The sequence below is a fragment of the Candidatus Defluviilinea gracilis genome, assembly GCA_016716235.1.
GTDB lineage: Bacteria > Chloroflexota > Anaerolineae > Anaerolineales > Villigracilaceae > Defluviilinea > Defluviilinea gracilis.
The window spans coordinates 114,965-171,213 of sequence record JADJWS010000003.1 but is presented as its reverse complement, the minus strand read 5'-3'; the positions used below and the strand labels follow the sequence as shown (position 1 = coordinate 171,213).

The following is a 56,249-nucleotide window of genomic DNA, read 5'->3' as shown; positions in this document are numbered from 1 at the left end:
GAAATCTTCGATGTTGAAGATCCACGGGTAGAGATAGCCGTCCCAGCCGACAACGTCGAAGGGGTGATAATCCAAAATGTGTTTCGATAGGCGATCGCGCACTTTCACGCGCACTTCAAAGTCGCCGCGTTCGGTGTGCGTTTCAAGTTCTTCGGGCGTGCGGATGTCGCGTTCACAGTACGGCGCGTGTTCGAGCATTTGACCGAAATTGTTTCGGTAGCGTTTCGGCGGCTCGATCTGCGATGGGTTCTCGATGGTGAAGAAACGCGCCTCGCTTCCGTCAATGTGCATTTGCCACGTCGTGCCGAACGGGATCACGATGTAATCGCCTTTGCGGAATTTGAGATTCCCAAACTGCGATTTCAACACGCCGCTTCCTTCATGCACCCACCACGTTTCGTATGCCTGCGCGTTGCGATAGAAATAATCCATGCTCTTCGACGCGCGCGCCACGCCGAGGATCACATCCTTGTTGGCGAGAAGCGGAATCCGCGCGGAGACCGCGTCGCCGCCAAGAGGCGCATCGGCAGTCTTGAACGCGCGATGACGGATGGGACCAAACTCCACGGTTTCAGGCAGACGCGAGCCGAGGTCTTCGGTGTGTTTGACGCGCGCCGGGATGAAGTTGTGATAGAGGATGGATTGCAGGGATGAGAATCCCTCCAGTCCCATCAGTTCTTCGCGGTACAGTTCGCCGTTCGGTTTTCTGAATTGCACGTGCCGCTTGTGTGGGATTTGTCCGAGTTTTTGATAGAAGGGCATTTTGGACTCCGTATTTCGTGTGTTCTCCCGCCGTTCAACTGCGGGAGAAACGGATTGTAGTATTTCGTATTGCGTAAATTCTCCCGCGTTCCTTCGGCAGTTCAACTGCCGAAGGAACGGCGGTAAGCAACTCTCCTAAGGCGAAATCGTTATAGATTGGATCAAGGCGTCTAAGGAAGCAAGAACCGGCGTAAATGAGGAGGGATCCGCCGCGGTGAGTTTATCCGCGACCGCCAGATAGTACGCGTCCATTTCGCCCGGGGCGGCGGAAGCGTAATCGGGGAAGTTGATTCCGTCCGCCGATGGGTTCTCCGCTGTGGATTGAAGCGGCGACACGACCGGCAAGATCGCGATCACATAATATTTTCCGTCGCTGGTGAGACCTTGATAGTGATAGATCTGTCCGGTGCGGATGATCGGACCGGGAAATTGCGAAAAGTGCGAGATCATGCGAATGCCTGAGCCGTTTTGAAAATTTAGCCTCTCACCTTTTGCAACCAGGTCTTGACCCGCGTTATAGAACGGAATACCCGGAGCCGAATCGAGATCGACCGGCGCGGACGGGCTGGCGAGCAACGCCTGCAACTCCGGGATGCTCAGGCTCGCGCCCGGACTGACCTCTGCAAATGCTTGCGTTGGGTATACGTAAATGGTCGGCTGGATGGGATGGTTTGGGTCTGTTCCGGTATACCCGGTCAGCGTAAACACAATATGTTCGGGAGCCATTTCCCATGGGGCGGTGTCGCCACCGACGGCCGGCTCAAGGATTGGCGTCGCGCCGCTAGCGAGTCCGTTGGGGATGACGAACGAAACATGATTGAAAGAGACTTCAATACCAGCGGGAAGCGGCGTTGCCGCCGTAACTGTTTCGGCGGGCGTCTCGGCAGTGTAAGCTTGCAATGTTGACGCCACAACAGTTTCGAGTTGTCCCGGGTTTTCAGCGGCTGGAGTTGCATTGCCGCACGCCGTTAACCCAATTGCCAACATCATTGACGCGCATGTAAATTGTTTGAGCGAGTTCAATGGATTATCCTTTCGCGCCGACCGTGTTTCGTAACAAACCAATGCGCTCAACTTCTAATTCGACCACATCGCCCTCGTTCAGCCACGGACCTTGGTTCTTGGTCAACTCATACAAACACCCTGTACCCACAGTGCCGGAGCCGATCACATCGCCTGGTTGGAGCATAACCGATTCGGACGCGCGGGCGATGATATCTCCGAATGACCAGTAAATATCGTTGAAGTTGCCGCGTGAGACTTCTGTGCCGTTGATCTTGGCGGTCATCAATAGGTCGTACACGCCCGGTCGTGTTGTTGCTTTATCGGCAAGCGATTCGTGAGTGACGATGACCGGTCCGTAGGAGGAGGCGAAATCTTTCGATTTGACCGGACCGAAGTTGACCCTCATCTCTTGCACTTGCAGGTCGCGCGCCGACCAGTCGTTGAAAATGGTATAGCCGAAGATATGCTTTGGGGCATCCTCTGCTTTGATGTTCATGCCCGCCTTGCCGATGATCACCGCGATCTCCAATTCAAAGTCAATGGCGTTGGTGTAGGCTGGATGGGGAATCACGTCATCATGCCCGAAATCGTTGGTGGGGTTCGAGAAATAAAAGACCGGGAACTTATACCAATTCTCTGGCACATCTTGTCCGCGATTACGGTTCGCGGTTTTGACGTGGGTTTCAAAGGCATACGCATCGCGCAAGGTTTTGGGATGGATCGGCGAGAGGAATTTCACCTCATCCAGCGCGAGTGATTCCTTTGCGGCTTTCTGCGATGCGGCTCCCGCGCCCGCGGCGATCACCGCGAGCATGTCGGGGTAGGGCAGGGTGTGGACGCGGTCGTCCACGACGATGGCAGGCTGGGTCGTGGCGCGAAGCGTGCTGACGGTGGCAAATTTCATAGTGTGAGTCCTATGTCAAAGGTCGCAAGTCGCAGGTCGTTGACTTTCGACCTTTGACCTTCAACTTTCAACTATAGATTGCCTCGTCGTTCCTGTTCCACTTCAATCGACTCGAACAGCGCTTTGAAGTTACCCTTGCCGAATCCTTTCGCGCCGTGACGTTGGATCACTTCGATGAACATCGTCGGGCGGTCTTGGATGGGCTTGGTGAAGATCTGCAAGAGGTAGCCTTCGTCGTCGCGGTCAACGAGGATGCCAAGATCGTGGATGGCTTTCATGTCCTCTTTGATCGAGCCGACGCGGTCGGGCAACGCCTCGTAATAGGTGTCTGGCACGCGCAAAAATTCCACGCCGCGACTGCGGAGGGCGTCAACGGTCTTGAGGATATCGCCCGTGATGATGGCGACGTGTTGCACGCCGGGCGTCAAATAATAATCGAGATATTCTTCGATCTGGCTTTTGCGTTTGCCCTCGGCGGGTTCGTTGATCGGGAACTTGACGCGCCCGTTTCCGTTTTGCATTACCTTCGACATGAGCGCGGAATATTCGGTGGAAATATCTTTGTCGTCGAAATGAAGCAATTGGCGGAAGCCCATCACCTGATGATAAAAATTCACCCATTGATTCATCTTGCCGAGTTGCACATTGCCGACCATGTGATCGATTGCGGCGAGTCCCGTTGACTCGGCTTCGTATTTGATCGGCTTATACGTCGGCGCGAACACGCCTTTGTAATCGCCGCGATCAACGAACACATGCAGAGTTTCGCCGTAGGTGTAGATCGCGGAGGTGCGATAGATGCCGTGATCGTCTTTCTCTTCGCGCGGAGTCCATCCCGATTTTCCGCCGCGCGCGGTGGTTTCCTTCCATGCTTTTTCCACATCGTCCACTTCGAGCGCGATCATCTTCACGCCGTCGCCATGCAGCATGTGATGCGATGCAAGCGGGCTGGACGGCGAATAGGGCGCGGAAACAACAAACCGCGCCTGCCCCGATTCCAACACATACGAAGCAAAGTCGCGGTTGCCTGTTTCAAGTCCCGAATACGCAATGGGCTTGAAGCCGAATGCCTTCCACCAATAATACATGGCGTGCTTGGCGTTACCCACATAAAAATGAACATGGTCAACGGATTTGATCTGAAGAAAGTCCGCCTCTTCTGTCATGGGGCGTGCCGCTTGCGCGGGTTGTACAGTTGTAGCCATCGAGCCTCCTTGGGTTAGATCATCGGATTGTACGCCAAAGGATGTTTCAATGCAAACAAAAAATGTTGCGGATGAAACCCCGCTTCACCCCACGGGACGGCTGTTTCTCAGTAGGAAGTTTTTTTCTACGCTGATGTTTTCCCTCGTTGATTTACGCTGATCCAAAGAAAGAAAATCTGCGGTTTCTGCGCGGTCAGCGGCCAAATGGTTCTGTATGGTTTGTCACGGCTTGACGCGGCTGACTTTTCCATCCGTCATCTTTTGCAGGTCGTCCGTTCTCAATTCAAAGATCGCGTTGGGAGTCCCCGCCGCCGCCCAAACTTTTTCGTATTGCAGGAAATCTTCATCGAGGTACGTTTCAATTTGTTGAGTATGACCGATGGGAGGCACGCCGCCGATGGCAAAGCCAGTGACGGTTCGCGCGAAATCAGCGTCCGCTTTGCCGATGGTCTCGCCCGCGTACTCGCTGATGCGTTTTTCGTCCACGCGGTTCGCGCCGCTGGTGAGGACGAGGATCGGCTTGTGCGACTCTTTGCCCTTGAAGATCAGCGACTTCACGATCTGACCGAGTTCGCATCCCGCGCGGTCTGCGGCTTCTTGCGCCGTGCGCGTGGACTCGGCGTGTTCGATCACGGTGTAGTTGTAGCCAAGCGAGTTGAGCAGGTCTTGAATTTTTTGAGCGGAGGGGGAGAGAGTTGACATGTCCCCGATTATAATTTGGAAATCATGCCCATTATAAAAGTCGCTCTCGCGTTCCTGATCAGTCTCATGCCGTTGAACGTCTTGCGCGTTCTCGGCTATCGTTTGCTGTTCGGCTACCGAATTGACAAGTCCCGGAATCGGATTTGGCGCGATCATTGCCGTTGACGAATTTGCCATTTCGAAATCCAAGATAGGATTCTTCAATCAATTCATCGGCCCCATGAAAATCAAGATTGCGGAAGGCGCGTCCATCGGAAACCGAAACACTTTTTCATGCGGATACTGGGTACTGCGAGAGGAAAATCAAGCGATGAATTACGCGCGGACGCTGGAAATCGGCGCAGATGCGTTGATCACGTCGGGTCATCACTTCGATGTGGCTGGCAGATTCAAACTCGGCGACCGTTCGTGGGTGGCGGGCATCGGCTCGCAGTTCTGGACGCACGGAGTCGGCGCGCGAGATCGGGATATTGAAATTGGAAGTGATTGTTATCTCGGAAGCGCTGTCCGCTTTGCGCCAGGTTCATCCATTGGAAACAATGTGCTTGTCGCGATGGGAAGCGTGGTCAGCGGGAAAATAGATGTGAGCAACGCGCTGGTGGGTGGAGTCCCTGCGAAAGTGTTGAAAGAAAATTACGATTGGAAAACTCAGCGAGAGTGATTTCGATGTTCGTGACGCAGTTGCACTGCGTCACGCCTGTCGGCAGTTCAACTGCCGACAGATCAAATGTCAAGAAAATGTGACACGATTGGAAAACTCAGAATGAGTGACGAACAACAAAGAAAAATCTACCAAACAGATGGGGATCGTTACGAAGCCTTAATTGCGCGGGAGGATTATCAAAGCAATATCTTGAAAGCAATCGAAGAAATTATCAGCCCCGACGGCTTGGACATCCTCGATCTCGGCGCGGGGACGGGACGGTTGACGCTCCTGCTTGCGCCTCGCGCAAGATCGATCCGCGCGTTCGATATTTCAAGCGAAATGTTGCGTGTCTGCCGCCAGCGACTCGCAGCAAGCGAATTGTCCAACTGGCAGGTAGATATCGCCGACCACAGAAAATTGCCAATTACTAATCACTCTGCTGATCTCGCCGTCTCTGGCTGGAGCGTGAGTTATCTTGCGGTGTGGAATCAGGAATCAGGCGCTAGAGAATTGGAGAATTGGTTGGAGGAGATGAGGCGCGTATTGCGCAAAGATGGGACGATCATCCTGTTCGAGTCGCTTGGCACAGGCAACGAGAGTCCGATTCGGCTGGAGCATGTCGAGTCTACCTATCAATGGCTGGATGCGAATGGATTCCAAAGCAAATGGATTCGCACCGATTACAAATTTGAATCGCTGGAGGAAGCCGAAGAGTTGTCGCGCTTCTTCTTCGGCGATGAGTTGGGAGAAAAAGTCAGCCAGAACGAATGGATCGTCCTGCCTGAGTGTACCGGGGTGTGGTGGTTGTAAGACCGACTTAAGTCGGTCTCGTTGATTATTTGACGAACGCCTCAGCCCGGTTCATCAACGCGTCTTCCACGCGCAACTTGTGATTTCCAAGCATCGTCAGTGCGTCCATCTCAGTTACCGAGAAAAACCCCGCGTCGGTTGTCTCGTTGCTCAAGCCCAATTCGCCGCCGACGATCGCCACTTCGAACGATAACGCGACGACGAAAACTTTATTCGCATCGGGATAGATGACGAGTTGATTCGGATCGCTGTACACGCCGACCAAACGCTTCACGCGGACGTGGAGGCTTGTCTCCTCCCACACCTCGCGGATACAAGCCTCAGCCGCGCTCTCGCCTGAATCCATTGCGCCGCCGGGCAGGCACCACTGACCATTGTCCGTGCGGCACGTGAGCAGGACGCGCTGGTTTTCATCGAAGAGGATGGCTGAAGTGCCGAGTCGGAGTTGCCCCTGTTTGCCGAGGCGGTCGCCGTAGAGGACTTGAGTCATATTAAATTATAAGACCTCACAGGTCTCTGAGACCTGTGAGGTCTATCTCCTTTTATTTTATGAAGGTCCCGTTGCGCAGTTCTTTCAACGTTTCTTGAATCTCTTCCAATGTATTCATCACGAACGGACCGTATGGCACGATGGGTTCTTTGAACGGCGCGCCCGCGATGAGCATGAAGCGGACGGAGTCGTTTTCTGTTTTGACCGTGATGTGATCGCCCTCGTCTGAAAACTTGAGCATGTGAGTGGCGTTAACTGTGTCTTCGCCGAACACGCCTTCGCCGTGGAAAACGTACGCCACTGCGGTGTGTCCGCTGGGGATGGGGAAATGCCAGACGGAGGCGGGAGCCAGCTCCACGTCGAGATAAAGAGGCGAGGCGGAGATGTCTTCGACGGGTCCGTTGACTCCGTCCACCGTCCCAGCGACGACGCGGATTCTGACTCCATCCTTTTCAAATGTTGGAATCGTTGACGCGTTCACTTCCTGATAGCGCGGCTCAGACATTTTGAGATGCGAGGGGAGGTTGACCCAGAGTTGGAAGCCGTAGATATTGCCGCTTTCGCCGCGACGGGGCATTTCTTCGTGGAGGATGCCGCGACCGGAACTCATCCATTGCACGTCGCCGGGACCGATGGTGCCTTCGTTGCCGAGGCTGTCGCGGTGCGCGGTGGAGCCTTCGAGCATGTAGGTGACGGTTTCGATGCCGCGATGCGGATGATATGGGAAGCCGCGCAGGGGTCCTTCGAGCGGATCGTTGAAGGCGAAGTGATCGAAGAGCAGGAATGGGTCGAACAGGTTGCTGACCTTCGGACCGAACGAGCGAAGTAAGCGCACGCCCGCGCCTTCGATGGTGACCTGCGGTTCGATAATCCGTGAGATTTTTCGTGGGTTGTTCATGTCGTGTAGATGAGGTGAGGAGGGGAGGTATTACGTTTACCTGTGAGACACTGGATGAGTTGTCAATGCTATAATTGCTCGCAGTGACTAGAATCTATCTCGATAACTGTGTGCTTAATCGTCCATTTGACGATCAAAGTCAGGAGCGGATTCGGCTTGAGACCGAGGCGATTGTACTCCTTCTTTCACGTGTGGAACGAAAAGAATGGACATGGCTCGGCAGTGAAGCATTGGGGATCGAGATTGATCGCACGCCCGACGTTGACCAACAATCACGATTGAAACGTGTTGTTAAATTCGTCAATTCTGTTATCGAGATCAGTGACACAGTTCTGGCGCGCGCTCGTGAATTGCAGACGGTAGGTTTTGTGGGCTTTGATGCAGTTCATCTGGCTTGTGCGGAAAAGGGTAAAGCGGATATTTTTCTTACCACAGATGACCGCTTGCTCAAGACGGCAAAACGCTTGTCGAAGAAATTACTTGTAGAAGTTAAAAACCCTTTGGATTGGATGAAGGAGAAAATCGAATGAACATACGATTGATGACCCCTCAGCAAATTCGCGTCGCTGGGCTAGCCGCGCTTTCTCGCGAGCTTGGTCTGGTTGGGATGATTCGTTTTATGCAACAGTTCGAAATGGGGAAGGGCGACTATTCCAAAGACCGCCATGAGTGGCTGGACCAATATTCTGTGGACGATATTGCTAGGATGGTTCGCGAAAGAAAACCGACTTATAAGACCAGCAGAAAGAAGAAATAAGAAGCGGCGCACAATTGAGTGCGCCGCTTGGTCTTTAACCTCACCCGCCAGTCCCCAATTCAAGAAACTTGACCTCATGCGTGAGCTGGTAATTGACCAGCCTCGGCAGGAGCGCTTCGTTCAATCGGTTTTCGATCCGTTTTTCGGCGTCATCGAGCATTTCCAGTTTGGAGGCTTTATCCAACGCCAGAGCATTGAGTTCTTTTGTGGCGTTCTCAATATCCTTGCTCAAAACCCAGTTGATCAGACCTGAGGAAGATGTCTTTTGTATGTCCAGCGGTTCGACGGAGAGAATCTCGGCGCGCGGAAGTTGCAAGATGACTTGACCCGGCTTGAGAAATCCTCCGCGATGGACTTCGATGTTGAATCCCTTTTGCAGATCGAATCCGATCTTTGCCCGGTACATGCCGCGCAGGTGAATCCGTTTTTCGCTTCCTAGCAGTTTGTCGCTGGTCTCATATTCGACATCGTAATCCTGCTCGATCATCGCCAACTGTAGGATTTCATTCGTCCGTTTGTAGATGATCTTCTGGTTGATGGTCACCTGCGGCGTCAGCCCCAACGTGTTCTTTACAGTCTCAGCCAGTTCGTTGGCAACCGATAAAGTCTTTTTGGGGAAATAGACGAACACCAGCCATGCCGTCCCTGCGAATAGGATGAGCAGGAAGACGAGGATACTGATGACGATGATGGTTGTGTCGCTCATGGTGTTGTTGGTTCAAGGATACAGGAAAACATCACTGCCTGCAAGCCCATGAAAGTTGACAATGCCTGGCTTTCTCAACGCCCTAGTTTTCTGAGGTCCAATCGCGCTTAAGTACCACTTGAAAATAATCGAGCCTAAAACACTCTCGCCACTTTACAGTACCAACGGATGAAATTTCAGAACTGTAATTGAATTTTCTCCATCAGACATTTGTAGATCGCGGTAAGCCTCCTACAATTTCAGGCATGACCCGACCACGCGCCAATTTGCGCAGTCTGCTTTTAATATTTGCTATGGCGTTCCTTATCCTTCCGTCGCCTGCGCGGGCGTGGGAGGGGAGCGAAATCCCGCCGCTGGATGAATTTATCGCGCATGTGGCAAACGGCCAAGCGGACGAACTGCGCGGCATCTACGTCCCAGATCTATTTGCTTACCCTGTCGTTCCTCAGCCTGAGGATAGCCCTGCTTTCGTTTCCACTCAACCCGAAACTCTCACGCAATTTAACGCGGCGGCGCGATACGGCACGACCGGTCTGCTGGCGCATAATTATCTCGCGGGTGAAAGTTTTTCATTGTTGGAAGAGGGACAATTGATCTATCTGATTTACGGCGATGGCAAAACCGAAACATTCATCGTCCGTGAATTCATGCGTGTTCAGGCATTGAGTCCGAACAGCGTCACCAGCGAATTTGTAGACCTCGACACGGGCGAACGGCTATCGTCAACCCGTCTCTTTTTCAAAGTGTTCAATCGCCCAGGCAATTTAACACTGCAAACCTGCATCAACGCCGAGGGAAATCTATCGTGGGGCAGGGTGTTCATCCTTGCCGAGCCTATCGTCAATAAATTCATTTCCATGCCGCATCGGTTGAAGTTTTACTAAACGGTAGTAACGACTTCAGTCGTTTCTGTTGCCGCTACGACGCTAAGAAATTCGCTCGAGCAACTGTCTCGCCGCGCCGTAGTAGTTTTCATCTTCATTGGATGCGTCAATGCGCAGGATTTTTTCCGGGGAAATTGACTCCAGCCATTCGCGGATGAATCCCTCCATCGATTCCGCATCTTGCGCCGACGCGATGTTGATGCGCCTGCGGGAGGCGAGTCGCCCCTCGATTATTTTTTGCGGCGCGCTCAGCACGACGATGAGATCGGGCGGTGGAAGGAACTCGCGGCAGAGCGAATAAAGCCGAAGGCACAGATCAAATTCAGGGTTAGCGAGCAAGCCGCGGCGGTGAAAGAGGCGGGTGAATCCGTGGAAGTCGAGGTCGAGTCCGCCATCCATCAATCCAGTTTTATCGCCCGCGCGAAGTTGCTTTTCCTGTTCGGCGCGTAAGAGCAAATAATCCATTTGGTTGGCGAGCGCGTATTTGTTATCCTGCTTGAACAGCGACTGAAACGGACGCTCGGCATGTTGTTCGAATGCCGTCGCGAACAATCCCGTTTTTGCCAGCGCGTTGACGAAGGTCGTCTTGCCCACGCCGCTCGCGCCGATGACTGAGATGAGTTTCCGCATTATGGGAAGCGTCCGTAATACAGCGTGGGGCTTTCGTACGGGGTCATGAAGAAAACGAACTCGATGATGTCCGCGCGGTTGAATCCAACGACCGACCATTTGACCGAAGGGCTGGCGTCAAAGGAGAAACTGCCCGGGGGCGAGGCAAATAGTACCGGGTTGTTCCAGTTCGCGCCATTTTTCCGAATGGTGCAAATATCGTCCATGGAGGTGCAGGTCGCATTCAGTGGATGCCCATGACCAATGATGTAAATCTGCCCACTGCTGTTAATGGCGACGGCTGGATCATGCGTGAACGCCGCGAGAGGCTGATCCACCCAACCTGAACCGTTATTGCTCACGTAGTGGATACGACCATAATCGCCGACGGACAAGTCGAACTCCTGGATGTATGCCATGTGCTTCGCGCCGGATGAGTCGATGATCAGACTGGGACCCTGGTCGATGTTGAGTCCGTTCGAGGAACTCGTCCACACCGGGGATGTGCTGGCGGTTTCGATGGAGCCCCACGTTCCATTTGATTGGCGCGCGCGTGTGAGGATTTGTGGCGGGCTGACTGCTTGCGATATCCATGCCACCGTAAGCGAGTTGTTCGCTGGCGAGATGGCAAGGGATGGATGATTCGCGCTCCCTGCCGTATCCACTTGCGTGAAGCCGCCTGCGGGTGTGAGGGTGTTTGATCCGCTATTGTAGGTGTAGGCACGGTGGAGGATGTGGTTGCTGTTCGTCCAATAGCCGACGTGCAAAGTTCCGCCCGGCTCCATCATCCCGCTGATGCCGCTGGTTCCCACGTATGGTGAGCCGCTCACTGAGCCGCTGTCTGTGGCAAGAGTGATGGCAGTTTTGAAGGTATTGGTGGAGGTGTCAAATGGATAATCTTTGATCTCGCCGTTGCGCAAATTGATCAACACGTGGATGATCGTTCCGCCGTTGTAGACCGCATCCACAGAAAGCATACTGCTGGACTCGTTGATTGTGATCGGGGCGGCGAAATCGCTCGCAGAGTTGGGGAACCCGGGGTTGTTAGTTCGATACACGCGCAGGAGCGAGGAGGAATCCTGGCTGGAAAACAGGTAGAGGAAATTACTGGAGGCGCGCACAATCTGATGCGGGATCACATCCGCACCGCCTGGTCCCACAGCGAAAACGGCGGGTCCAACAGGCGGGCTGTTCGTGTTCGTGGGGGTTGGCGTGTGCGATGCTGTTGAGGTGGCGGTTGGCGCGTCTGAGGTCAGTGTGGGCGAACTGGTAATAGAGGGCGTTAAAGTTGGTCCGCCTGGCGTGATCGTGTCGGTCGATGCCGGACCGCCCGGGGTGTTCGTAAGAGTCGCGGTTGAGGCGCCCGGCGTATTTGACGATGAAGCATTTGATGTCAGCGTGGGGGTTTTCGTTAGTGTCGGTGTCGAAGTTGGCCCGCCTGGCAATTTTGTGCGGGTGAATACCGGCGCGGCGGTGAAAGTGCGCGTCGGCTTTTTGATCGTGCCGGGAGGCAGAACGACGATGGTAAATGTTGGGAAGGGTGTGGAAGTGGGGACAAAAGTTGGTCGGGCTGTTTGCGTCTCTGTAAACACCGGCGCGAAGGTCGAAGTGGAGGCGAGAGTATCGGTGGCGGCGGGAGGGCTGGCATTGCGACTCCGGAACAAGATGCCGAGCAGGATCGTCACGCCACACACGAACAGCAAAAGGATCAACACGATGGTGGCAACCTGTGTGGAGCGTTTGTTGAAATTGACGTTCATCGGAGTTAAGCCTTTCTCGCGCTATCGCAGTTCGGCACGGTTTACCTTGCGGGCGGAAGTCGTCGCCAGATCGGTGCAAAGTGAACTTTGCGCTACGGCTGAATTGTTTCGATCTTAATTGCAAAACGCCGGCGCGTCAAAAAAAATCACCGAGGTGATGAACCAGCCCGCGTTCAGTTTTTGAATCGTGATCGTCTGCGGCAACAACCTGGGACCGTCGCTCGAAACCGCTTGCCCATCCGCGCTTTGATAGACCGTGATCGTCCACACTTCGCAGGTGTCCACTTCGAGGCGCGTGTCGCTGACTACGCGGATGTCGTGAATGAAACTGTTGTAGTAATCGACCTCGGAGATCGAAACCAATCCTTGCTGGTTGAGCGCATCGATTTCGGCAAATAGATTTTCGAGAATATCGCCCGCCATAATCGAGGAGGCGATCGCCGCGTCGCTGTTGCGATACGCCCGAATCTGCAACTCGATGGCTTCGGTTAAGAATTCGCTGACTTCCTCTTCAAGTTCCGGCGACACATCCGCCTGCTCGGGGAAGAATGGATTCGTGCCGGCGGCAACCTCCTGCCCGTCGTTCACGCCGTCACGATCCATGTCTGCGTCCAGCGGGTTCATGCGGTTGACGACTTCCACGCCGTCGTTTAAGCCGTCGTTGTCGCTGTCCGCAGTGTTGGGATTGGTGCCGGTGACGAGAACTTCGTCGCGGTCGGAGATTCCATCCTGGTCCGAATCGTCCTCCGCGCTGGGAGGCGGCGCATCTTCCGCAGGGACATCTGGCGCAGGCGGTGGAGCGCTTGCCACCCCGTACAGGCTTTGCGCGCCGGCGATATCGTCGTTCCCGAGGAAGCGATGCGGTCCGCTGTAACTGGGATACATCAACGCGTTGGGATCGTCGCTGTGACCCAGCCCCAAAGTGTGACCGATCTCGTGCGCGGCAACGGTGAGCAAGTCCACGTTGCGCGAGTCGCTGTTTACCCAGCGTTCCGCATCGTCGAAATGCAGGAACACCTGGCGGTCTTCGTAAGGATTGGGGAAGGAGGCGTGCGCCAACACGTCGCCCGACCCGTCAAACGGGTCGCCGTCTCCGTGTTCGCCTTCTGCCCAGCCGATGACAATATCTGCTTGCGAACTGCCGGCAACTTCGGTAAAGGTGAGCGGCGTAGATCGCGCCCACATCGCGAAAGCCTGCCGCACCACATCTTGTTCCTCGTTGCCGGATAACGCGCTTGTCCCGTTGACGAAGACATAGGCGATCTCGAATTTGTTCCATTGTGCGATGGCGCGATACTCAGAGAATGCCGCGCTTTCATTTCCGGGGGCGGGCAGATCGTCGTAGCGATATTCAGGTTCGGAAGCGGAAGTTGAGAAGTTTCCGCAGGCAAGCGAAACAAGGGCGAGTGCGATCATTCCCTTGAAAAAATTCAAGCGTTTGGGCAGGCGCATGACGAGACCTCCGTGAAAGATTGTCCTTTTATAGCACATGCCCATCGGCGCATCAAGATAACGTTTTTACTTATGTAACTTTCTCAAAATCTCTTGAATACCCGATCTCCACTGGTTGTGCCGCAAAGTTTACTTTGCGATTGCGGCGTTATTTCAAGTACCGATCAAAGAACTCGATGGTCCGTTGCATTGCCGTGCTAAAGTAGTTCGAGATGTTGTGGTTATCGCCCTCGTACTTGTACAGTTCCACATATTGTTGGGCGTCCAGCATTTGAAAGAAAAGGTTTTCCGAAAATAACAGCGGCACGTCCGTGTCGTTTGTGCCATGGTGCAATTGGATCGGACCGGAGATGTCGGCGAGATATGAGTTTGCCGAGATGGAATTCCAAAACACCGGGTTTTGTTCCGGCGAGCCAAACTGATCTACGTAGGTAGATCGCCACGAACCCGGGCGCGGCGCCGAGTCGGGGGAGGCGCCTGTTCCGCGACGCCAGTTGTATAGAAGGTCGGGATATGAACCGACCACGCCAGCCCAGATCACGCCGGCTTTGATATCCTTCGTGATAACCATGGAGCGCAAGGTGATGTAGCCGCCCATGGAGTGTCCCCACATGCCGATGCGATTCGGGTCGGCGCCGGGATATTTTTTCATGGATGCGACGGCGTTCAAAATATCTACGGTGTAATCGGGGTTGCTGTACGCGCCGCGCGCTTCGCCTTCTGAGTTGCCGTGTCCGCGATAATCGGAGCGGAAGACGATGTATCCGTTGCGCGCGATCAGGTCAACGTATGCGACGTACCGTTCGGTGGTGACGTACACGTCCGGGGGAATGTATCCATGGTTGAAGATTACAACGGGCCAGCCATCGGCGGGTTTTTCGCCGGTGGGCACGGTCATCAGCGCGTAGATTTTGAGTCCCTCGGAGAGGTAGGAGACGATGAAGCGGTTGTAGTTTACGCCGGGGTCGAGCGTGGTTTCGATCACGACGTCACTGCCGGGGTAGTCGCGCGCGCGCATGGCATCGATCGATAGCGGATGCGGGATGGGTGTGGCGGTTGGGGAGGCGGTGAATGTGGAGGTTGGCGGGGGTGTTTGTGTGGGCGGCGGAGGGGTCGAGGTGGCTGAAGCAACTTCACTTGTCGGAAAGGAAGCGTTGCTTGTCGTCCCGCAGGAGTTCAAGAGGAGGAAGCCCGTCAGGAGAATGAAATTCATGGCGCGTAATTTTTTCATGCCGTTACGACGCTTTTTTTTGTTTGATTATTACTCCCTGGCGGTTTCCCATTTTGGGTTGAATCAAAAAGCCCTCGTTGCGGCGAGGGCTTTTGTGAGTTGATTGGTTTATTGTCCTTTGAGTTTCCACAGTTCGACGCCGGCGTTGTCGTTGCCGTTTGCCTGGAAGAGCAACTCGTTGTTGAAGACGACCAAATACGCAGGACCGTCGTTGCCTGCCGGGTTCACGTCGCCGACGAGTTTCGGGGAGGCGCCGTCGAATTTCCACAACTCGATCCCTTTCCCGTCGTTGCTGATGGCGCTGAAATATAACGAGCCGCTGAAAACGGTGAGGAAGGATGGGGCGGCGTCGCCCGCCTCGGGGTTGATATCGGTTACGCGGACGGGGTTGTTTGTCCCATCATATTTCCACAACTCGATGCCCTTGGCGTCGTTGCTGATGGCGCTGAAGTATAGGGCGTTGTTGAATAAGGTGAGATAGGCGGGGTTGGCGTTGCCCGCGTCGGGGTTGATGTCGCTCACGCGGACGGGTGCGGTTGTTCCGTCGAACTTATACAACTCCACGCCTTTGCCGTCCGCGCTGACGGCGCTGAAGTACAAGGCGTTGTTGAATACCGCCAAATGCGAGGGGTTCGAATCGCCCGAGCCGTTGATGTCTGCGATCAACTGGGTGGAGGTGCCATCCGTTCGCCACAATTCATTCCCTTTGCCATCCGAACCTGTCGCGCTGAAGTATAGGAAGTTGTTGAACACGGTCAGGTAAGCCGGGTTGGCGTCCGCCGCGCCGGCATTGATCTCAGCCACCCTGCCGGAATCGGAGCCGTTCCAGCGCCAGAGTTCTGCGCCGTTGCCGTCTCCGCCGTTTGCCCTGAAATACAACGCGCCATTATATGAGGTGAGGTACGCGGGATCGGAGCCGGTGGGTCCTGGGTTAATGTCGTCTGCGATGGTGGGGAGTTTCGTGGTGGGGTCGTATCTCCATAGTTCGGCGCCGGCATTGTTGTTGCCTGTGGCGCGGAAGAATAACTGCCCATTGAAGTTTGCGAGGAACGCCGGGTCGGAATTTGGGGGTCCGGGGTTAATGTCTGCCACGCGTTCGAAGGAGGTGGTTGCCGGAGTGACTGCCGATACTTCAAGCGAGAATTGTTTGGTGGAAGCTTCGGCGCCGGTAACAGTAATAATGGTATCGCCTGACGTGGGGACAGTTCCCGTGAATGTGGCGTTGGCGTCTTGCGCCTTGAGCACAGTTCCGCCGGCGGCGGTAATGCCCATGGTGAGGGTGTTCGCGGGACCCGTTAGTTTTACTGTGAGCGTTTGCCCTTGTGAGACCGCCAACAGATAGCGGACGGTCGCTGTGCCGGTGACCGAACCAACAACGGTTGTGCCTGTGCTTCCGGACGGGAAGGTGATGCGAATGTCTGCTCCGGGTTGGGGCGTGACCGGCGAGGTGGATGGGCAGGCTGTGATTACGGTTTGAGCCGGCGTGGCTCCCCCGGCGGAATTCAACGGGATCTTGAGGCAGTTCCCCAGGGATGGAGAAACGATGGTTCTGTTTGCCGCTTTCAAAACGACTACATCCGCATTAAATCGCGTTGCGATATTTTCCCAAGTGTCGCCAATTTGCGCCACGTAGTATCCCGCGCAGGGAGGTCCGAAGATCGTCCCTTTCGAGCCGATATTGGGGACGTTCACGGTCATTGCGGGCAGGATGTAATGCAGGTTAGGGATCTGCGGGTTGGCGGCAAGCGTCGCATTGATGTCCGCGCCATAACAACGGGCGATCTGATACAGCCATTCGCCGCTCACCACGGTGTGGGAAATGTTCGAGCCTTTGGTGTAATTGCCGCCGGTGATTACGCCTTTTGTGACCACGCCATTCACCGCCGGCGAGGTAACGCCTCCGCCTGAAGCGGTGACTGTATTGGTGATGTTTGCCGCATCCAGGTCGGCCTGGGTGACGATATATTGCGCCGAGCACGAGATCGATTCTCCGGGACCCAGCGTTCGGTTGGCAACGTCGCAGTTAACCTGCGCGGTTTGCTTGCTGTCGGTCACTTTGAATTGATCGGGACCGATCGAAGCCGCGCCTGTATTTTTTACGCCATACGAGTAGGTGATGATCTGCCCCACAGCGTTGTAGGCGGTTGTGTTCGGCGTAACCGTCACAGTGAGCGCCTTGTTTACCGCCGCCATGGGCACGGTGGTTGTGGCAGTGTTCGAGTTGATTCCGCCGACTTGCGCTGTGGCGGTACTCACCACCGAACCGGCGTTGAGATCGTTTTGGGTGATGGTATAAGCCGATGTGCAGGTGACGGTCTCGTCTTTGTCGAGGTTGTTATCGAGATTTCCTACGGTGTTGACCGCTATACAGACAGGTGGAGTCGTCCTATTGTCCGCAACGGTTACAGGGCCGGTGAGGGTTGGGTTGCCCGTGTTTTTCACCGAATACGAGTAGTTGATCGTTTGCCCGACCGTGTTGAACACGGTTGTGCCATTGACCGCCACAACCGCCAAGCCAACCGATGGAATATCGCCTGAAAAGTTTGCAGGCTCTGTAATCTCCTCTGGCGTTGCCGTTGGGCGCGTGATACAGCCATAAAGAATTAATGAAGTAGCGACCCCCAATACGATAAATCTCTTGAATGTGCTCATCCTCAGTACCCTTTCCCTTTCTGCCAGTGAGGCGGGAAGTACCCGTTCGTTGGTTTAGTATAGTCATTTTGACGGGATTTTACAACCAACGGTTCCCAGTTCACGGCTTTCTTAAAATCAAACCATGCCTTTTTTTCGTACACGGATTGGACGGATTTTCTTCCGTTTGTTACGGAGAAATCCGTGACTTCCGTGCAATCCGTGTCCAAAGAGATCGTTAACCGCGACTTATAAGAAAGCCCTGCCCAGTTTTTGGCTTGTTCATTAAATTGGCATGGCTGTCTTGAATCAAAAAACTCACCTAATTTTAGGTGAGTTTTTTGAAATCCGTTTTTTATTTCTATGGAATGTTATAGGAAGTCAATTCGATGACGCTGTTCCCGCCGTCGCCTGTTTTGGCTGTTTTGACCGCGCCGACATTTTCCGCATACCAACTCGTCGTGGTAAATTTGAGCGCAGTTGTCACCGGGGTGTTCGCCATGGTGATCGTGATGTTCATGTTCGTCTGACAGTCCACGCGCATGGCGTCGAACGTCCCCGCAGGGACGGTCACCGATTCAACCCCGACTGCTTTGCACGAATTGGTGAATTCATTTTTTGCGGGGATCTGATTGCCGCCGATATCTTCCGTCCCTTCGAGGGTTATGGCTTGCTCCCACGTGTCGCCAGGCTTGATCGTTGCGGGCAAAGTAACTCCGCTTGACGAAGTGGTTTTGAAATCGGCGGTAGCCTTTTCTGTACTCACGGTCCCGGATGTGTCGGCGCTCGGATCGAGCATGATCAACGCGCCGTCGTCGCAGTTCCAATATCCCTGGCGGGTGACTCCCGTGCCAAAGACATCTTGTTCACTGAAACTACTCGCTTCAACGGAAATGACGCTGTGGATATACGTGTCGGCAACGTCGCCGGTCATGCTGTAGTTCCATGTCGCGCCTTGAACAATGGGCAGATAAGGATTATCACATGCGCCGCGAGAAATATTGGAAGAAGATTGGTCTTCCTGCGGCGCGGTTTCTGTCGAGTTTCCTCCTTGCGGCTGGGTCTCCTCGGTAGGCGCTTGGCTCCCTACATTACATGCCAATGTGGAAAGTATCAGAACACTGGCGGCGAACACGATGGAAAATGTTCTTTGTTTCATGATGTATCACTCCTTCTTGTTTGGGTAAACGTTCGAATCGAGTATAGTCCTCTCAGTTTAGGAAAGTCTGAATTTAGGAAGAATGGAGGATAAACCCCTCCCCAAAATCTGCCATGCCTCGTATAATCTCGCTCAATGAAAATCAACTTCACATCCTCTGCCGCCGCTACATTGCGCGTCCTGTGAATCTGTCACGGCTTGAGGCTGAATGATAACGACCAGTCCCGAACCCAACAGGTTCGGGATTTTTGTTTCACCCGCTTGGTATAATTCGCCCGTCATTGTCAAAATTGTGGAGTTCTCATGAGCAAAAAACTTACCGGCAACGAAATCCGCCAGACCTTCATTGACTTCTTCGTCGAGCATGGACATACCGCCGTGCCTTCGATGTCGCTCGTCCCGGGCGGCGACAGCACGCTTCTTTTCACCAATTCGGGCATGGTTCAGTTTAAGGATGTCTTTATCGGCACCGACAAAAAACCCTACACCCGCGCCGTTGATTCGCAGAAGTGTATGCGTGTGGCAGGCAAGCACAACGACCTCGAAGACGTGGGACGCGACGACACGCATCACACCTTCTTTGAGATGCTTGGCAACTGGTCGTTCGGCGATTACTACAAAAAAGAAGCCATCGCCTGGTCGTGGCAACTGCTCACCGAAGTGTGGGGTTTGCCCAAAGATAAAATTTACGCCACCTGTTTTGAAGACGACAAAGGCAATGTTCCGCGCGATGATGAAGCGGCTGACGCATGGAAGGCGCAACCCGGCTTCGACCCTAGTCATGTTTTGTATTTTGGTCGTAAAGATAACTTCTGGCAGATGGCAGAGACCGGTCCATGCGGTCCGTGTTCCGAGATCCATTTAGATCGCGGCGAAGAGTTCGATAACCTGCGCGGCACCGACCACGTCTGCGGCGTGAACGGCGAATGTACGCGCTACCTCGAACTCTGGAACAACGTCTTCATCCAATACAACTTATTCGACGACGGACGCCTCGAGCCGCTTCCGCAAAAACACGTGGATACCGGCATGGGCTTCGAGCGCATCGTGTCCGTATTGCAGGGCGTGGACTCGAATTACAAGACCGACCTCTTCGCCGACTCTCTTGACGTGTTGCGAAGCCTCACCCGGTCACAGCGAAAAAGAAATGCTCGATAATTTCACGCCGTATCGCGTCATCTGCGATCACGTCCGTTCTGCCGCGTTCCTCATCGCGGATGGGGTCGTGCCAGGCAACGCGGGTCGCAACTACGTGGCGCGCATGATCATCCGCCGCGCCGCGCGCTTCGGCTCGAAGATCGGGTTGAACGATCCCTTCCTCGCCAAAGTCGCCCAGGCGGTGATCAATTACTACGGAGATTTTTATCCCGAACTCAAAAAGGCTCAGCCCGCCATTTTGGATAATTTGACTCGTGAAGAGATCCGCTTCGCGCGGACGGTGGAGGCTGGCACGGCTCACCTTGAGACTCTGCTCGCCGACCTGAAATCCTCCAATTCTCTAATTCTCGATGGGCATCGCGCCTTCGACCTCTACGCCACTTATGGACTTCCCTTCGAAATCTCCCGCGACATCGCCCGCGAGCAAGGACTCGACGTGGACGAAAAAGGATTCAACGAAGCAAAGGAGAAACACGCGCTTGCCTCCGGCGGCGGAAAAGCCATGGGCAAACTCGGCGGCGAAGATGCGGAATTCTTTGCCGAGATTTTGAAAGACTTACAATCGAAGAAGAAGCTTGGCGCGAACGGCGTTGAATATGATCCGTACAACAGCCCGCACGTGGAGGGTAAAGTTCTCGCTCTGATCGTAAATGGCGAGAGTGTTGATTCTGCTTCGCTCGACGATCAAGTCCAAGTGATTTTGCCAAAGACCGGCTTCTACATTGAGTCGGGCGGGCAGGTGGATGATATGGGATACATCAAATCTCTCCCCCCATTTTCGGAGAAAATGGGGGGAGCCGGAGGGGGGTGGGAAATTGAAATCTCCTCCATGCGGCGCGCTTCGGCGGGTGTGATCGTTCACGTTGGCACGGTCATTTCGGGTCAACCTAAAGTGGGCGACAACGCCATCGCCGAAGTGGACTTGACCCGCCGCCACGACATCATGCGGAATCACACCGCCACTCATCTCTTGCACAAAGCATTGCACACCGTGCTGAGTGACCAAGCCACGCAAGCAGGTTCATTGGTCGCGCCCGACCGCCTGCGCTTTGACTTTAACCACCCCGAAGCATTGACTTCCGAGCAACTTGATCGTATCGAACACATGGTCAACGATGCTATCGCGGCAGATATGCCCGTGAAAAAAGAAAGCAAGTCGCTGGAGGAAGCTAAAAAAGAAGGCGCGATGGCGTTGTTTGGTGAGAAATACGGCGAGACTGTGCGGACGATTTCGATTCTGGAAGGTTTGGAAAGTTCGTCCAGCAGTTCAACTGCTGGACGAACAAAGTATTCCTACGAACTCTGCGGCGGCACGCACCTCGAACGGACATCGGACATCGGCGCGTTCCTCATTGTGAGCGAAGGTTCGGTCGCGGCGAATGTGCGGCGCATCGAAGCGGTGACGGGTCGCGGCGCGTATGAGTTGATTGCGAAGCGATTCAAAACGTTGAAACAATCCGCGGCGTTGTTGAAGACTTCGGTGGATGAAGTCCCTCAGAAAGTGGAAAGCGGACAAAGCGAGATCGCCGAGCTGAAAAAGGAACTTGCGAGTCTTCGCGCCCAAGCCGCGCTTTCATCCTTCCAGTCTCTAGTCTCTAATCTCCAAGTTGTAAAAGATACGCACATCCTCGCGGCAGAGATACCCGATTCCAATGCAGACACACTCCGTATGCTCGCCGACAAGTTCCGCGAGAAATATCCGAAGGGTGGAGTCGCTCTACTGATAACTGGGTCAGCCGTCATCGCGGTAGTGACCGAGGATCTCGTCAAGCGCGGACTCAAGGCGGGCGATCTCATCACGGGTATCGGCGGCAAGGGCGGCGGGCGTCCCAACATGGCGCAGGGGAGTCTCGCTGGCGATGCCAAAGAGGCGTTGAGTAAAGTTGCGAAAGTCGTCGAAGAAAAATTGAAGTAAAACTGTAGGGCAGACTAATGGGTCTGCCCTTTGTTGTGTAGTACATTCTTCCCTCTACTTGGAAAAATAGATGGGATTATGATTATCTCAAAAGGAGTTCGAATGTCACGACTATTTAAAGTTTCAATGTTTACGCTGGTTCTCGTTTTCCTGCTCGCCTGTTCGCTGATCTCCAACCCGGTCAACGACGTAAAAAATGCGGCGAACACCGCGCAGGCTGTTGCGTCTGATGTGAGTTCTTTTGCGAGCGCCATGCCCATGGAAACGCTGGAGGCTTTGGCGACTACCATGCCGCTCGGAACGTTGGAAGCCCTGCCCAGCGAGATCGCGCAGATCGGAAATTACTTCGACCCGCAAGGGACGCCGGTGGCTGAATGGAACGGCATCCCGATCATGCCGCAGGCGACGGCTGGACAGGAATTCGACGCGAACAATTACAGTTTCAAGTTCACGGGCACAGCCAAAGAAGCGGCAGATTTTTATACCAGCAACTTGGGCGCTGCCGGCTGGTCGCCGATGGTGACCACGTCGGACGAGCAGGGCGCTTTGCTGGTCTACTCGCAAGACGATAAGTTTCTGACGGTTACAGTTGCCGGCGCGGACGATGGAATTGTCGTGTGGATGTCGTTTACACAGTAGTTCGAACGTAATATCGAAAAGAGACAGGCGTATCGCCTGTCTCTTTTTTTGTCTGTTTGCTATTTTCCACGCCGCGCCATAAACCAACCCCAGCCTTGTTCCCCTCTGCGGTTGCGGACGAGTTTTTCCTGCCACGATTTTCTGATCTCAGGGAGCGAGCCGTCGTTGGGCAGTTTCGCCAGTTCGAGTTCGAGGTAATCGCCAAAGAGCGGAGTCTTATCCATTGCCCGCACTTCGACGAAGCCCGCCTGCTCGATGAGTCTGCCGTACTCGCCGACGGTATACAGGTCGTAGCCGCGTTGCGCAACGTAGGCGAGAAATTCGTCGCTGTGTTTGCCTTCACCCCAGCAGTAATCGGTGAAGAATAACAAGCCGCCCGGTTTGAGCGCGCGCTTGAGCGTTTGGAATAACTTCGCTTTTTCAGGGATGTGCAGGAACGCGTCGCGGCTGTATGCCACATCGTACTTTGAGTCGAAGCGGCTCTCGAGGATGTCGCCAAACTCAAAGGTCACGCGCGAATCGAGATTCAATTCCTGCAAACGTTCGTTGGCAAGCGACAGCATGTTGTGCGATAGGTCCAGCCCGTGAACATGCGCGCCGTACTCCTGAGCCATGTGGAACGCCGAGCCGCCGAGACCGGAGCCGATATCCAGCACTTCCATCCCCGGTTTCAAATTCAGCATTTTTATGATCTCGCGCGTGCTGTCCAGTCCGCCGGTGCTGACGAAAGCATGACCGTAGATCTTCTCATATTTCAAAATGCCTTCGCGCGTATATTGGCTGGCGTCCAATTGCGCGCTGTGTTCCTCTACGGAAGAGGCGATGTGGGTTTCGTCCAGAATGTCCATGGATTGTTTCCTTTGAAAATAAAAATTAGACCCTCGAGATTTCTACAACCGTGAGGGTCTTTGTGGAAGTGTCAAAAAGCAAAATCGGGGTTCAAGCCGTTTTGCGGATCGATGCTTTCGTTCCCCGCCAGCGACTCTACATACGCATGCAGGTCATCCACCGAATCGATGATCACATCGGCAAACGGGATCAAATCCTTTGCAGCGGAGACTCCCGAAAGGACGCCGACCACTAAACCCGCGCCTGCCGCGCGTCCCATCTTCAAATCCGACGTGGTATCGCCGATCACCATCACCTTCGATGGTTCAATGTTCATGCGCTGGCAGATCGTTGTCACCATTTCGGGCGCGGGCTTGGAGGGGATTCCATCGTCCGAGCAGACCATCGTCGTGATGAAGTCTTCGATGTCGAACGCTTCGATCATCGCCTGAGTCGGCGCGCGGTCGTCGGAGGTGGCGATGCCGATCTTGATATTCTGCTGATGCAGTTTGCTGAATAACGCCCACGTGTCGGTGAATTGTTTTGCCGAAATTACAGGGTCGGGGATGCACCAGCCTTCATCCACGACTCGTTCCGCCTGTTCAGCGGATAGCCCCTGCGCCTGCATGACCTCGACGGTCAATTGGCGCAACTTACCCATTGGCGAAGCCGCCATCATGCCATGCGCCAGGACTTTTTTCGACGCTTGATCGTAACCGAACGCGTCGCATAACGCGTCGCGCACTTGGATGCCGCTTGCCCGATGTAATTGTTCCGCCAGATAGAGCGCCCATCCGCCCCACATTGCGTCAAAGTCAATGAGCGTGCCGTCCTTGTCGAAAATGATCGCTTGCGCTCGAAAGTGTTTTAAATCGTTAAACAAAAGAGTTCTCCCAAAATATGACCCGCATTGGATGCGGGTCATATTCACTGATGTGGATTTTGAAGCGGCGCATATTGTACTTGTTTTTTTCTCTTCCCGCGCTCGTCATACGCCCAGTGCAGGATATGTCGTCGCTGTGGATGCGGCTCAAGTTATAATTATTCGCAATGAAGACCAAGATCATCACCCTCGAATCGCACGATGACCTCATCTCCGTCCGCGACAGGATGTCGTGGGCGAAGACGCCGCGCATTTTGTTGGTGGCGCCCAAGTTCGAGAAGATCGCGCTTCGTCAAGCGGACTTGAAAGTTTTGCAACGGCACGCGTCGTCACTTGGCGCGCAGGTGGGGTTGGTGACTCGCACAAGGCGCGTGCGCGCAGACGCCGAAGAGTTGGGCATCCCTGTTTTTGAGTCAACGGCGGAGGCGCAGAAAGAGGCGTGGGCGCAGAATCCGCCGAAGAGGTTGACGCGAAAGCCTCCAGCGAAGAATCTGCGTGAGAAGCGGGAGCAGGTTCAAGTCCGAGAAGAAGCGTGGCGCGCGCATCCCGCTACACGGCTTGGCGCGTTCATCGTCGGCGTGATGTCGGTGTTTCTCATCGTCGCGTTGTTCATCCCGCGCGCGCAAATCCGATTGAAACCGATCACTGAAACGCAAAGCATTGTGATCCCTGTGATCGCGAGTGAATCGACCGAGTCTGTTTTTGTGACGGGCAACATCCCTGCGCGTGAAAAACGAATCATTCTCGACGGCGCGCAAACGGTTGTGGTGACGGGCGAGGGCGTTGTGCCGCAATCGAAAGCGACTGGCGTTGTTGTGTTTCGCAATCTCACGTCGAACGCGGTGACGATACCCGCTGGCACAATTGTGGAGGCGGCGCGTGACGCGCTCGTGCAATTTGTGACTCTTGAAGACGGCATCATCGCGGCGGGCGTCGGCAAAGAACTTGAGATTCCCGTCGAGGCGGTGGAGAGCGGCGCGATCGGCAACCTGCCCGCAGAGTCGTTGATCGTCATTCGCGGCGCGCTGGGGCTTTCGCTTTCGGTCACGAACCCCGAGCCGACGGAAGGCGGGCGCGAACAATCGTCTGTGCAGGCGAGCGATGCGGATCGCGCGCGCGCGAAAGAGTTGTTGATGAAATCTCTCGACGAAGACGCGCGTATAAAATTTTTGAACGATGTTGGTTCGGGCGATATTCTTTTTGATAAAACGATTTCCATCTCGCAAATTTTGTTGGAAGAATTTGATCCGCCTGCGGGCGCGGCTGGAACCACGTTGACGTTGACCTTGCAAGTGGAATATTCCACGCGTTACGCCTCCGCTTCAGACTTGAGTGAGCTTGCCTCGCTTGCGTTGAACGCTTCTCTCCCTTCGGGCTTTCGCGTTGCATCATCCAACGTGAAAACTGAATCCGTTGGCTTACCTGTGTTAAGTGAAGACGATTCTACGCGTTGGCAGTTGCGCGCCGAGAGGCAGATCGTTCAATCGGTTGACGTCGCGCAGATCGCAACATTGATTCGCGGCTTGAGCGTGAATGAAGGGCGTGCACGCTTGGACGAGTCGTTTGATTGGGAAAGCGAGCCAGTGATTTCAATGTTCCCCTCGTGGTGGAAGTGGATTCCGTTGTTGCCGTTTCGGATTGAGGTGGTTACGGAGTGAAGGATGAATTATGAAGGCTTGCGTTGAGCTGTGTCGAAACGATGAAAGAGGAAAGAAGAAAGTGGAAAGTAGTGAGTTTCAAGATTCATGTTTCATGTTACCTGTCTACCTGTCTACCTGTCTACCTGTCTACCTGTTTACTTGTTTACTTGTTTCCGTGTCTACCTATCTACGGTGATTTACCCCAATGCGTATCCTAGCAGTTGACCATGGCGAAAAGCGGATCGGTCTCGCGCTCAGCGACCCGACCGCGACGATTGCCAGCCCATTCAAAGTGATCGAGCATGTTTCCCGTCTGCTCGACGCGGCGCAGGTGGCGAATCTTGCCGCTGAAAATGAGGTCGGCTTGATCGTCGTCGGTCAATCGTTTGACGAAGAAGGCAAACCGAATCTGGCAGGCAGGCGCGCCGCGAAATTCGCCGACGCGTTGCGCGGGCAGACTCACATCCCTGTGGAGTTGTTCGACGAATCGTTCAGCACGCAAGACGCGCGCACGGCGGTCGTCGAAATGGGCGTCTCGCGCAAGAAACGCGCGGGGCACCACGATTCGTTGGCGGCGGTGGTGATACTCCGTTCCTATTTAGAGTCGCGGAAGTGAAAGGTACTGCGTACTGCGTACTGCGTAAGGTGAGGTACGAGATACGAATTACGAGATACGAGTTACAACCTGTTTCCGTGTTTACCCAGCCCCCATGCGCAAACTCATCCTCCCAATTCTCTTAATTCTCACAATTCTCTGTTTTCTCGTTGCCTTCATCGCCATTCCCTCCGAAGCCGCGCGGATTTACGGTCCGCCCGCGCCGTGGCTGACGATATTCCAGCGCGCGCAATATTCCGCGCGATTGTTGTGGTACGACGGCTTGCTCACGCGTCCGCTGAATGGCGAGGCGAGCGAACGGAATTTCAGAATCGAGTCGGGGCAGTCGGTGAGTTCGATCGCGGCGAGTCTGCAAGATGCGGCATTGATCCGCGACGCTGAATCGTTCCGCGACTATTTGGTGTATTCGGGGCTGGACACGTCCATTCAAGCGGGCGAGTACAAACTCAGCGCGGCGATGTCCGCGATTGACATTGCGCGGGAGATTCAAGACGCGAGCGCCACCGAAGCGACATTCACTGTCCTCGCAGGCTGGCGGATGGAGGAGATCGCCGCGTCTCTCCCGACCTCGGGCTTGGCAATCACGCCCGACGAATTTCTCGCCGCCGCGCGGAATCGGCGCAACGATTACGATTTTCTCGACGGCGCAGACTCTCTCGAAGGATTTCTATTCCCCGATTCGTACATCCTTTCGCGCAACATATCGGTCAACGAATTGATGGATGAACTTCTCCGCAACTTTTCGCTGAAACTCACTTCCGAGTTGACTCACGGTTTTGAACAACAAGGACTGACGGTGTATCAAGCCGTGATCGTCGCGTCCATTGTGGAGCGCGAAGCTGTGCAGGATGAAGAGAAGCCGTTAATCGCTTCGGTCTATCTCAATCGTTTGAATATCGGGATGAAACTCGAAGCCGACCCGACCGTGCAATACGCGCTGGGGTTTGATTTCGCCGCTGGAACGTGGTGGAAGAATCCGCTCAGTTTGGACGACCTGCAATTCGACTCGCCATTCAACACATACGTCTACGCAGGTTTGCCGCCCGCGCCGATCTCCAATCCCGATTTGGATTCTCTGCAAGCGGTCGCGTTCCCTGCTGAGACGCCGTACTTCTTCTTCCGTGCCAAGTGCGACGGTTCAGGGTATCACTCCTTTGCGGAGACATTCGAGGAGCATGTGGCGAATGGATGTGAGTAAATGGCTTCGACGCGAGGTATAATGTCGAAGGTTGCTTGTCTTGTAAAAATAGGTGAACTATGAAATCTGACATTTCCATCCCCAATCCAGTTTTCCATGCCGCGCAAAACCTTGCTAAAAAAATGGGAGTTTCGCTGAGCGAGTTGTATACCGCCGCACTGAATGCGTATGTGGCAGAACATGAAACGGAAAACATCACAGAGACTTTGGATCAGGTCTATGCCAATGAACCCTCGGCGCTTGAGCCTGAGATAGTGACGATGCAGGTCGTATCGCTGGATGGAGAACAGTGGTAATTCAACGCGGGGAAATTTGGTGGGCAGACCTGCCCGAACCTACAGGCTCAGAACCTGGTTTTCGCCGCCCAGTGTTGGTCGTTCAGTCCGATGATTTCAATCGCAGTCGCATTGCAACTGCGATTGTTGTTGTCATCACATCCAATCTCAAATTAACAAACGCGCCTGGAAATGTATTTTTGCCACTAAAAGCCACAGGCTTATCCAAAGATTCGATTGCGAATGTCTCGCAGGTCCTAACAGTGGACAAAAGTTTTCTGACCGAGAAGATCGGTGATCTGCCAATTTATCTTCTCGAACAAGTTGAAGCGGGTTTGCGCTTGGTCATGGGGTTAGGCTAAAAGACATTCGGCGTAAATTTTACCAATCAACAATTTGGGGAACATCTTGCAACATTTCTGAATCCCAACCTGTATATGTGCTATGAGAACATTCAAAAAATTCGTGTTGACGCTGTCTACGGGTTACATTTTCTTTCTCTTCTCCGAACTTTTATTTTGGGCGCGCAAACGTCCCGAGGATTCGCTCGGCGAATGGGCGATGACCTGGCTGGCGTATTCGTTGATGGGGTTCGTGTTCCTCCTGATCGTTTCGCGCTTCAGAGTCAAAAACATCTGGGCGTTATTTCTCGCGGGCGCGGTGTTCGGCTGGTTTGGCGAAGGCATCGTGGTGCAGACGACGTACGAGTCCCTGCCGCTCTCGATCTCCTTTACCACGCTTGCGTGGCACGCGCTGATTACGGTCTGGATTGGATGGTATGCGATTCGAAAATCCCTGCGTGCCTCGAATCCTTTCTCGACGTTGAAACTGTCTCTAGCCATCGGGCTTTGTTACGGCTTGTGGGCGATCATGTGGTGGCTCGAACCCGATGGAGGAGTTTCCTCCGTCGCTGAATTTGCGACATTTTCTTTCAGCGCAGGGATCCTTGCCATCCCCGCTTACTGGCTAGCAGACTGGAGTTCCTCCGAATCCTTCCGCCCGAATCGTTGGGCGAGCATCGCCATTGTGGGTTTATTCGCTTTGATGTTCCTCTTCGTGGTTGTGCCGAGCAATCCGCTGACGATCATTATCCTGCCGACCTTGTTGGGGCTGGCATATCTCGGCTTGCGCTGGAATCGATTGAGTGAAGATGACGGCTCGATACTGACCGATTTCAGCGTCCCTGCGCCAGTGTGGAAATATCTCTCGTTGTTGGGCATCCCCGCGGCGGGCGTTTCTTTTTATGCGCTTGCGGCGTCCCTGCAATTGCAGTGGCAAACGAATTGGGTCTTGTATCTCATCACAACCCCGCTTGGATTTATTTTGTTTGGCATGAGTCTGTATAAATTGCGGAAGAGAAAATCCGCCCTTGTTTCAAATTGATGAATATAATTGACATCCAATGCGTTTTTTGTTGACGCAACTCTCCAGTTGAAGAGGATGTCGATATGTCAAAAGCAACGGTCAACAACATCGAGTTGTATTACGAAACTGCTGGAAGCGGAGAATCTGTTTTATTCATTCACGGACTCGGCTCCAGCGCCCGCGACTGGGAAATGCAAATCCCCGCTTTTACCAAACAATTCAAAACGACAGCCTTCGACCTGCGCGGACATGGACAATCGCAGAAGCCGAAGGGACCGTACAGCATGTCGCTGTTTGCGAAGGATACTGCTGAATTGATTCGGTCACTGGGAGTCGGCTCTGTCCATGTGGTGGGGATTTCACTGGGAGGGATGATCGCATTTCAACTGGCTGTGGATCATCCAGAATTGGTCAAGAGCATGGTGATCGTTAATTCTGGTCCCGAACTCGTGGTTCGCACGCTCAAAGAACGCTGGCAGGTGTTTATGCGGTTTGCAATTGTCAGATTGATGGGGATGCGTAAAATGGGCGAGGTGTTGAGTAAGCGGTTGTTCCCCAAAGATGGACAAGAGAAATTGCGCGAGATATTTGTCCCGCGTTGGGCGGAAAATGATATCCGTGCCTATTTGGATACGATGCGCGCTATCGTCGGCTGGAGCGTGGTGGATAAAATTCAAAATATCAAATTTCCCGTTTTGGTGGTGGCGGCTGATAATGATTACACACCCGTATCAGCCAAAGAAGCGTATATTCCCAAGTTGGGGAATGCAGAATTGGTCGTCATTGAAGATTCCCGCCACGCCGTGCCTGTTGAAAAGCCCGATGAGTTTAATCGCATTGTGTTGGGGTTTTTATCCAAGCAAGAGTTTTCTGTTCGCTAATCACTTCCTCAATTACAACGGGGGCGGGAGCGATCTGCGTTCCTGAAACAAGATATAATCGCGCAAAAATAACAATGAGGAGAAAAATGTCTGAAGATATATTTTTGGCTAAAGCGCTTGCCGCAGTTCAAAGAGCAGACTATGAGGAATTAGAAGGTTTACGCGACGAGATCAAGCCCGAGTATGTTTCGCGGCTTGCGGCAACGTGGAATAAATCCATGCCGTGGAAGACGAAGGATGCTTACATTACTTTGTTGATGGATCAATCTGGCGCGACGGTGCGGAAAATTATGCTCGATGCGCTCGATTCTCCAACGGTAGAGTCGCGAGCGTATGCGCTGTGCATTCTCAAGGGGGATTTTGGGTTGTTCGATTCGTTTTTGACGGATGGCTGGGTGGATCAAAATAAGGTGGATACAGCGTTGGCGCAGTTTCGGGCGGAGTAATTCGTTTGCGTGTTGCCCGATCCTTTGTTTCGACGGGATTGGGCGCGGCGATGAGGCGGGCAATGTATTTGATGTTGGAACAAATCCATTTTCCGATCCGTTAAACAAACATCCAAATCGTTAGGAGGCAAATATGACTCGCGTCAAATTCCAGTTTGTGACATTGACCTTAGTTCTTTTGTTGACCGCTTGCGGCGTTCAGGCAACAGCCGTACCGACAGATGCGCCTACATCCACTCCCTTGCCTACAGCGACAATAACATTCACGCTGACAGCGCCTCCAAGCCCAACTTCGACTCTCACTCCAATCCCCTCCGATACCCCGATCCCTCTGCCTGCATCGCTTATTGGAACGATATCTATCTCGAATGGCAGTGTTAAGCCATTTTCCAGCACAGTCGAACTGCGGATGGCCGAATCGTTCGATTTGGTCGCTGGCGAAAAGACGAACTCGAAAGGGGAATACAAGATTGAAGACATTCAACCTGGAAAATACGAATTGTGGGTGTTGATCACCGCTAAATCCGCCATGCTGTCGGGGTGTAACGATGTGCGTCCGCAAGATGAGGCGTGGAAGATCGGGGTCAATTTTGAGGACGGCCAAGGCTTGACGATGGAAAACGCTTATCTCTCGAAGGCGTTGTTTCTCGTAGATGGTTTACAAAGCGCGGGCTTGAAGGCGAAGGGCTATTACGCCGTGCTGTCAGATTTTAAAATATTATCGGGTGTTGAAAACAAATTCGATGTTACTTTGTACTGTGATTAATGAGATACGAATCAACGACTCCTAAACCCATTCCGTACTTCTCGCATGGAGTTTTTGTTGGAGTTTGAATTCCTGAAACAAGTTATAATCGTCGTTGCACAAAAGGAGTTCGAGCAATGATTTACCCAACCTTGCGCGCCACAGTTCGCAATGGCAGGATCGAATTGTTAGACGACGTTCAATTGCCTGAAAACGCGGAAATATTGGTCACCATCATGGATGAAACGCCGCTTGAGTCGCTGACACTCGGCGAACATCTCGCGGCGGGATTGCAAGACATTCTACTGGGAAGAGTTTCCCGCGCCGACACGCCCGAGGAGCTGGCTTCTCATCTCGATGCGGTGTTGGAAGACGCTTGATGAAGTATCGCTTCATTTTCACAACTTGGTTCGACCGAAATTTGAAATCGCTGCGCAAGCATAATCCCAGCTTACGCAGCGATTTTGAATCTTTCCTGCAAGCGTTTGACGCCGAGGCTCATCCCATCATTCCGCGCACAGGTGGAGCACGAAAGGCAAGGATGTCTGCGAAAGGGCGTGGCAAACGGGGAGGCTATCGCGTGGTGTATTATTTTGTCCTTGAGGATACCGTCTGGCTTCTTACGATCTACGATAAAGTTCAAAAAGAAAACCTTTCACCCGATGAAGAAAAAATCATTCAAGGGTTGATCGAAAAAATACAATCACCCTGAGTTAAGTGACGGTCACATCAAAGATGACCGTCACTTTTTTACGGATTCCTAAACCCATCCCACACTTCCATTGCGGGTTTAAGTGATCGGTCGGGATTCAAAAAGCCGATGAACGCAAAATTGGATAAGCCTTCTGTGTCTTTGGGATCGCGTCCCTGCTTTGCCATTTCTGCCGCGTACGAGTCCATGTTGAAGTCGGTGAGGATGGTGTTTACCCAGAACGCGAGGCGCGGTCCGAGTTGGTCGTGGACTGCGTTGAGGAAAATCACCTGGTCTTCGGGAGAACCTTGCGCGAAGCCGACGGGACGGGAGGAGAATCCGCTTTCAGCAATGGCGACAGGCTTCCCCGTCCCGTCCGCAGGAGAAGCGGGGTGTAATAGTCTGCTGGAATATCTGAGGCGGAGGGAAACACAAAGTAGGGATAGGTCGAGATCACCCATAAATCCAGATTCGGTTCGAACGCTTCGATCTGTTCCCAATTCGGGCTGAGTCGCTGACGATTGCCCTCCTCGGGCTGGGGGAACATGTTGTTGAGATCATCCCATTGAAAAGTGACGAAGATCTGCGTGTCTGGCGCTTCGGCTTTGACCAGCGCGTACATTTCGTTGTAGAGGCTGATGAAGTTGCCCGCGTCGTCGGGATGCGCGTCCATGTAGGTGTTGATCTCGGAGGCGAGACCGAGATAGCGCGGATGAAATGTGCGCGCGACCCACAGCGCGTAATTGCGATACGCGGAGCGAACATCGGGATTTGCAAAACTCGCCTCCCAGCCAGCAGGCAAGCCAATGAACTCGCGGCGATTGAGACCGTTGAGGGCATCAATGACGAAGATGTATTCGAGATGATTTTGATTTGCAAGTTTAACTTGATTGATCAAGTCGGTTTTCGTTTGCGATTCAGATTCTGTTCCGCCCACAAAATCTTCCCACGCTGTGTTTTGCTGGATCAAAACAAAATCGGCGTGTTGATCCATATCTTTGTAAAGTTGGAAGATGCTATCGAGTGTCGCTTCGGGCGGGGAGGGGAAGAATCCGTACGCGGTTTTGCCTGAGTCGAAGATGGAGTCTTCGGGAGGCGGCGGGACGCCTCCGCCGTTGCAGGCGAGGGAGGCGAGGAGCAGGATGGAGAGGGAGAGGAGGAGTCTGCGCATTTTATCACCTTGATTCGTGCCGTTGCGAAGGACGACGTTGGCATTGAGCCTGTCGGTGGGAATCAATCTCATGGAAACAGGAGATTGATTTGGGCGAGTAGCATCGCCCTCGCAATTTCATACAGTTGGCAGGGATAAAAAGTTGCGCGATTCTATTTGTTGGCTACGATGTCAATGTAATCTTCGGTCACTGTTTCGCCGTCTGCCGCGCCGAGCAGTTCGAGTAGTTCGTTGAGGAGATCGGCTTTGTTGTCGGCGTCTTTGCGGCTCCACGTGCGCGATTTGACTTCAAGGAAGTGCCCGAGCGGCGGCGTGGTCATGTGATCGAGGTTGATGTAAAACTCGGTGTCTTTGTATTTGATGAACCAGCGTAGGCGGTCTTTTTCGATCGTAATTTCGGTCTTCGGTTTGAAATACTCCCGATAGAAACGAAGCGAGTTTGTGGCGGGCGCGAGGAAGCGACTGCGCGATAACAGCACTTCGTGTTCAAAGTGTCCCTCGCGCTTTTGCCCCAGCAACGTGAGTCGCGCGCGCGTTTGCGTGACCGTGTTCTTGGCATCGTCCACGAAATCGTCTTCGCGGAAGCGCAGACGTCCTTGCGACTCATCCTCGAAGAAGAAGTACGCGTCATGTTGACGATAGTGACGTTCGTACAGAATGTCTATCTCGTCTCGCATCAATTCGCGGACGACGCGGTCTGGGTCCGTGATTTTGACCTTGACCTGCACCTCGAACGATTCCTCTTCCATCGAGCCGCCGAGAGCGATGAGTTTCGATAACACCGATTGTTCGCGTTCGACGAGGAACGAATCAATTTGCTTGGCGAGGTCGGCGGCTTGGGCGAGCAGTTCATCTTCTTTGAGTGTGAGCAATTGACGATCGCGCATGATCCATTTGCCGTTGATCATCACGTCGGTCACATCGGTGGATTTGCTGGCGTAGACGATCTGCGCGTACGCGTTGTCTGCCGAGCGGCGGAAGGAGGGGGAGTTGTGGACAGGGCTGAGGTCAACGAGGATGAGGTCGGCGCGGCGGCTGGGGGTGAGCGAACCAGTTAGATGTCCGATATGAAGCGCTTGGGCGCCGAGGCGCGTCGCCATGAGCAAGGCTTGCGGCGCGGGGAGCGACGTCGGATCGTTGGTCACCGCTTTGGCGATGAACGCGGCGAGGCGCACTTCTTCGAACATATCCAGATCGTTGTTCGAGGCGGGACCGTCTGTGCCGATGCCGACGTTGAGACCGGCGTCGAGCATTTTCACCACAGGCGCGAAGCCCGATGCAAGTTTGAGATTCGACGAAGGGTTATGTGAAACGCCCGCGCCCGCGTGATGCAGGGTGCGGATCTCGCCGATGTCGAGATGCACGCAATGCGCGGCGATGACCTTGGCTTCGAGTAGTCCCTGTTTCTTCACGTATGGAATGACGGGTATGCCTTGTTCTTTGCGCATGTTGTCCACTTCGAAGGACGTTTCGGCGAGATGCGTGTGAAGCGGAATATCGAACTCTTTGGCGAGTTCGGCGGTTTCGCGCAAAATATTTTCTGTGGTTGTGTAGGGCGCATGCGGCGCAATGGACGGAACGATAAGCGGATGCCCCTTCCACTTTTTGATGTAATCGCGCGCTTTTTCCATCGCGTCTTCATACGACGCCGCGTCGGGCGTTGGGAATTTGAGAATGGATTGCCCGCAGATGCCGCGCATCCCCGCGTCTGCGGTGGCGGTGGCGACAGCGTCTTCGTAGAAATACATGTCGTTGAAGGTGGTCACGCCGCTTTTGATGAGTTCGGCGCAGGCGATGGATGTTCCCAAGCGGACAAATTCTGGTGAGGCAAATTGCCGTTCAACGGGCCACATGTAGCCTTGCAACCACACGTCGAGTCGCAGATCGTCTGCGATGCCGCGCAGGAGGGTCATCGGCACATGCGTGTGCGCGTTGACCAAGCCCGGCATGAGGATCTTGCCTTTGCAGTCAATCGTTTCTTTGCCTGAATATTCTTTCTTGATCGCGTCTTCGGGTCCCACCGCGACGATGCTGTCGCCTGTCACTGCGACCGCGCCTCGGTTGTATTGGGTCATTGTTTCGTCCATGGTGAGGACGTGGGCGTTGAGGAAGAGGGTGTCTACGGTTTGCATGAATTCTCCTGAAAGTAAGCAAAAGGCGGCATCTCTGCCGCCCGATCGTATTTCTATTGCGGGCTTGCTGTGACAAGCGCGGGTTCGATCTCAAAGATCACGCGACCTGAGGTCTGTGACAGCACGCGATGGGCATCGAGAATTTCCAAGCCCGCTAGTGTACCGTCGGGACCGTAATCGGCGAGAATTTCTTCGGTTAATTGGCGCGTTTCCGCTTGCCCTGCTTCGAGGTGCAGGAATTCAAGGTAGAGGGCGTCAACATTCATGTCGAAAGTAATTTTCATTGCCTAATCACTTTTGCTAATTATACATCTTCCTGCATTTGAATGATGTTTCCAACTCACCTTATGCAAAATTTCCTCTGGTTTGACATTATTCATTTGGCGGATCGGTGACCGTCCACGAATGCGCACGAATAAACGAATTGATTTGCCGACATTCGTAAATTCGTGGTCTTTATTCGTGGACGGTTCACTACCAATCGCACCACTTCGACTTGCACTCGGCACTCCGCTCCGTGCGGATGTGGTTACGGAACAAAATTCAAAAATGCCTTCAACGCCTTCAAGTTTGCGGCGAAATCGGTGTTCTTGTGGTCGCGCAATTCCATGTCCACTGCCGCGCCGACGCCGTTCTCGACCGCCCAATCGGCGAGTGTGCCTGTGTACACACACCCAGTGTCCACCGGGGGGTATGGATAATTCGTCGCTTTTGCCAATGCTTTGGCAAGTTGCTTTGATTCTTGAGTCCATGGCACGCCGCCGGGGAAGACTCCCAGCGCGGCGCTGTGATAACTAATTAATGCGGTGATGTTTTGCCCCTCGATGAAACTCATCACGGAACGCGTTTCAGGTTCCGAACCGCCGTACAAGCCGCCTGTGGTGGGGCGATAGATCCAACAGCCGTCGCGGTCCCAGTCGGCGGACCAATTTTCACTGGGGAAGTTGCGGTTCAAATCCACGCCGTTATTGTTGACGCGCCCGTCCACGCCGTGGGCGCGGGCTTCGCCATCGGGGTTCATGTTGCGGATAATGTACAGGGTCGCATCCGATGGAATCGCGCCCGGGTCTTTGCTAAGATGTTCGATCAATTCGTTTGCCAGCGCAATTGTATTCCATTCGTAGCCGCCGTGGATGCCCGCCACGATCAAATATTCGCGTTCGCCGTTTCCGAATTTGTACGCTTCGAGAGGATAGCCCGCAACTGAATAACCGATAACGTTCGGCGCAGGTCCGTTGTTGAGCACAAACGGCGTCGACGTTTCAAACACATACGGCGTGAAATTTGGGAATGCCGTCAGCGTCGGTAAAAAGAAGGTTGTCGGCGCGGCTTCCGAGGCGGGGGCGAACTTTGTTGGCTGGCTGGGCGCCACGGCTTCCACCGTCTGGTCGGTCAAATAGAATGCCGCCCCGGCGAGCAGGCACAGCAATATCACTCCATTCACGATCCAGATTGAATACACCCAAACGCGCGCCGATGTGCCTCGTTTCATCGAGCATTTTCCATTGCCCGGCGGCGCATCCAATCGAGCGCAAGATTCACCGACCACATCGGCAGACTGCGCGGAGGTCCGCCATAGGTGACATGGTGCGTCTTTTCGCCTTCGGGTGTGATGAGCGCCATATCCGCTGAGCGGTCTTCGATATTGATCATGACCCCCAGCGCGACATCGGCTTTGGATTCGTTTCGCGCGGCGCGAAGGGTTTCGATGAGATTGGGAACCTGGAGATTGGAGACTATTGTGGTGCGCGAGATCTTTCGCGCAAGCAAACCGTTCAAATTGGATTCCAACCCGGTCAGACTCCAGCCCCGGCTTGCCACGGCTTGGAGAGCGGAGTCTTCCAGTGTGTCTTCATCTGCCCCGAAGACCACCTCCCCGAGCCGCGCGCGCACGTCTTGTTCGATCGTCGCGATCATTTCATCCGCTTGCGTTTCATCTTTTGCTTTTGCCGCGATGCGAATGTCCACAACGCCGGTGTGCGCGGCGAGACCGACCGTCGGGTTACTCAACGTTTCGAGATCGGCGATCTTCTCGTCGATCAATCCTTCGCCCAAGCCCGCGCAATGCAAGATTTTGATTTTGATGAGTTCGTTGAGGTTGAACCGTTGTTGTAAATATGGAATCACCGACTCGTGCAGGACGTGTTCCATTTCGTTGGGGACGCCGGGCAGGGAAATGACAACACCCCCCTCTTTCTCTCCCCCCATGTTCTCCGAAAATGGGGGGAGTTGGAGGGGGGTCTCCACAATAAAACACGGCGCGGTGCCGACGGGGTTTTTGATCCCAATCGCGCCTTTGGGGGCGTAGGCTTGCTTTTTTTGATTCTCGGAGGGCTTGCGCCCGTAGCGCGAAATGTTTTCGACGACCTGTTCCCACAAATCTTCGCGGAATTCGAGTTCCACGCCTGCCGCGCGCGCCACCGCTTCGCGGGTGGGGTCGTCAATGGTCGGACCCAAGCCTCCCGTGGTGATGACAATTTCCGCGCGGCGCATCGAGTTGCGGATGGATTCCGCGATCCGTTCGACGTTATCGCCGATGGTGATGGTGCGGAACAAGTTCACGCCCATGCCGCGCAAGACGCGCGCGATATACCGCGTGTTCGTGTCTACGATCTCGCCGAGGAGAATTTCCGTTCCGATGGTGATGATTTCTGCAGAGGGCATTTTTTTCTCTGTCACAGAGAGCGTAGGGATTCTGAAGAAAAACTCAAAGGTCTCTGTGCGCTCTGTGGCTGATTTTCTAAAATTTTACTTCAACGCCAAGCTTCATGGCATGAGCATTTTTTAACGCGACTTGCGCGGCGACGGCATCTTGAACCGCGTTGCCAACGGATTTGAAGAAGGTGATCTCGTCGTCCGCCTGCCTGCCTGAGTGTGTTCCCAAAACGATCTCGCCAAGTTCGGCATGGATGCTCGCCTCGGTGATCAACCCCGCTTTCATGGCTTTGACGATGTCGCCAGCCTCGTCCATGACAGTGGCGCGCGAATCGACAACGATGCGAGAGCGCGCGACGGTTTCGATGGGGAGTTCCTGCATCTCGGGCGTGTACGCGCCGATGGCGGAGATGTGCGTTCCTGTGTTTACGTCTTTATCATCGAAGATGGGTTTCTTCGAGCCTGTCGCTGTGCAGATAATGTCCGCGTTTTCGATGGCTTCTTTGGGAGTCTTTGCCACGCGGATGTCTTTGGGAATATTTCCAAGCCCAGCCATTTCTTCAACGAACGATTCTGCTTTTGATGTGGTTGGATTATAGATGAACGCGGTTTCGATGTTGCGGGCGGAACACGCGGCTTCGAGCTGGGTCTTCCCTTGTGGTCCCGCGCCGAAGATGGCGACAACCTTGCTGTCTTTGCGCGCGAGCAGGTCAATTGCCGCGCCGCTCCCTGCGCCAGTGCGGATGGCGGTGAGGGAACTTCCTTCGAGCAACGCAATCGCGCGACCTGTCTCCGCGTCGAAGACTAACACTGCGGCTTGAATGTAGGCGAGTCCGCGCGGGGGGTTGGATGGATACAACGACACGACTTTGACTGCGAGCGCTTCGGTGGAATCTTTTTTCATGTAGGCGGGCATGAACAGGCTGACCGCGTCGCGGCTGGGGATGGGGAGACGAGTCCGCAATGGCGCGACAGCCGTCCCGTCGGAAAGAGAGGCGTAGGCGTCCTTCATGGCGGCTATGGCAGTGTTCATCGGCAGGGCTTGTCGAACTTCAGTCGCATTGAGGATGAGCATGAGTTATTTCCTATGATAACAGGGCATTGCGTGGTGGTAGCAAAAAGCGCAGAGGGGATGGATTCTCCTCTGCGCTTTGTCTTTGAGGCGAACGGTTACTCCATCCCCAGATATGCCTTTTGCACGGTGGGGTCTTTTTTGAGGGCTTCGGCGGCGTCTTGCAACACGATCACGCCAGATTGCAATACATAGCCACGGTTGGCGATGGAGAGCGCCATGAGGGCGTTTTGCTCCACGAGTAAGACGGTCACGCCTTCTTTGTTGATCTGTTGGATGGTTTCAAAGATCAACTCCACCAGCACCGGCGCGAGACCCATCGAGGGTTCGTCCATGAGCAGGAGGGTGGGGTGAGCCATGAGCGCGCGCCCGGTGGCGAGCATTTGTTGTTCGCCGCCCGAGAGTGTGCCGGCGATCTGGTTGCGGCGTTCTTTCAAGCGCGGGAATAAGCTGAAGATACGTTGAATGTCGGTATCGTATTCCGTTTTCGAGTTGCGGCTGTACGCGCCCATGTCGAGGTTTTCGGTGACGGTGAGGCGGGCAAAGATGCCGCGTCCTTCGGGGACCATCGCGATCCCTTTGTAGACGATATCGTTCGCCTTGTGCCTGGCAATATCTTCGCCGTTGAGTTTGACCGTTCCCGCGCGCGGTTTGAGCAAGCCGGTGATCGTGCGCAGGATGGTGGTTTTTCCAGCCCCATTCGCGCCGATGAGCGTGACGATCTCGCCTTTGTCGACAGTGATCGAGATGCCTTTGAGCGCGTGGATGTTACCGTAATACGTGTGAATATTATCGAGTTCAAGCATTGCCATGGTGATATTCTCCTCGCGGCTTAGTGGTTTACTTGCCCGGCTGTGCCGCGACCGAGATAGGCTTCGATCACGCGTTGGTTGCCTTGAATGTCTTTGGGCGTGCCCTCGGCGATCTTTTCGCCATAGTCGAGCACGGTGATCTTTTCAGAGATGCCCATGACCACGCGCATATCGTGTTCGATCAACAGGATGGTGATCCCCAATTCGTCGCGCAGGTGGCGGATGAACTTCGTCATCTCTTCGGTTTCATTAGGATTCATGCCCGCGGTGGGTTCATCGAGCAGGAGCATTTTGGGTTTGCTGGCAAGCGCGCGCCCGATCTCGAGCCGCCTCTGATCTCCGTAGGGAAGGTTGCGCGCCAGTAGGTCGCCTTTTTTTGCCAGCCCGATGAAGTTCAAGAGCCGCAACGATTCCTCGAGGGCGGCTTTCTCTTCGCGTTTGGTTGCCGCCGTCCCGAAGATGGGACCGAATAAAGTCGCTTTCATTAATGGGTGTTGACCCACCAGCAGGTTTTCGATCGCCGTCAGGTTTGAGAATAGACGGATGTTTTGATAGGTGCGCGAAATCCCTCGAATGTTGATCTGGTCGGAGGAAAGACCCAGGATCGAGCGTCCGTTGAAAACGATATCGCCTTCTTCCGGCTTATAGAAGCCAGTGATACAGTTGAAGAAAGTTGTCTTGCCGGCGCCGTTCGGCCCGATCACACTGTAGATGGACTTTTCAGGGATCTCGATGGAAAGAGTGTTGACTGCGGTAAGACCGCCAAAGCGTTTTGTCACTGTTTCTGCGGTAAGTATGTTTGCCATTTTTATATACCTGCCTAGCCGCCTGCGGCGTGGCTGAGATTTTCATCTTCATGGAACTCGCGCTTGTGCACTGCTTCCGGCAGAAAGCCTTCCGGCTTGTTGAGCATCATGACGATGAGCAGGATGCCGAAGATCAAGAGGCGGTATTCCGAGAATTCGCGGAGTAGCTCGGGCAGACCCGCCAGTAACAAGCCGCCCACGATCACGCCGGGCAGGCTTCCCATCCCGCCGACGATGATGAGCGCCAGCACATTGATCGAGGTGATGAGCGTAAAACTATGCGGGTACACTGTGGAAAGTTTGGCGGCAAAGATCGCGCCGCTCAGTCCGCCGAACGCCGCGCCGGTTGCAAAAGCGAGAAGTTTTGTGGCGGTGAGGTTGATGCCCATGGCTTGCGCCACATCTTCATCCTCGCGGATCGCCTTCCAAGCGCGGCCAATACGCGAGTCGCGCAGGCGGTAGGCTACGAACAAAGCGACGAAACACGCCGCCAGAATAACGTAATACAGCGTTTGCGACGAGTCCAGAACAATCCCGCCGATGGTGGGCGAGGCGATCGACACAATGCCGAATGATCCGCCAAAATAGGGTTTGAGGAAATCCGACAGGAACATGATGCGGATGATTTCGCCGAAGCCGAGGGTGATGATGGCGAGGTAATCTCCGCGGATTTTAAGCACAGGGATACCAAGCATGATGCCCGCAAGCACTGCGACGATAACTGCAAAGGGGAGCGCTTCCCAAAACGTCCAGCGGACATCGAAGAAGATTTCGCCACCGGTTGTGGTGAGCACGCCCATGGTAAACGCGCCCAGCGCGTAAAAAGCAACATAGCCGAGGTCGAGCAAGCCGGCGTAGCCCACGACGATGTTCAAGCCAAGCCCCATGAGGATGTACAGCCCAACCGAGTTGGTCACATCGCTGAGTACGGGACCTGCAATCTGGGGCCAGATTAGCAGGAACAGCCCAAGCAATCCCCACCTCACCCAACGCTGTGTTCTTTTGGTTGCCTCTGGTAACGCGTCGCGTTTTGCGCGCCGCGCCGCGCCGTTTTTTGCGTCGTTATAGATTACGCCTGCCACAATGAGGAATACTACAATGGCGCCAAGGATGGAAAGTCCTTCCTGTCCGCGCCTGCCAAACATCCAGCCTAATGCTGATGTAACGAAAGGGAAGGGCGTCAGCGTGATGCGGACCAAGTCTTGCAAGAGGGCTAGCAAAAGCACGACAGAAAGTCCCGAAACGATGATCCGTTTCCAAAATGGCGTGGCGCCATGAACGAGCGACGCGGCAAGGCTGACGACGGCTCCAACGACAATAACGGCGATGTATGCAAGAGTGGGGTTGGAAATATCGAGAGTCAGAATTTTGTAAAGCGCGGGGCTGGCATTTACAAAGATCGACCGCAAGTTGACGACGGCGCCTAGCATTACGAAGAGAACGATCATGAGGCTGGTCGCAACGCCGGTGATGACGCCGGATGTAACCCGCGTGGAGAATGGCGCCTGTGCGTCGCGTGATGATGAATAGGCAAAACCGATGAGGATGAGCAATAAAAGCGTTTCGCCCATCGACATTTGCCCGGCGATAATGTCTCTCGCGTGGAACGATTCGACCATTCCGATCAACGAAGCGAGGATCGCAACGACGCCGCCGATCAAGCCCAATTGTATGGCTTTCAGCCACCATACGGTGTTATTTTCTTGTTCCATGAAATTCCTGCCTTTACGCCTTGGTTCGGGAAAGTCGTTCGCCCAAAATACCGCTAGGGCGGAAGAGGAGCACAAGCACCAACATCGAGAAGGCGATCACGTCTTTCAACTGGTATGGGGCGGGAACATTCAAGCCATCCAGAAAAAGGATCGGTCCAATCGATTCGAATAAGCCCAGGAATATTCCCCCAAGCATCGCGCCCGGGATATTGCCAATGCCGCCGAGCACGGCGGCAGTGAATGCCTTGATGCCGGGAATAAAGCCCATGAAAAAGTTGACCTGGCGGAATGTGATGGCGTACAAGATGCCGGCGGCGCCCGCCAATGCCGCGCCCAGCGCGAACGTCCGGACGATGATCGCATCCACATCGATGCCCATCAGCGCGGCGACATCCTTGTCTTCAGCGACGGCGCGCATTGCCTTGCCGGTTTTTGTGTATTGAACGTAGAGGAACAGCAATAACATGAGGAACGCGGCAGACAGGATAACGACGACCTGGACTTTTGTGATATTGATATCACCCCACGTAAAACTTCCCTTGAGGGTTTCGATTTCGGGATATGCCTTGAACTGGTCGCCATATAAGCCTTTGAACATATATTGCAAGACGAACGACGCTCCAATGGCTGTAATCAATGGAACCAAACGGGGCGCTCGGCGCAGAGGGCGATAGGCAATCCGTTCCACCAACACGCCGATAGCGGTCGATGTGAGCATCGCGATGGCAAACAAGATTAAAACAGCGACGAAGGTATTCGTTTCTAGAAATCCCGACTTTGCCATGGATGCGGCGGCGAAGTATGCGGTAAACGAACCAGCCATGAACACTTCGCTATGGGCAAAGTTGATCATACGCAGAATGCCGTATACCAGCGTGTACCCCAGGGCGATGAGCGCGTAGATGCTCCCCTGGGCGATGCCGAACACAACAAAATCGAGCCATTGTCTTGTTGTGTAATTTCCTTCTGCCAGCGTTTTGAACGAACCGATCACGATCAAACCGACCAACGCCGCACCGATGATACCGAGAGCAATATCCGTAAAATTGATACGGTTTAAGAATCTCTGCCTCATACGCTCTTCTCCTCAAAAAAGATGGTTACTCTTCTGGCTAATTGATGCGCAATTATAGTGCATTTGTCAAAATCTAATAGGGTTTTGCGCGCCGAAAATCGTCGGTATCATTCCCGCCTGGGGACGCCCAACGCCGGTTCGTGGAACGGATTCCCGCCGCATTGCTATCCCCATCTCCGCCGCCCATTCCCATACATTGCCTGCCAAATCTAAAACGCTGTAATCGTTGGCTCCTTGTGAAAACGATCCGACGGGCAAAGGTTCATTTATGTAGGACTTACGCAGTTGAACCTGTTGCGCCGTAGTTGCGCTGCGGCGGCGGCAGTACAACTGCCCGCCAACTGCGTAAGCCCTGATATGTTGTGATCGAGCTTCGCCCGGTAGCAGATAAACAATGAGCCGGGCGCATCGAAACGCGCCCGGCTCAAAACTACTTCTTACAGTCTACACTACCGAAAATCCTTACGGTTGCCAGATCGGTACGGAAGTGGTGAGATTTTCAGATCCATCGACCATGGCTTGCGTGATTTGATACACAGCAAGCGCTTCACCGGTGGCGCAGTCGCCGTTGGGGTCGCAGCTGAGGTTGCCGGTCAAACCGGGGAAAGCCTTGGTGGCATAGACGGCGTCACGCAGAGCCTGGCGGCCAATGTGAACGGTGCCGTCTTCATCGACAACAGCCACTTTTTCGATCGCGGCGAAGAAGATGTTCATCGCGTCGTAGGAGTGAGGACCGAAGCCGGAAGCGGGATCTTCACCGAATTTTGCCTGGTACTTGGAAAGGAACTGGGCGCCAGAATCACCGGCGACGTACGGGCTCGACAAATACATGCCAACCGAGCACGACCCGGCGGTGCCGGCAAAGCCGGAGGTAAACAAACCATCCGCGCCCATCAGAGCGGTGTTTTCGAGGCCCGAAACTTCGCACTTCTGCGAAGCGAGCAAATTGCCTTCGGGTTCGAAGATCGGGAAGTAGATGATCTCCGCGCCGCCAGCCGCGATTGTTGTCAACACGGGTTTGAAATCGGTATCGCCAACGTTCACTGCTTCCGATGATGTGATGGTGCCGCCTAATTCAGTGAATACGGTTTCGAATACCTTGCGCAGACCATCGGCGTAAGGGGAACCGTCATGAACGGTAGCGGCCTTTTTGAGACCGAGTTCATTGTAGGCAAATTCCGCCGCAATGCGACCCTGGAACAGATCGTTGTGAGCGGTGCGGAAGTAACCAGCGTGGTGATCGGGATGTTCGGGGTTGGTGAGATCGGGGTTGGTGTTGGATGAGGAACTCATCACCATGCCGGCGTCAGCAATGAGCGGCATCGCCGAGCGGGCTTCACTCGAACAGGTCGTTCCGAGGATGGCGACCACGGTCGGGTCGGAAGCGATCTTGGTGCCCGCGGCTTGACCACCTTCTGCGCTGCAGAGGGAATCTTCACCGTCGAACTGAATCGGGTGGCCGAGCAATTGGCCTCCCTTGTCATCGATCGCCAACTGGGCGCCATTGATATTGGTCACACCAAGCGAGGCGGTCGCGCCAGAGACAGACTGAATATAAGCGAAGTGAATGGGATCGCCGGGCGCGATATCGACACACCCGATCGCATCGGTACATTCAAATGCGGGGGCTTTAGGCGTGCAAGCCACGAACACCAGGCTTGAGAGCACCAACACCGAAAGCAAAACATGTAAGCGTTTCATTTTTACTTACTCCTCCGAAAATTGTAGGTATTGAAGATTGTATCCTCAGGCGGATACGACAACCAGGCGGACAACGCTCTCTTAAGATGGGTCGGCATCACCTCCTCGCAAGTGATCTTCAACGTCTGTTTAGAATAAAGCCGGAGAATTGGTTTCTCGCGGCTGTAATCACTATTCTTCTTAATTGTATTCTAATGGTAAAACAAATACGGAATCGGGTCAAGTGTGCGGGGTTGCGCCAGCGCTTAGTTTTTGTCTTGCGGTTTATACAGCAACTGTTCGCGGATTCGCAAGTCGGTGTTACGGATCTTCATGGCAAGGTCCGCAGACAGATTGTACATCAGGCGATACCCAAGTTGCGGATAGGTTTCGCACAACATGACGAGTTTGTCGCGGGGAATAATCAAGAGTCGAGTATCGTTTTGCGTGGCGCACGCGGAGGCAGATCGCAAGCCCTCGTCTACCAACGCCACTTCGCCAAACGATTGCCCGCGTCGCAGTGTGGCGATCACCTGGTTTTCGCGGCTCTCATCTTCCGCAGAGACTAACGCCGGGTCAACGAAAATATCCACCTCGCCCTGGGCGATCACATATAATTCCTTGCTGGTCGAATTTTCCTTGAAGACCAGGTCGTTCTTTTGAAAGGTGGCTTCCTGGCAAAGGTTTGCCACCAGTTCCAATTGAGTTGGCGTGAGTTGAAAAAAAATATCGCTTTGCTTCAAGAACGTGACAATGGTCGGGTTCGACATGTGCGCCTCATAAATACTCTGCGAGGTAGTGTAGCATAAACAGAAGGGGAGCGCAACGCATCTTCTACGGGTAAGCCTGATTCAACCATTCCAACGGATTCACCTGCGCGCCGTTTACCCACACCTCCCAATGCAGGTGCGGTCCCGTGACTCGGCCCGTGCCGCCGACCAAGCCGATTACCTGTCCCTGTTCGACGAAGTCTCCCACACTTACCAAGATTTCGGATTGATGCCAAAAGCCACTGTATACCCCCCAGCCGTGGTCAATGATCGTCGCGTTGCCGCGCACTGTTAATGGCGCGGCAAATACCACGCGACCCGGAGCCGGCGCGAAGATCTGGAGTCCTTCGCCGCCGGAGAAATCAAGCCCGCTGTGAAATCCCTGAATTGTCTGATCCGTTCCCGATCCGTGATAGATACGCCGAGTGCCAAAATAAGAGGTGAATTGGTCCGGGTACACGGCGGGCGCTGTGAATTGCCCGCTCCAATATCTGACAGGCGTAGTTGGAGCCACCACCGAAAGGATGGTGTTATTTTCCGGCTCTGTCGCCAACGGGTCGATCGTCGCGGGATCGACAATAAGTTCTTCTTCAAAATAATTTCCCGAGGTTACAACCACCATTTGCTCAAAGGACTGCGCGCTGCCATCCGACAGGATCGTTTGAATTTTCAGGGGATACAGACCCGGTTCCAACAGGGCATGGATGCCTTGTAGAGCCACCTGATCCCCGTCCTCGCTGAAAAATTGCAAAGGCTTATCCACAAGTATTGCCGAAACGGGGGTGTCTCCCGCGGTGCGCACGCGGATGACTTCGGTTGATCCTTGTTGAATGGGAAGAGGGGAAATGCTCGCGCTCAAAATGCCCGATGGGAGCTCGCTGGCGTTGGACGATGGCTGTCCACTGACGGTGGGCGAATACAGAACATCGCCGGGCAAAGCCGCCCACGTTCCACCCAGTTTATTGATGGATGACAGAGTCCATGAATCGCTCCCTTGTTTGATTGCCATTTCAAACAGTGACTCGGCGGGCGCCGGTGAAAGCCTCGAGGAGAAGGAGGCTTGATCGTCCTGAACCGGAAGAATTAAATTGATCCCCACATAGAGTTCGCTTGGGCTGATGAGGTGGTTCAGCCTTCTCAGGTGATCGCTCGAAACTTGCGTCCTGCGGAGGAGACTCCGCAGCGAGTCGCCGAAGGTCACCACTTCGGTTTCCAGTCTGCCGGTCAATCCCTCCAGCCCTGGAATGACGAGTTCCTGCCCGACCGCGAGACTGCCCGGGTCAACAGATGGGTTTGCTTCAATGAGATCGTTGACTGAAAGGTTAAACCTGCCCGCAATGGCAAATAACGTATCGCCGGGTTGCACAATGTAAACAGGTCCCTCGGTTTGCGCAGAAACAGGGCGAACCGATGCGATAAAAATAAAAAGCGCGGCGAATAAAATTCGCGCCAGGCGTTCAGGCATCTTTGAATTCCACAAGATCTCCAACAGCGAATTCGTCGTACCGCTGCGGATGGATTTCAAGCACATACTGTGCCGGTCGTTTGGACAAATAGGCGGGACGCCATGAGCGCGCAAGGACTTTATCCACAACTTCCATGTTCGAGTCGATCCAGACCACGGTCAAATCGAAAGCGACGAACAGCATGTGGATGGACGAATCGAGGCGGGAGTTTCGGTTGCCAACGAGAATCAGCCCCACGTCGGGCGAGAGGCGCGCGCGGAAGGTGAATCCGCGTAGTTGGGTGAGGAAGGTGTCGCAGTATGAGACGCGCGGGTGAGGAGAGTCTGCTGGCTTGGTTTTATTGAGAACGTAAATTTGGCGGGGCATGAAGATTGAAAAGATCGTCCTGGCGCGCTGGTTCACTCTTTGGGTTTGTTGAGAACTTTTTCCACACTGGTGAGTAATTCTTGGGGGCTGAACGGTTTGGCGATGTAGTCGTCCACTTTGGCGATGTGAAGCCCCAGCACGCGGTCGATGCTTTGCGCTTTCGCCGTGACCACGATGACCGGCGTCCCCTTCATTTTTTCGTCCGCTTTGATTTGCTGATATACTTCCCAGCCGTCCATTTCGGGCATCATTAAATCGAGCAAGATCAGGTCTGGAGCGTGCTCGCGGATCATCTTCAATCCCTCCATGCCGCTGATCGCTCCTTTGACATCATATCCCCTGCGGCCCAGGATCAGCCGCATCAAGTCGATCATTTCAGCTTCATCTTCAATGCACAGTATTGATTTTGCTTTTGTGTTCATCGCCAAATCTCTCAAAGAGTTTACCATAAAGCAAAGGTTATGAAGATACTCTCATGGAATGTCAATGGTTTGCGGGCGTCCCTTCGAAAAGGAGCGTTGGATTGGGTGTGGAATCAAAAGCCCGACCTGGTCTGTTTGCAAGAGATCAAGGCGCGGCCCGATCAACTGACGCCTGAGCAACGAAATTTTTCCGGCTACCACGCGGTTTGGAACCCAGCGGACAAGGCCGGTTATAGCGGGGTGGCTACTTTGATGAAGTCTCCCGCTCTCGAATCGACATTGGGAATAGGTTGGCGGCGCTTTGATGTGGAAGGACGGGTCATTTCCACCCTTCATCCTGGTTTCCGACTTTTGAATCTCTACGCTCCAAGCGGGACTCGGGGTAGGGAGCGAGTGGATTTCAAGCTGGATTTCTACGCGTCTCTTTTAAAAGTGTGCGCGCACCTGCGCAAAAGAGGGGAGTCGTTGATTCTGACCGGGGATTTCAACACGGCGCACACGTCATTGGATTTGAAGAACTCAAAATCGAACCAGAAAACCTCGGGTTTCTTGCCAGAGGAGCGGGCATGGATACAGAAATTCCTCGACCACGGATTTGTCGATATATATCGTCATCTATACCCCGATCGTATCCAATACACGTGGTGGACGAACATACTCAATGCCCGCCAGCGCGGCGTAGGCTGGCGAATCGATTATTTCCTCATTTCCCAATCCCTGATTTCTCGGGTCAAAGATGCCGTGGTCCATGATGGGATTCCAGGCTCCGACCATTGCCCGATCGAACTGGTTTTGGATTGACCGGGACATTATTAGAGTTGCATATAAAGATTCCAGCGAGGCTGTTCCCAGTCTGCCCTCGTTGGTATAATCTCGCTCGGTATTATTTGGAGGCACAGTGAATCAAAGAAGCCAATCTTTTGTGGTCACGTTTATCGTAATTGCCGCCGTGGTGGCGATGGTATTCATGATGATCCAGCGGGAGACCCCGTCTGAGAACTCGCTTACCATCAACCAACTGGCGGATGATATCAAAGCGGGAAAGATTTCCCGCGTGGTGATCGACACCGATGACCGCTTGCGGGTCATCTACCGAAACGGCGATGAAAACGGGGTTGAATCCTACAAGGAATCTAATTCGCCCCTGGTGACCCAATTGTTAGCCCTTGGGGTATCGCAGGAACAACTTGCGTCGAACAACGTTACGATCGAAGTCAAGCCGCCATCTCAATGGGCGGGGCTGTTGAGCGGCGCGCTCTACATTTTGCCGGTCGTATTCATGGCTGGCGTGTTGTGGTTCATCTTCCGTCAAGCGCAAGGCTCGAACAATGCCGCCATGTCTTTCGGCAAATCTCGCGCGCGCATGTTTAGCGGCGAGCATCCCACCGTCACATTTCAGGATGTGGCTGGCGCGGAAGAATCCAAGCAAGAGCTGGCGGAAGTGGTCGAATTCCTGAAAGAACCGCAGAAGTTCATCCAGTTAGGCGCGCGGATTCCGAAGGGCGTCCTGCTCGTTGGACCTCCGGGAACCGGCAAGACGTTGCTTGCGAAGGCAGTGTCTGGTGAGGCGGGCGTTCCGTTCTTCTCGATCTCCGGTTCCGAGTTCGTTGAAATGTTCGTTGGCGTGGGCGCGAGCCGCGTGCGCGATCTGTTCGATCAGGCGAAGCGACATTCACCCTGCATCGTCTTCGTGGACGAAATTGATGCCGTCGGTCGTCAACGTGGGGCGGGGCTGGGCGGCTCGCACGATGAGCGCGAACAAACCCTCAACCAGATGCTCGTCGAAATGGACGGGTTCGACACGGACACGAACGTCATCATCATCGCCGCGACCAACCGTCCCGATATTCTCGACCCGGCGCTTCTGCGTCCCGGTCGCTTCGACCGCCGCGTCACGCTCGACCGTCCCGATATGAAGGGACGCGAAGCGATCCTCAAGGTTCACGTCAAAGGCAAGCCGCTGGAGCCGAATGTTGATCTTGGATCAATCGCGCGGGGCACGCCCGGCTTCGTCGGCGCGGATATCGAAAACCTCGTCAACGAAGGCGCCATTCTCGCCGCCCGCCGCAACAAAAAATCCATCGGGCAACCCGAACTGGAAGAGGCGATCGAGCGCGTCGTGATGGGACCCGAGCGCAAATCGCGTTTGATCTCGGATGAAGAGAAACGCATCATCGCCTACCATGAGGCTGGTCACGCCGTCGTCGGCAACGCCATCGCCGAAGCGGACCCGGTCCAAAAAGTGACCATCGTCGGGCGCGGGCAGGCTGGCGGGGTGACATGGTTCCGCCCGGACGAAGATCGTATTCTGCACTCGCGTAAGAAGCTTCTCGCCAATTTGGCGTATGGTTTGGGCGGGCGCGTGGCGGAAGAGATTGTCTTTGACGACATCACCTCCGGCGCATCCGGCGATATCGAGCAAGTCACACGCATGGCGCGCATGATGGTCACCCGGCTTGGCATGAGCAGTGAAATGGGTCCCATTTTATACGGGCAAAAAGAGGAACTGATCTTCCTCGGGCGTGAAATTTCAGAACAGCGCGATTACTCGGAGGCTGTCGCTGAAAAGATCGATCAAGAAGTTCGCAAGATCGTAGATGAATCCTATAAACTCGCGAGGAAGTTGCTCACCAAATACCGCAAGGAATTGGATGCGGTTGCGCAAAAACTGATCGAAGCAGAATCGCTCACGCGCGACGAGTTCGAAAAGATCTTCCCGCCGCCGTTCCCCAAGAAGAGCGGCACGCCTCAGATCGCGTAAGTAAAGAACACAGGGAAACAGGTAGACACGTAAACACAAAAAGAGTCTCGCAATCGGCGAGACTCTTTTGATTCCCCATGTGTGCGTGTTTACTTGCCTGTGTGTCTACTTACTTTCCACCCTCTTTATGCTGTCTCACCAACTCGCGCCGCAGGATTTTACCAACAGTCGTCTTGGGCAACTCGCTTCGGAATTCAACATGCGTCGGCACTTTATACGGCGCGAGGCTTTGCTTGCAGAACGCGCGGAGTTCATCCTCGGTCATCGTTTCGCCGGGCTTGAGCACCACCCACGCTTTGACCGTCTCGCCGCGGTTCGGGTCGGGGATGCCCGCCACGCCAACCTCCAGCACTTTGGAATTCGACTGGATGGCTTCCTCCACCTCGCGGGGCCACACCTGGAAACCGCCCGGCTTGATGAGTTCCTTTTTGCGGTCAACGATGAAGAAATAGCCGTCCTCATCCATGCGGACGATATCGCCGGTGTACAACCAAACTTTCCCGGTCTTATCGGCGCGCAGTGAGTTGGCTGTTTCGGTGGGCATGTTGTGATAGCCCTTCATCACCTGGGGTCCATGTAAGAGTAGTTCGCCAATCTCACCCTGCGGAAGATCCGTCTCGCCATCGTCGAGGCTCACCACGCGGCATTCCATGTTCGGCAAAGGCATCCCGATCGAGCCGGTCTTGTTTTCGCCGAGCAGGGGATTGCAATGCGACGCAGTCGGCGCTTCCGAGAGTCCGTAGCCTTCGAATACTTTTCCGCCGGTCAATTTTTCGAATTGGTCTTTCGTCTCGCGTAACAACGCGGCAGAACCCGAGACGCAAGCCTTGATGGATGAAAGATCATATTTGCCAGCCTTCACATCGGGGTGATTGTTGATGCCGTTATATAACGCCGGCACGCCGGGGAAAATGGTTGCCTTGAATTTTTGGATGTTATCCAACACGTCTTTGAGATCGCGCGGATTGGGGACCATCACCATCGTCGCGCCGGTAGACATGGCGAAGTTCATTCCCGCCACCATGCCATACACATGGAAGAGCGGAATGCCCATCAACACGATCTCTTTCCCCGCCTCAAGTCCGGTCATCCACGAACCGATCTGCAACGTGTTGGCGACAATGTTGCGATGCAACGCCACCGCAGCCTTGGAAACGCCGGTCGTCCCGCCCGAATATTGGAACAATGCCGTATCGTCGGGACCAACTTGCGCGTTGGGGCGAGCCGCAGAACTGTATTTGGCGAGCAAGTCTTGCATCCACACATCGCCTGCGGGCAGGTTCTTGTCAATATGGAATCCGCCTTTCTTTTCGCGCAACAACGTGAACAGCAGGCGCAAGACAGGCGGTAGAGTCTCTTTTAGATTCGTCACGATCACTTTTTTGATCTTCGTGTTGGGCTGAGCCTTTTTGATCGTGTTATAAAAATTCGTCATCACGAACATCACTTCGATGCCCGCGTCGTTTGCCTGATGTTCGATCTCGTGCGGCGTATACAACGGGTTCGTGGCAACCACCACGCCGCCCGCCTTGAGAATACCGTAATACGCCATCACAAATTGCGGCGTGTTCGGCATGAAGATGCCCACGCGGTCGCCTTTCTTCACGCCCATATCCACCAGCGCGGCGGCAATGCGGTCGGAGAGTTCGTTCATCTCCTGATAAGTAATAACCGCGCCCTTAAAGATCGTGCAGGCGCGGTTCGGATATTTTCGCGCCGATTCATCCAAAAAATGGAACAACGGCGCTTGAGGAATATCAATGTTATGCGGAACCCCTTTGTCGTAATGAGCAAGCCACGGTTTATCGTTCATGATGCCTCTCCTTTACTGCGGGATACTCCGAGTATATCAACGAAAAATTAAAAGTCAACCACCCGCCGGATGTTTTTCTCGATCTCATCCGCGATTCCATCTTCGACTCGGAACCACAAAATATTCGGATCGGACTCTTTGAACCAATTCGCTTGTCTGCGGATGAAAACCCGCGTCGCGCGACGGGTGAGCTGTTTCGCCTCCTCGACCGTGATTTGCCCTTCGAGCGCTTGCGCGCCTTCGCGATACCCGATCGCAGACATCGTCGGCAGGGAGGGGGAGTAACCGCGCGCGATCAAACTCTGCACTTCATCCATCAACCCGTTTGTATACATCGTGTCGATACGTTCATCCACGCGCCGATACAACTCCTCGCGCGGACGAGTCAACCCGATCGTAACTAAATGATACGGTGATTCGCCTTGCCCGCGTTGCTCCGAAAATTTCTTGCCCGTTGTCATGATCACTTCCAACGCGCGAATGGTGCGGCGAAAATTTCGCGGGTCGATCTTCTCGGCGGCGGCAGGGTCGAGGGCTTTGAGTTTGTCGTGTAGCCAATTTACGCCCTTTGCTTCCTTTTCGCTTTCTAATTCTTTCCTCAACTCTTCATTCGGCTTCACCTCCGGCGGACTCCACCCTTGAGTCACCGCGCGGATAAATTGTCCCGTACCGCCGACGAGAAACGGCAATTTCTTTCGCGTATGAATTTCAGCAATCGCCTCGGTCGCTTTTTGTTGAAATACTGCGAGACTCAAAATTTCATTCGGGTTTGCAATATCGATCAAATGATGCGGCACACGCGCTTGCTCTTCGCGTGAAGGTTTTGCTGTGCCAATGTCCATGCCGCGATAAAAGAGACGCGAATCCGCTGAGACGATCTCGCCGTTGAGCCGTTCGGCAAGTTGAATCGCAACTTCCGTTTTACCAACCGCCGTCGGCCCGACGATGAGGAGGAGGGGAGGTTTAGACCTCACAGGTCTTTGAAGACCTGTGAGGTCTTTTTGATTAGGAGATCGCATGTTCAAAATAAGTGATCTTCGGCGTTGACCCGGGCTTGCCCTCAATTGAGATCACGTCAATTTGCCAATCGTCAATTTCATGTTCAGCCGCGTAATGTTCCGCGGCAGAGACCATGTGCTGGCGTTTTCGCGCCGTGATGGATTCTTCGGGCAAGCCCATCTTGTTTGAGGTGCGGGTCTTGACCTCAACGAAAAAAATGATGCCGCTTTGTTTTGCGACGATGTCAACCTCACCGTAGGGAGTCCGCGCGTTGCGGGCGATGATTTCATATCCGCGCGCGGTAAGATATTCGGCGGCAACTTCTTCGCCCCATTTGCCAATCCGCTGGTTGTGATTCATTTGAGGAATTCCTTCAACACAGAACGCAATCTGACCTCGATGCTCGGCTTGACGGGCTTTGTGTTGGACGTTAATCGGTTGTAATGACCGAGCATGATCTTGGTCGTATTCTCGATGGAGAATTGATGCGATGCCTGCCGCGCCGCAATTCCCATTTTCTTTTGCAGGTCTCTGTTGAGGCAGAGCGTTGTCAGTTTGGCGGTGTAGGAGGCGAGGTCGCCTGCCGAGAGCAGACCAGTTTCCCCGTCCGCGATGGAATCGCTGATGCCCGGCGAGTCGATGCCGACGATGGGGAGTCCAGATGCCATGCCTTCGATCACCGAGAACGGATGGACTTCGGTCACAGACGCGGTGGCGAAGATGTCGCACATCGCCAGATACGACGGGAGTTTTGCGTAGGGAATCGCGCCGGTGAATTTCACGCGGTCGCAGATGCCGAGTTCGTCGGCGAACTCTTTGATGCCTTCCTCGTGTTCTTTTTGCCCGCCGCCGACGACGAGTAATTTCGTGTTGGGGACGGCGCGCGAAACGCCCGCGAACGATTGCAAGAGGAGTTCGAGATTTTTTTCGGGGGCGATGCGTCCCATGTAAACGATGAGAATATCTTCGCTGTTGAAACCGAATTCATCGCGCGTGAGCGGTTGCGCGGATAAAAACGGATGCAGGTCTGCGCCGTTCGGCACAACCTCGATGTGACAGGTGACGCCGTATTGCCGCAGGATTTTTTCCATGCCGCGCGAGGGAGAGATGACGAGGTCCATGTTGTCGCAAAACGTGGGCATGTATGCCTGCAACATGCTCATGCTGACCTCGGCAGGCATGAGCGGGAGGCGGGTCTGCGCGTACAGGTCGTAGCGCGTGTGATTTGTGAAGAGAACGGGGATGTTGCGTTTGCGGCTGTAGATGTGCGCTAGCCGTCCGCTCATGAAGGGATGATGCACGTGGATAATGTCCATCGTCTGGATGATCTGTTGCGCCTCGGTGCTGTGCCGGAGGGAGAGATAAAAGCCGGTATCCGAGAGCGGCACGCCGGGACTGCGAATGACGCGCGGCTCGTCGTCTTTGTGTTCGAGGTCGCCGAAGGTGAAGACGTACACTTCATGCCCGAGGTTTTCGAGGGCGCGTTTATTTGTGTCCACGTAACTCGTCACGCCGCTGACGTAGGGTTTGTAGGCGTCTGTCATCATTCCGATTCGCATGGGCTAATCGTACAGGGAAGAGGGGGGAGAGTCAAGGCAAGGATGAATTATGAAGGATGAAGGATGAAGGGTGAAGGATGAAGGATGAAACATGAATGATGAGTTATGAGGGATGAAGGTAGGGCGAATGCGTGGAATGTAGAAAGTGGAAAGTGGAAAGTGGAAGGATGAATTTGGTGAGGTGTAGAAAGAGAAGTAGGCGTGTTAGAATGGCGGCATGACAGCGAAATTGATTTTGCGAGATAAAGAATATGAAGTCAAACATGGCATGATGCTGCTCGACGCGTTGAAGAAGTGTGGCGTTGTGCCTGAGTCGGTGATCGCCACGCGCGAAGGCGAGATGATCCTCGACGATGAGATTCTCAAAGAGGGCGACGAGGTGAAATTGGTCGCGGTGATTTCGGGAGGCTGATTTTTTACCACGAAGGACACAGCGGTCACGAAGGATTCTCTGTGAAGAACGAGAAAACCTTTGTGTACTTCGTGTCCTTTGTGTTTGAAAAGAGTTTCTATGAAATGTAAAAAATGCGGAGAGAAAGCCTCGGTCAACATGCGCCAGCACAAACTGGCGTTGTGCAAGGATCATTACCTCGAATGGATCCCCGAACAGACCGAGCGCTTCATCAAAAAATATGAGATGTTCGCGCGGCATGAAAAAATTCTTGTCGCGGTTTCGGGCGGCAAAGATTCGCTGGGGTTGTGGGATATTCTCGCGCGGCTCGGCTATCAAGCCGATGGGTTGTATCTCGGTTTAGGAATCAATGGCGGGATAAATTATTCGGGCGAGTCCCAACGGCTCGCCGAAAAATTTGCGAACGAAAACGATTTGAAACTCCACGTCGTTGACATTGAAAAAGAATATGGGCAACCCATCCCAGTCCTTTCTGAAATTTCGCATCGCGGATACGGCAAGCCTTGCGCGGTGTGCGGACTGGCGAAACGTCACGAAATGAATCGCATCGCCCGCGATCTCGGCTACGACGTGCTGGCAACCGGTCACAATTTGGATGACGAAGCCGCGGTGTTATTTGGCAACACGCTTTCATGGTCGGCGGATTTTCTTTTGCGACAAAGCCCGGTTCTTGCT

At 54.1% G+C, this 56,249-nt stretch carries 61 protein-coding genes (2 of these 61 running past the window's edge); 24 read left to right on the top strand and 37 right to left on the bottom strand.

Translation table 11 applies throughout. From position 1 onward, the window contains the following. From IPM31_14630 to IPM31_14610, 5 genes are all read right to left on the bottom strand, one after another. A protein-coding gene (locus IPM31_14630; GenBank protein ID MBK9008216.1) for a homogentisate 1,2-dioxygenase crosses the window boundary here: on the bottom strand, window positions 1-762 show its 5' portion. Its footprint begins 405 nt before the window's first position; 762 of the gene's 1,167 nt are visible here — the first part of the coding sequence; its start codon is at window positions 760-762; the stop codon falls past the left edge of the window. A 135-nt stretch (window positions 763-897) separates the two neighbouring features. After that, the gene (locus IPM31_14625; protein ID MBK9008215.1) at window positions 898-1,785 is read right to left on the bottom strand and encodes a hypothetical protein; all 888 of its coding nucleotides are present in this window, start codon (window positions 1,783-1,785) and stop codon (window positions 898-900) included. A gap of 4 nt (window positions 1,786-1,789) precedes the next feature. After that, window positions 1,790-2,671: a fumarylacetoacetate hydrolase family protein gene (locus IPM31_14620; protein ID MBK9008214.1), complete on the bottom strand. Its 882-nt coding sequence runs from the start codon at window positions 2,669-2,671 to the stop codon at window positions 1,790-1,792. 71 nt (window positions 2,672-2,742) lie between these two features. Then, window positions 2,743-3,837, bottom strand: coding sequence for a 4-hydroxyphenylpyruvate dioxygenase (gene hppD, locus IPM31_14615; GenBank protein ID MBK9008213.1), 1,095 nt, complete (start codon window positions 3,835-3,837; stop codon window positions 2,743-2,745). A gap of 261 nt (window positions 3,838-4,098) precedes the next feature. Further along, the gene (locus IPM31_14610) at window positions 4,099-4,578 is read right to left on the bottom strand and encodes a YbaK/EbsC family protein (protein ID MBK9008212.1); all 480 of its coding nucleotides are present in this window, start codon (window positions 4,576-4,578) and stop codon (window positions 4,099-4,101) included. Between the two features lie 24 nt (window positions 4,579-4,602). On the opposite strand from IPM31_14610, the gene IPM31_14605 reads away from it, so the two are divergent. From IPM31_14605 to IPM31_14595, 3 genes are all read left to right on the top strand, one after another. Next, a complete protein-coding gene (locus IPM31_14605; GenBank protein MBK9008211.1) occupies window positions 4,603-4,743 on the top strand; it encodes a hypothetical protein in 141 nt (46 codons plus the stop codon). A 55-nt stretch (window positions 4,744-4,798) separates the two neighbouring features. Then, entirely contained in the window at window positions 4,799-5,239 is a 441-nt protein-coding gene (locus IPM31_14600) for a hypothetical protein (GenBank protein ID MBK9008210.1), read from the top strand. 102 nt (window positions 5,240-5,341) lie between these two features. Beyond that, window positions 5,342-6,034: a methyltransferase domain-containing protein gene (locus IPM31_14595; protein ID MBK9008209.1), complete on the top strand. Its 693-nt coding sequence runs from the start codon at window positions 5,342-5,344 to the stop codon at window positions 6,032-6,034. Between the two features lie 25 nt (window positions 6,035-6,059). Here IPM31_14595 and IPM31_14590 read toward each other — a convergent pair whose 3' ends face one another. Both IPM31_14590 and IPM31_14585 read right to left on the bottom strand, forming a co-directional pair. After that, on the bottom strand, window positions 6,060-6,524 hold the full coding sequence (locus IPM31_14590) for an NUDIX domain-containing protein (GenBank protein MBK9008208.1): 465 nt from the start codon (window positions 6,522-6,524) through the stop codon (window positions 6,060-6,062). A 52-nt stretch (window positions 6,525-6,576) separates the two neighbouring features. Further along, entirely contained in the window at window positions 6,577-7,422 is an 846-nt protein-coding gene (locus tag IPM31_14585) for a pirin family protein (protein MBK9008207.1), read from the bottom strand. Window positions 7,423-7,505: 83 nt separating this feature from the next. On the opposite strand from IPM31_14585, the gene IPM31_14580 reads away from it, so the two are divergent. Both IPM31_14580 and IPM31_14575 read left to right on the top strand, forming a co-directional pair. Then, window positions 7,506-7,952 (top strand): PIN domain-containing protein, encoded by a 447-nt coding sequence (locus tag IPM31_14580; protein ID MBK9008206.1) that lies wholly within the window; start codon window positions 7,506-7,508, stop codon window positions 7,950-7,952. After that, a complete protein-coding gene (locus tag IPM31_14575; protein MBK9008205.1) occupies window positions 7,949-8,179 on the top strand; it encodes a hypothetical protein in 231 nt (76 codons plus the stop codon). The genes IPM31_14580 and IPM31_14575 overlap by 4 nt, the downstream gene beginning before the upstream one ends. A gap of 40 nt (window positions 8,180-8,219) precedes the next feature. On the opposite strand, the gene IPM31_14570 is transcribed toward IPM31_14575, so the two are convergent. Then, the gene (locus IPM31_14570) at window positions 8,220-8,885 is read right to left on the bottom strand and encodes a DUF4230 domain-containing protein (GenBank protein MBK9008204.1); all 666 of its coding nucleotides are present in this window, start codon (window positions 8,883-8,885) and stop codon (window positions 8,220-8,222) included. Between the two features lie 293 nt (window positions 8,886-9,178). Between IPM31_14570 and IPM31_14565 the strand changes: the two genes are divergently transcribed. Next, complete coding sequence (locus IPM31_14565) at window positions 9,179-9,769, top strand: hypothetical protein (GenBank protein ID MBK9008203.1); 591 nt, start codon at window positions 9,179-9,181, stop codon at window positions 9,767-9,769. A gap of 42 nt (window positions 9,770-9,811) precedes the next feature. Here the strand turns inward: IPM31_14565 and IPM31_14560 are convergent, their stop codons facing one another. From IPM31_14560 to IPM31_14535, 6 genes are all read right to left on the bottom strand, one after another. Further along, window positions 9,812-10,399, bottom strand: coding sequence for a deoxynucleoside kinase (locus IPM31_14560; GenBank protein ID MBK9008202.1), 588 nt, complete (start codon window positions 10,397-10,399; stop codon window positions 9,812-9,814). Continuing rightward, window positions 10,399-12,138: a hypothetical protein gene (locus tag IPM31_14555; protein ID MBK9008201.1), complete on the bottom strand. Its 1,740-nt coding sequence runs from the start codon at window positions 12,136-12,138 to the stop codon at window positions 10,399-10,401. Before IPM31_14555 ends, IPM31_14560 begins: the two co-directional genes overlap by 1 nt. Window positions 12,139-12,252: 114 nt before the next feature. Then, on the bottom strand, window positions 12,253-13,590 hold the full coding sequence (locus IPM31_14550; protein ID MBK9008200.1) for a matrixin family metalloprotease: 1,338 nt from the start codon (window positions 13,588-13,590) through the stop codon (window positions 12,253-12,255). 148 nt (window positions 13,591-13,738) lie between these two features. Beyond that, window positions 13,739-14,821, bottom strand: a complete 1,083-nt coding sequence (locus IPM31_14545; protein ID MBK9008199.1) for an alpha/beta fold hydrolase — start codon at window positions 14,819-14,821, stop codon at window positions 13,739-13,741. Between the two features lie 108 nt (window positions 14,822-14,929). Further along, complete coding sequence (locus tag IPM31_14540; GenBank protein MBK9008198.1) at window positions 14,930-17,473, bottom strand: LysM peptidoglycan-binding domain-containing protein; 2,544 nt, start codon at window positions 17,471-17,473, stop codon at window positions 14,930-14,932. Between the two features lie 340 nt (window positions 17,474-17,813). Next, on the bottom strand, window positions 17,814-18,611 hold the full coding sequence (locus IPM31_14535; protein MBK9008197.1) for a hypothetical protein: 798 nt from the start codon (window positions 18,609-18,611) through the stop codon (window positions 17,814-17,816). A gap of 303 nt (window positions 18,612-18,914) precedes the next feature. Here IPM31_14535 and IPM31_14530 point away from each other — a divergent pair, with 303 nt between their 5' ends. From IPM31_14530 to IPM31_14520, 3 genes are all read left to right on the top strand, one after another. After that, window positions 18,915-19,769: a hypothetical protein gene (locus IPM31_14530; GenBank protein ID MBK9008196.1), complete on the top strand. Its 855-nt coding sequence runs from the start codon at window positions 18,915-18,917 to the stop codon at window positions 19,767-19,769. Then, a complete protein-coding gene (gene alaS, locus IPM31_14525; GenBank protein MBK9008195.1) occupies window positions 19,759-21,684 on the top strand; it encodes an alanine--tRNA ligase in 1,926 nt (641 codons plus the stop codon). The genes IPM31_14530 and alaS overlap by 11 nt, the downstream gene beginning before the upstream one ends. Window positions 21,685-21,786: 102 nt before the next feature. Continuing rightward, a complete protein-coding gene (locus IPM31_14520) occupies window positions 21,787-22,323 on the top strand; it encodes a hypothetical protein (protein ID MBK9008194.1) in 537 nt (178 codons plus the stop codon). 59 nt (window positions 22,324-22,382) lie between these two features. Here the strand turns inward: IPM31_14520 and IPM31_14515 are convergent, their stop codons facing one another. Further along, window positions 22,383-23,171 carry a methyltransferase domain-containing protein gene (locus IPM31_14515; GenBank protein ID MBK9008193.1) on the bottom strand — a complete coding sequence of 263 codons (789 nt, stop codon included), beginning with the start codon at window positions 23,169-23,171 and terminating at the stop codon, window positions 22,383-22,385. A 71-nt stretch (window positions 23,172-23,242) separates the two neighbouring features. Then, a complete protein-coding gene (locus tag IPM31_14510; protein ID MBK9008192.1) occupies window positions 23,243-24,034 on the bottom strand; it encodes an HAD family hydrolase in 792 nt (263 codons plus the stop codon). A 167-nt stretch (window positions 24,035-24,201) separates the two neighbouring features. On the opposite strand from IPM31_14510, the gene IPM31_14505 reads away from it, so the two are divergent. The 11 genes from IPM31_14505 to IPM31_14455 all read left to right on the top strand — a co-directional run bounded on the left by IPM31_14505 (window position 24,202) and on the right by IPM31_14455 (window position 31,912). Next, complete coding sequence (locus IPM31_14505; protein MBK9008191.1) at window positions 24,202-25,692, top strand: baseplate J/gp47 family protein; 1,491 nt, start codon at window positions 24,202-24,204, stop codon at window positions 25,690-25,692. A gap of 187 nt (window positions 25,693-25,879) precedes the next feature. Continuing rightward, window positions 25,880-26,290 carry a Holliday junction resolvase RuvX gene (ruvX, locus tag IPM31_14500; GenBank protein ID MBK9008190.1) on the top strand — a complete coding sequence of 137 codons (411 nt, stop codon included), beginning with the start codon at window positions 25,880-25,882 and terminating at the stop codon, window positions 26,288-26,290. Between the two features lie 94 nt (window positions 26,291-26,384). Continuing rightward, a complete protein-coding gene (mltG, locus tag IPM31_14495; GenBank protein ID MBK9008189.1) occupies window positions 26,385-27,488 on the top strand; it encodes an endolytic transglycosylase MltG in 1,104 nt (367 codons plus the stop codon). A 59-nt stretch (window positions 27,489-27,547) separates the two neighbouring features. Further along, window positions 27,548-27,784 (top strand): ChpI protein, encoded by a 237-nt coding sequence (locus IPM31_14490; GenBank protein ID MBK9008188.1) that lies wholly within the window; start codon window positions 27,548-27,550, stop codon window positions 27,782-27,784. Beyond that, window positions 27,778-28,125 (top strand): type II toxin-antitoxin system PemK/MazF family toxin, encoded by a 348-nt coding sequence (locus IPM31_14485; protein MBK9008187.1) that lies wholly within the window; start codon window positions 27,778-27,780, stop codon window positions 28,123-28,125. The genes IPM31_14490 and IPM31_14485 overlap by 7 nt, the downstream gene beginning before the upstream one ends. An 82-nt stretch (window positions 28,126-28,207) precedes the next feature. Further along, on the top strand, window positions 28,208-29,146 hold the full coding sequence (locus IPM31_14480; protein ID MBK9008186.1) for a hypothetical protein: 939 nt from the start codon (window positions 28,208-28,210) through the stop codon (window positions 29,144-29,146). A 65-nt stretch (window positions 29,147-29,211) separates the two neighbouring features. Then, the gene (locus IPM31_14475; GenBank protein ID MBK9008185.1) at window positions 29,212-30,009 is read left to right on the top strand and encodes an alpha/beta hydrolase; all 798 of its coding nucleotides are present in this window, start codon (window positions 29,212-29,214) and stop codon (window positions 30,007-30,009) included. Between the two features lie 86 nt (window positions 30,010-30,095). Then, window positions 30,096-30,455, top strand: coding sequence for a hypothetical protein (locus IPM31_14470; GenBank protein MBK9008184.1), 360 nt, complete (start codon window positions 30,096-30,098; stop codon window positions 30,453-30,455). 133 nt (window positions 30,456-30,588) lie between these two features. Further along, window positions 30,589-31,221 carry a hypothetical protein gene (locus IPM31_14465; protein ID MBK9008183.1) on the top strand — a complete coding sequence of 211 codons (633 nt, stop codon included), beginning with the start codon at window positions 30,589-30,591 and terminating at the stop codon, window positions 31,219-31,221. Window positions 31,222-31,337: 116 nt separating this feature from the next. Continuing rightward, window positions 31,338-31,580, top strand: coding sequence for a hypothetical protein (locus IPM31_14460; protein ID MBK9008182.1), 243 nt, complete (start codon window positions 31,338-31,340; stop codon window positions 31,578-31,580). Further along, window positions 31,580-31,912, top strand: a complete 333-nt coding sequence (locus IPM31_14455; GenBank protein MBK9008181.1) for a type II toxin-antitoxin system RelE/ParE family toxin — start codon at window positions 31,580-31,582, stop codon at window positions 31,910-31,912. Before IPM31_14460 ends, IPM31_14455 begins: the two co-directional genes overlap by 1 nt. Before the next feature lie 38 nt (window positions 31,913-31,950). Here IPM31_14455 and IPM31_14450 read toward each other — a convergent pair whose 3' ends face one another. The 17 genes from IPM31_14450 to IPM31_14370 form a co-directional block, all read right to left on the bottom strand. Further along, window positions 31,951-32,181, bottom strand: coding sequence for a hypothetical protein (locus IPM31_14450; GenBank protein ID MBK9008180.1), 231 nt, complete (start codon window positions 32,179-32,181; stop codon window positions 31,951-31,953). Next, window positions 32,178-33,134, bottom strand: a complete 957-nt coding sequence (locus tag IPM31_14445) for a hypothetical protein (GenBank protein MBK9008179.1) — start codon at window positions 33,132-33,134, stop codon at window positions 32,178-32,180. The genes IPM31_14450 and IPM31_14445 overlap by 4 nt, the downstream gene beginning before the upstream one ends. Before the next feature lie 80 nt (window positions 33,135-33,214). Then, on the bottom strand, window positions 33,215-35,194 hold the full coding sequence (locus IPM31_14440; protein MBK9008178.1) for an amidohydrolase family protein: 1,980 nt from the start codon (window positions 35,192-35,194) through the stop codon (window positions 33,215-33,217). Window positions 35,195-35,247: 53 nt separating this feature from the next. Further along, window positions 35,248-35,460 (bottom strand): DUF2283 domain-containing protein, encoded by a 213-nt coding sequence (locus IPM31_14435; protein MBK9008177.1) that lies wholly within the window; start codon window positions 35,458-35,460, stop codon window positions 35,248-35,250. Window positions 35,461-35,723: 263 nt separating this feature from the next. Then, window positions 35,724-36,686 (bottom strand): succinylglutamate desuccinylase/aspartoacylase family protein, encoded by a 963-nt coding sequence (locus tag IPM31_14430; GenBank protein MBK9008176.1) that lies wholly within the window; start codon window positions 36,684-36,686, stop codon window positions 35,724-35,726. Next, window positions 36,683-37,858, bottom strand: a complete 1,176-nt coding sequence (locus tag IPM31_14425) for a competence/damage-inducible protein A (GenBank protein ID MBK9008175.1) — start codon at window positions 37,856-37,858, stop codon at window positions 36,683-36,685. The genes IPM31_14430 and IPM31_14425 overlap by 4 nt, the downstream gene beginning before the upstream one ends. Before the next feature lie 76 nt (window positions 37,859-37,934). Further along, window positions 37,935-38,924, bottom strand: a complete 990-nt coding sequence (locus IPM31_14420; GenBank protein MBK9008174.1) for an ornithine cyclodeaminase family protein — start codon at window positions 38,922-38,924, stop codon at window positions 37,935-37,937. Between the two features lie 95 nt (window positions 38,925-39,019). Continuing rightward, window positions 39,020-39,733 carry an ABC transporter ATP-binding protein gene (locus IPM31_14415; protein ID MBK9008173.1) on the bottom strand — a complete coding sequence of 238 codons (714 nt, stop codon included), beginning with the start codon at window positions 39,731-39,733 and terminating at the stop codon, window positions 39,020-39,022. Between the two features lie 20 nt (window positions 39,734-39,753). Continuing rightward, entirely contained in the window at window positions 39,754-40,539 is a 786-nt protein-coding gene (locus IPM31_14410; protein MBK9008172.1) for an ABC transporter ATP-binding protein, read from the bottom strand. A 14-nt stretch (window positions 40,540-40,553) separates the two neighbouring features. Beyond that, window positions 40,554-42,251 carry a leucine/isoleucine/valine transporter permease subunit gene (locus IPM31_14405; protein ID MBK9008171.1) on the bottom strand — a complete coding sequence of 566 codons (1,698 nt, stop codon included), beginning with the start codon at window positions 42,249-42,251 and terminating at the stop codon, window positions 40,554-40,556. Between the two features lie 13 nt (window positions 42,252-42,264). Continuing rightward, window positions 42,265-43,326, bottom strand: coding sequence for a branched-chain amino acid ABC transporter permease (locus IPM31_14400; GenBank protein MBK9008170.1), 1,062 nt, complete (start codon window positions 43,324-43,326; stop codon window positions 42,265-42,267). 66 nt (window positions 43,327-43,392) lie between these two features. Continuing rightward, window positions 43,393-43,656, bottom strand: coding sequence for an SUMF1/EgtB/PvdO family nonheme iron enzyme (locus tag IPM31_14395; GenBank protein ID MBK9008169.1), 264 nt, complete (start codon window positions 43,654-43,656; stop codon window positions 43,393-43,395). A 132-nt stretch (window positions 43,657-43,788) separates the two neighbouring features. Next, complete coding sequence (locus tag IPM31_14390; protein MBK9008168.1) at window positions 43,789-45,027, bottom strand: branched-chain amino acid ABC transporter substrate-binding protein; 1,239 nt, start codon at window positions 45,025-45,027, stop codon at window positions 43,789-43,791. 245 nt (window positions 45,028-45,272) lie between these two features. Further along, window positions 45,273-45,776, bottom strand: coding sequence for a cyclic nucleotide-binding domain-containing protein (locus IPM31_14385; protein ID MBK9008167.1), 504 nt, complete (start codon window positions 45,774-45,776; stop codon window positions 45,273-45,275). Window positions 45,777-45,840: 64 nt separating this feature from the next. Next, a complete protein-coding gene (locus tag IPM31_14380) occupies window positions 45,841-47,241 on the bottom strand; it encodes a peptidoglycan DD-metalloendopeptidase family protein (GenBank protein MBK9008166.1) in 1,401 nt (466 codons plus the stop codon). After that, the gene (locus IPM31_14375) at window positions 47,234-47,608 is read right to left on the bottom strand and encodes a DUF192 domain-containing protein (protein ID MBK9008165.1); all 375 of its coding nucleotides are present in this window, start codon (window positions 47,606-47,608) and stop codon (window positions 47,234-47,236) included. The genes IPM31_14380 and IPM31_14375 overlap by 8 nt, the downstream gene beginning before the upstream one ends. 32 nt (window positions 47,609-47,640) lie before the next feature. Then, on the bottom strand, window positions 47,641-48,030 hold the full coding sequence (locus tag IPM31_14370; GenBank protein ID MBK9008164.1) for a response regulator: 390 nt from the start codon (window positions 48,028-48,030) through the stop codon (window positions 47,641-47,643). A gap of 39 nt (window positions 48,031-48,069) precedes the next feature. Between IPM31_14370 and xth the strand changes: the two genes are divergently transcribed. Together xth and ftsH are read left to right on the top strand one after the other, a co-directional pair. Next, window positions 48,070-48,831 (top strand): exodeoxyribonuclease III, encoded by a 762-nt coding sequence (gene xth / locus IPM31_14365; GenBank protein MBK9008163.1) that lies wholly within the window; start codon window positions 48,070-48,072, stop codon window positions 48,829-48,831. Between the two features lie 97 nt (window positions 48,832-48,928). Beyond that, the gene (gene ftsH / locus IPM31_14360) at window positions 48,929-50,791 is read left to right on the top strand and encodes an ATP-dependent zinc metalloprotease FtsH (GenBank protein MBK9008162.1); all 1,863 of its coding nucleotides are present in this window, start codon (window positions 48,929-48,931) and stop codon (window positions 50,789-50,791) included. A 109-nt stretch (window positions 50,792-50,900) separates the two neighbouring features. Here ftsH and IPM31_14355 read toward each other — a convergent pair whose 3' ends face one another. From IPM31_14355 to IPM31_14340, 4 genes are read right to left on the bottom strand one after another with little or no spacing between them, the layout of a single operon-like run. Further along, window positions 50,901-52,604, bottom strand: a complete 1,704-nt coding sequence (locus tag IPM31_14355) for a long-chain fatty acid--CoA ligase (protein ID MBK9008161.1) — start codon at window positions 52,602-52,604, stop codon at window positions 50,901-50,903. A 47-nt stretch (window positions 52,605-52,651) separates the two neighbouring features. Beyond that, window positions 52,652-53,578 carry a tRNA (adenosine(37)-N6)-dimethylallyltransferase MiaA gene (miaA, locus tag IPM31_14350; GenBank protein MBK9008160.1) on the bottom strand — a complete coding sequence of 309 codons (927 nt, stop codon included), beginning with the start codon at window positions 53,576-53,578 and terminating at the stop codon, window positions 52,652-52,654. Window positions 53,579-53,609: 31 nt separating this feature from the next. Next, on the bottom strand, window positions 53,610-53,963 hold the full coding sequence (locus tag IPM31_14345) for a YraN family protein (GenBank protein ID MBK9008159.1): 354 nt from the start codon (window positions 53,961-53,963) through the stop codon (window positions 53,610-53,612). Then, a complete protein-coding gene (locus IPM31_14340) occupies window positions 53,960-55,162 on the bottom strand; it encodes a glycosyltransferase (GenBank protein MBK9008158.1) in 1,203 nt (400 codons plus the stop codon). Before IPM31_14340 ends, IPM31_14345 begins: the two co-directional genes overlap by 4 nt. Before the next feature lie 217 nt (window positions 55,163-55,379). Here IPM31_14340 and IPM31_14335 point away from each other — a divergent pair, with 217 nt between their 5' ends. Both IPM31_14335 and IPM31_14330 read left to right on the top strand, forming a co-directional pair. After that, window positions 55,380-55,574 carry a MoaD/ThiS family protein gene (locus tag IPM31_14335; GenBank protein ID MBK9008157.1) on the top strand — a complete coding sequence of 65 codons (195 nt, stop codon included), beginning with the start codon at window positions 55,380-55,382 and terminating at the stop codon, window positions 55,572-55,574. A 99-nt stretch (window positions 55,575-55,673) separates the two neighbouring features. Continuing rightward, window positions 55,674-56,249, top strand: partial view of an adenine nucleotide alpha hydrolase family protein gene (locus tag IPM31_14330; GenBank protein MBK9008156.1) — the 5' portion only. 363 nt of this gene lie beyond the right edge of the window; 576 of the gene's 939 nt are visible here — the first part of the coding sequence; its start codon is at window positions 55,674-55,676; its stop codon lies beyond the right edge, outside the window.

Bases quoted from the DNA above. Each gene is read 5' to 3' on its own strand.
- IPM31_14620 (MBK9008214.1), bottom strand. From the start codon at position 2,671: ATGAAATTTGCCACCGTCAGCACGCTTCGCGCCACGACCCAGCCTGCC.
- hppD (MBK9008213.1), bottom strand. From the start codon at position 3,837: ATGACAGAAGAGGCGGACTTTCTTCAGATCAAATCCGTTGACCATGTT.
- IPM31_14610 (MBK9008212.1), bottom strand. From the start codon at position 4,578: ATGTCAACTCTCTCCCCCTCCGCTCAAAAAATTCAAGACCTGCTCAAC.
- IPM31_14605 (MBK9008211.1), top strand. From the start codon at position 4,603: ATGCCCATTATAAAAGTCGCTCTCGCGTTCCTGATCAGTCTCATGCCG.
- IPM31_14600 (MBK9008210.1), top strand. From the start codon at position 4,799: ATGAAAATCAAGATTGCGGAAGGCGCGTCCATCGGAAACCGAAACACT.
- IPM31_14595 (MBK9008209.1), top strand. From the start codon at position 5,342: ATGAGTGACGAACAACAAAGAAAAATCTACCAAACAGATGGGGATCGT.
- IPM31_14590 (MBK9008208.1), bottom strand. From the start codon at position 6,524: ATGACTCAAGTCCTCTACGGCGACCGCCTCGGCAAACAGGGGCAACTC.
- IPM31_14585 (MBK9008207.1), bottom strand. From the start codon at position 7,422: ATGAACAACCCACGAAAAATCTCACGGATTATCGAACCGCAGGTCACC.
- IPM31_14575 (MBK9008205.1), top strand. From the start codon at position 7,949: ATGAACATACGATTGATGACCCCTCAGCAAATTCGCGTCGCTGGGCTA.
- IPM31_14570 (MBK9008204.1), bottom strand. From the start codon at position 8,885: ATGAGCGACACAACCATCATCGTCATCAGTATCCTCGTCTTCCTGCTC.
- IPM31_14565 (MBK9008203.1), top strand. From the start codon at position 9,179: ATGGCGTTCCTTATCCTTCCGTCGCCTGCGCGGGCGTGGGAGGGGAGC.
- IPM31_14560 (MBK9008202.1), bottom strand. From the start codon at position 10,399: ATGCGGAAACTCATCTCAGTCATCGGCGCGAGCGGCGTGGGCAAGACG.
- IPM31_14555 (MBK9008201.1), bottom strand. From the start codon at position 12,138: ATGAACGTCAATTTCAACAAACGCTCCACACAGGTTGCCACCATCGTG.
- IPM31_14550 (MBK9008200.1), bottom strand. From the start codon at position 13,590: ATGCGCCTGCCCAAACGCTTGAATTTTTTCAAGGGAATGATCGCACTC.
- IPM31_14545 (MBK9008199.1), bottom strand. From the start codon at position 14,821: ATGAAAAAATTACGCGCCATGAATTTCATTCTCCTGACGGGCTTCCTC.
- IPM31_14540 (MBK9008198.1), bottom strand. From the start codon at position 17,473: ATGAGCACATTCAAGAGATTTATCGTATTGGGGGTCGCTACTTCATTA.
- IPM31_14535 (MBK9008197.1), bottom strand. From the start codon at position 18,611: ATGAAACAAAGAACATTTTCCATCGTGTTCGCCGCCAGTGTTCTGATA.
- IPM31_14530 (MBK9008196.1), top strand. From the start codon at position 18,915: ATGAGCAAAAAACTTACCGGCAACGAAATCCGCCAGACCTTCATTGAC.
- alaS (MBK9008195.1), top strand. From the start codon at position 19,759: ATGCTCGATAATTTCACGCCGTATCGCGTCATCTGCGATCACGTCCGT.
- IPM31_14520 (MBK9008194.1), top strand. From the start codon at position 21,787: ATGTCACGACTATTTAAAGTTTCAATGTTTACGCTGGTTCTCGTTTTC.
- IPM31_14515 (MBK9008193.1), bottom strand. From the start codon at position 23,171: ATGGACATTCTGGACGAAACCCACATCGCCTCTTCCGTAGAGGAACAC.
- IPM31_14505 (MBK9008191.1), top strand. From the start codon at position 24,202: ATGAAGACCAAGATCATCACCCTCGAATCGCACGATGACCTCATCTCC.
- ruvX (MBK9008190.1), top strand. From the start codon at position 25,880: ATGCGTATCCTAGCAGTTGACCATGGCGAAAAGCGGATCGGTCTCGCG.
- mltG (MBK9008189.1), top strand. From the start codon at position 26,385: ATGCGCAAACTCATCCTCCCAATTCTCTTAATTCTCACAATTCTCTGT.
- IPM31_14490 (MBK9008188.1), top strand. From the start codon at position 27,548: ATGAAATCTGACATTTCCATCCCCAATCCAGTTTTCCATGCCGCGCAA.
- IPM31_14480 (MBK9008186.1), top strand. From the start codon at position 28,208: ATGAGAACATTCAAAAAATTCGTGTTGACGCTGTCTACGGGTTACATT.
- IPM31_14475 (MBK9008185.1), top strand. From the start codon at position 29,212: ATGTCAAAAGCAACGGTCAACAACATCGAGTTGTATTACGAAACTGCT.
- IPM31_14470 (MBK9008184.1), top strand. From the start codon at position 30,096: ATGTCTGAAGATATATTTTTGGCTAAAGCGCTTGCCGCAGTTCAAAGA.
- IPM31_14465 (MBK9008183.1), top strand. From the start codon at position 30,589: ATGACTCGCGTCAAATTCCAGTTTGTGACATTGACCTTAGTTCTTTTG.
- IPM31_14460 (MBK9008182.1), top strand. From the start codon at position 31,338: ATGATTTACCCAACCTTGCGCGCCACAGTTCGCAATGGCAGGATCGAA.
- IPM31_14455 (MBK9008181.1), top strand. From the start codon at position 31,580: ATGAAGTATCGCTTCATTTTCACAACTTGGTTCGACCGAAATTTGAAA.
- IPM31_14445 (MBK9008179.1), bottom strand. From the start codon at position 33,134: ATGAGATTGATTCCCACCGACAGGCTCAATGCCAACGTCGTCCTTCGC.
- IPM31_14440 (MBK9008178.1), bottom strand. From the start codon at position 35,194: ATGCAAACCGTAGACACCCTCTTCCTCAACGCCCACGTCCTCACCATG.
- IPM31_14435 (MBK9008177.1), bottom strand. From the start codon at position 35,460: ATGAATGTTGACGCCCTCTACCTTGAATTCCTGCACCTCGAAGCAGGG.
- IPM31_14430 (MBK9008176.1), bottom strand. From the start codon at position 36,686: ATGAAACGAGGCACATCGGCGCGCGTTTGGGTGTATTCAATCTGGATC.
- IPM31_14425 (MBK9008175.1), bottom strand. From the start codon at position 37,858: ATGCCCTCTGCAGAAATCATCACCATCGGAACGGAAATTCTCCTCGGC.
- IPM31_14420 (MBK9008174.1), bottom strand. From the start codon at position 38,924: ATGCTCATCCTCAATGCGACTGAAGTTCGACAAGCCCTGCCGATGAAC.
- IPM31_14415 (MBK9008173.1), bottom strand. From the start codon at position 39,733: ATGGCAATGCTTGAACTCGATAATATTCACACGTATTACGGTAACATC.
- IPM31_14410 (MBK9008172.1), bottom strand. From the start codon at position 40,539: ATGGCAAACATACTTACCGCAGAAACAGTGACAAAACGCTTTGGCGGT.
- IPM31_14405 (MBK9008171.1), bottom strand. From the start codon at position 42,251: ATGGAACAAGAAAATAACACCGTATGGTGGCTGAAAGCCATACAATTG.
- IPM31_14400 (MBK9008170.1), bottom strand. From the start codon at position 43,326: ATGAGGCAGAGATTCTTAAACCGTATCAATTTTACGGATATTGCTCTC.
- IPM31_14390 (MBK9008168.1), bottom strand. From the start codon at position 45,027: ATGAAACGCTTACATGTTTTGCTTTCGGTGTTGGTGCTCTCAAGCCTG.
- IPM31_14385 (MBK9008167.1), bottom strand. From the start codon at position 45,776: ATGTCGAACCCGACCATTGTCACGTTCTTGAAGCAAAGCGATATTTTT.
- IPM31_14380 (MBK9008166.1), bottom strand. From the start codon at position 47,241: ATGCCTGAACGCCTGGCGCGAATTTTATTCGCCGCGCTTTTTATTTTT.
- IPM31_14375 (MBK9008165.1), bottom strand. From the start codon at position 47,608: ATGCCCCGCCAAATTTACGTTCTCAATAAAACCAAGCCAGCAGACTCT.
- IPM31_14370 (MBK9008164.1), bottom strand. From the start codon at position 48,030: ATGAACACAAAAGCAAAATCAATACTGTGCATTGAAGATGAAGCTGAA.
- xth (MBK9008163.1), top strand. From the start codon at position 48,070: ATGAAGATACTCTCATGGAATGTCAATGGTTTGCGGGCGTCCCTTCGA.
- IPM31_14355 (MBK9008161.1), bottom strand. From the start codon at position 52,604: ATGAACGATAAACCGTGGCTTGCTCATTACGACAAAGGGGTTCCGCAT.
- IPM31_14345 (MBK9008159.1), bottom strand. From the start codon at position 53,963: ATGAATCACAACCAGCGGATTGGCAAATGGGGCGAAGAAGTTGCCGCC.
- IPM31_14340 (MBK9008158.1), bottom strand. From the start codon at position 55,162: ATGCGAATCGGAATGATGACAGACGCCTACAAACCCTACGTCAGCGGC.
- IPM31_14335 (MBK9008157.1), top strand. From the start codon at position 55,380: ATGACAGCGAAATTGATTTTGCGAGATAAAGAATATGAAGTCAAACAT.